The sequence below is a fragment of the Algoriphagus aquatilis genome, from assembly GCF_042657405.1.
Taxonomy (GTDB): domain Bacteria; phylum Bacteroidota; class Bacteroidia; order Cytophagales; family Cyclobacteriaceae; genus Algoriphagus; species Algoriphagus aquatilis.
Genome location: NZ_JBHSKS010000022.1, coordinates 1 through 46757, shown reverse-complemented (window position 1 = coordinate 46757; position 46757 = coordinate 1). Strand labels below are relative to the sequence as shown.

The following is a 46757-nucleotide window of genomic DNA, read 5'->3' as shown; positions in this document are numbered from 1 at the left end:
CCATGAACGCTCAGACAAAATGGAACGGAACCATCTTCGCATGGCCATCAATTAGAAAAGACCTAATCGCTTACTTTGAAGATCGATTTAACCAAACTGACACAGTTTAGTGAACACTCCCCTAAAAATCCACTGATGGCAAATTTTCACAACTCCCAAAACCTAATTTTAATCGGCAAGACTTGCCCTTCAGACTAATTTTTGAAACATTCAAAAAACATAATGGAATCCTTCAGGATTTTATTCTGAAATTCATCTTAAATATCAGACCAACAACATTACCAATCGCAATGCTCATGAAAACAAACATTCAATTTTCTCTCGTCGCATTCTTATCTGCTGCAATCCTAACCGTGGGATGTGGCCCTCAAAAGCCAGAAGTTGTAGAAATCGTGGAAGAGGTAAAAACTCCTACACTCACTTTACTTTGGGAGTCGGCGGATTCGCTCATGACCAATGAATCCGTGTTGTTTGATGCCGAATCCGGAAATCTCTATGTATCCAATATTGAAGGACAAGATCCCCTGCAAAAAGATGGCAAAGGGTCGATTGCTATTCTTTCGAAAGAGGGCAAAATCCTCAATCCAGCTTGGGTCACGGGACTGAATGCCCCCAAGGGAATGGCTATTTCCAATGGCAAACTGTATGTGACGGATATCGATGAATTGGTGGAAATCGACATCGCTACGGCTAAGATTTCAAACAAGTGGAAAGTAGATGGAGCTCAATTCCTGAATGATGTCGCTGCTCACAACGGTACCGTGTATTTCACAGATATGAATACCGGCAAAGTTCACTCCTTTGCAAATGGAACTATTTCTACTATTTCCGAAGGAAATAAATCAATCAATGGAATAGCTGTTGCTGCTGACGGAACGATTTACGGCTTGGATGCCAGCGGACTGAAAAAGTGGAATGCAGATGGAACAACCATTGTGGTAAATAGTCAAGTAACTGGTGGAGATGGTTTGGTGATCTTGGGAGATGGAAATTTTGTGGCTTCCAGATGGATCGGGGAAATTTGGTTTGCAAGCGACTCTACCCAAACCATGATACTAGATACCAAAGCTGCTGAATCTAACACGGCCGACATTGGGTACAACGCTGCTGAAAAAATTGTCTATGTGCCCACATTTTATAAAAATAAAGTCGCCGCGTACAAACTTGATTACTAAGCGACTTCAGCACCAAGCCTCCTTCGGGAGGTTTTTTTATGGATTAGAAAAAATGCCATTCATGGAATCGAATCCATAAGTCCAAATATTTATAAACTTAATGCGAGGATTTGTCCTTACCTTTCTGGATATTAAAAATCAAACTGTCCAAGTATTTCCACTTGGATTAACCAGTACCCGCATGAAATCAGGCGAAATCAATTACGAATTAGAAAAAAACATGGAAGTCATCTCCCAACTCGATCAACTGGTTGGAGATGCGGTGGATAACATTTTGGTCGATCCGGAAAAGTGTTGGCAACCTTCTGATTTTTTACCAGACCTTTCCAATCCTGAAGCATTTGAAGATATTAAACTTCTGCAACAAAGAGCAGAGGGCATTCCCGATACAGTTCTGACTTCATTGATCGGCAATATGATCACAGAGGAAGCACTCCCCTCCTATCAAACTTATTTCAACTTACTTGAAGGGATAAATGAAGAGCGTTCTCTCATTTCTCCTTCGGGTTGGGTAAGATGGTCAAGAACTTGGACAGCGGAAGAAAACAGACACGGAGACTTACTCAACAAGTATCTTTACCTCACAGGAAGAGTTGACATGGGTGCAGTAGAGCGAACCATTCATAGACTAATCGCAAATGGATTTGATGCTAACACCGATGCAGATCCTTACCAAGCTATGATCTACACTTCTTTTCAAGAAAGAGCAACCAAAATCTCCCATGTCAATACTGGGAAACTAGCTGATAAAGCCGGAGATCATGTCCTTTCAAGAATTTGTAAGACGATAGCAGGTGATGAGGCTCGACACGAAAAGGCCTACAAGACTTTTATGTCCAATATCTTCGACATTGACCCTAGCGGTGCGATCAAAGCATTTGAAAAAATGATGAGAAAGCAAATCGTAATGCCCGCGGTCTTGATGGGTGAAGGCGGTCCTAAGCCAGGCATTTACAAGGATTTTTCGGAAATCACTCAAAAAGTAGGAATCTATACGGGTTGGGATTATGCCAGAATCATTGAGCACTTGGTAGAGTTTTGGAAAATAGAAACACTTACCGGTCTAGACGCTGTGGCGACAAAAGCTCAAGATTACTTGGCAAATCTTGCAGACCGCTACATGAGGCTCGCCGATCGAATGAAAGCCCCTGACGAAGTCCGGCTTGCTTGGCTTAAATAAATACCAAAGTCCTTCTTTACAGAAGGACTTTTTTAATGCATTCTTTAAAAAACAATCATTCATCCCCAATGAAATATTTCCTCCTTGCTACTGCAGTATCCCTTTTCTTAACGGAAAATCTGCTGGCCCAAACTCCAAGGACTAACCCTGATCGTCTTCATAGTAACTTGATGACGCTCGCCTCTTTTGGCAAAAACGCTCAGGGTGGATCGGATCGAGTGGCTTATTCCACTCATGATGTGGAGGCTAGAAAATTTATCAAAGATTTGATGCAAAAAGCTGGTCTTGAAATCTCGGTAGACTTTGCAGGAAACATTATTGGTAAAAAATCTGGAAAAAACCCATCAATGAAACCCATTTCATTTGGATCGCATATCGACGAAGTGCCTAATGGAGGAGATTATGATGGCCCTGTTGGTTCTTTGGGGGCCATAGAAGTAATTCATACGCTATCAGAAAACAGAATAGTAACAGACCACCCCTTGGAAGTGATCATCTTTACCAATGAGGAAGGCGGAGTCGTCGGTAGTCGGGCAATCGTAGGCGCATTGAGCGAAGAAGCCCTTCAGGTAAAAAGTAATGCCGGAGTAACGCAGGCTGAAGGAATCAAGCTGCTGGGAGGAGACCCAAGTAGAATCAGCGAAATGAAAAGAAACCCTGGTGATGTAGCAGCCTTTCTGGAATTGCACATCGAACAGGGGGGAAATCTTTACAATGAAAAACTGGACATTGGGGTCGTAGAAGGTATTGTAGCCATTGAGTGGTGGGAGTTTACTTTCAAAGGAAAAGCAAACCACGCGGGTACCACGCCAATGAATATGAGAAAAGACCCCATGCTTCCCGCTGCCAAATTGGTTTTGGCGGTAAATGAAATCGTAACGAGCTACGAAGGCCGTCAAGTGGGCACCGTAGGAAAAATTCAAGCATTTCCCGGTGCTGGAAATGTAATCCCCGGGGAAGTCAAGGTGAATGTGGAAATAAGGGACCTTTCTTCTGAAAAAATCTGGAAAATCTATGAAGATCTAGAGCAGAGAGCCAAAGAAGTTGCATCAGAAGGAGGAATCGAATTGGCAATCAAGCAAATTGAAGTAGCAAGCAAACCTGCCTTAGCAGATCCTATGATCAGGGAAATAATCAAAAATCAAGCTGAAAAAATGGGACTTTCGACCAAAAGCCTTCCCAGTGGTGCTGGTCATGACGCACAAGAAATGGCAAGAATTGCTCCAATGGGGATGATTTTTATCCCGAGTAAAGACGGCATAAGTCATGCCCCAGAAGAATTTTCGAGCAAAGAAGACATCGCAAATGGAGCAAATGTTTTATTGCAAACCATTTTAGAGTTAGATAAAAGACTGAAGTAAAATCTCATCGAATCCAAACCTTTTTGGCTCATTTTACATTAAATGTCTATACAATCATTTGCCATAACCATGAGACCAATCAAACGAATCCATAAAGCTGAATACCGCCCCATTGCCGATTTGGTGACCTACAGCCCGCTTCCGACACGTTCACTTCAGCAGATTGATCCTTTTATTTTTTTAAATCACCATGGTTTTCAAACGTATCCTGAACGAAACCAAGGCCTTCCGTTTGGACCTCATCCACATAGAGGAATGGAGACGGTCACATTTATTTTGGAAGGCGATATCATGCACAAAGACTCTTCCGGGCATGAATCCGTGGTTGGCCCGGGAGGCGTACAGTACATGACTGCAGGACGAGGATTGATCCATGCAGAGGTTTCCAGCAGTGAATTCAAGCGAAAAGGTGGAGACCTCGAGATTCTTCAGCTATGGCTCAATCTGCCCGCAGCCAAAAAGATGGTAAGCCCAAACTACATCGGCTTACAAAAGGATGAAATTCCCGCATTTGAAATGGCTGGCGGCAAAATAAAGGTCCAGCAACTATTTGGGGAATGGAATGGGGTCAATGGTGCATTTGAAGGGACTTTTCCGCTGACGATGAGTACCATATATCTGGAAAAAGGCGGTATGTTCAACAAAAAAATAACTAGTAATGAGAACGTATTTTTCTATATCGTCAGAGGCGAATTGAAAGTCAACGGCGAGGAAATCATGTTCCGCCACTTGGTAGAGTTTGACAATTCAGGAGATACAATCGAAATAGAAGCCTTAGAAGATTCTATTTTGATCTTGGGCCATGCTAAGCCATTCAACGAACCCATGGTTGCCCAAGGCCCATTTGTAATGAATACGCAACAGCAGATTTATGAAGCTTACCAAGATTACCAAGCTGGTAAGTTTGGTACTTGGGAGCACTGATTACAATTGAGATTCTTGACGGACCTTTGCAGCTTGGTTGAGCCCAGACTGGAGCTTTCGTAAGGATTCGAGAGCTCCTTGAGATTTTTGGGCATCGATCTGCAATTCAAGCCCGCAAGAAGGACAAACAACTGGCTCAAGACTGATAAGATGCTGGATACTCACTACAAGTCTGGTAGTGCACTCTGGACAATTGATGCCTGGAGCTCTTGAAATCTCTACTTCTGGCGTTCGCTCTGAAATTGCAGCTGATTTGACAGCTCCAATTTCTTTCTTTTGAAAGAAACCGGATATCCAGTTTTTGATTTTTATCAACCAATTCCACATGATCATTCTTTTTTTGCACTATCCAAAATATTGAGCAGCTGTACCATTCCTAGGGTAGGTTCTGCCTGAGCGAGCTTAATCTTGACAGTCATATTTGCTGTCGTGGAAGTTGCAGGAGCATTTGGAACAGGCTTTTTAGCCAAAATACCTTTTAACTTAAGCTGATTTCTAAGGTCAAAAATCTGGTTGCCTGAGGAGGAGCTTCCTCCGCCATTCGTATGGATATCAGGCTGAGTAAGTGCTAAGTCAAATTCTATTTCAGCCTCAGCAACTCTTAAGGAAGGAATAGGAATGATGGTTAAAAGTGGGACAGTGATACTTGCATTTTGGGAAGTTCCATCCGGATTCACTCGGTTGTAAGTAAAAGAAATATTTCTTACGGTGCCGTAATCTGAAGAAGTAGCATCTCCTCCATTAGAAAACCCAACCTCCTTGATAAAGTCTGCAGTGGCTCTTGCCGCAATAGCTTCCGCCTGAACAACTGCCGCCATTGGGGCACCCAAAAGATCAGAAATAAAACGTGGAGTAATCATAGGAAGTAAGGTTAAAGAATTGATTTTTTACTTTCATCAGCCATCATGGTAAAGTCTTGGGCACTGAGAGAAAACTTGATAGTGGCTAAATTTTCCGGCTTCAGTTGCTTCAACTTTTCACTTTCTACCATTACTTGTATAGTGGTAGCTTTATTTTCATTCAAAATTTTAGATATCCCAAACTCCAAATCAGCTAAGCGTTTCTTCATAATTGTTTCAGAAATGACCTTTAATGCATCGTCCTCTTTTAATTCGACACTAGGCTGTGAACTACTGGGGGGAGTGGGAGTTCCTACTGTTGGAATCCTACCACTCAACCAAGAAGGTGCGATACGTATGGGTGTATTAAGAGCTGTACTTTTTTCAGAGAATGATCTTTCAAAAAAGGCTTTGGGCTGAACTGCCCCTACCTTTTGGCTATCCATTTCTATCATGAACTCCTGATTTCCGGTTTTGATCCTGGCCAGATCCACTTTTGCTACTGTATCTTTCCTAGTTTCAACGATTTCAAGCTTCTTTGTTGAAATCGAAGTATTCAGGATTTTTGCATCGATCAATGCTTCTTTTTCTGAAGTATATAATTTGGATACTGTAAATTCCGGAGTACCATCCTTCGCCAATCCCACTAGCTGATATTCACCAGAAACCTTTGGTATGGCCGCAAGAGATTCTGATTTATAAGCAACCGGAAGAAACTGAGGCAAAACCTTACCGAATGATTCAAAAGAAGTTTTGATCGCTTTTTGTAAATCACCCGAAGCCCTTGAAATCCCCATAAATCCATCCTCTATTGACTGGGAAAGGCTTTTTTCCCATGCTTCTGGAGGATAAGCAGTACCAAGGCTCTTGTACAATTCATTTTCTTGAATAGCTTTTCTTATGCCAGCTCGGATTTCTTTTGCTGTATCATTCGAAAAAGTTTGAATAAAGGCAGTCAGCCTTTGTTGAGACTGACTGCTTTGTACAGGTTTTTCTTCGACTGATTCTATAGCATACTTGATTTCCACTTCAAGATTTTGAATCCCGATTTTTGGCACTGGGAAATACCTCAAAATTTCATCTGCTGCATATAGCTGCGCGAGATTTCTTGACGACTCATCTGCTTTTGATTTAGCCTCATTAATATCACTAAGCAATGAAGCAATGATCTGATTCATTTGACTCATAGAAATAGTACGTTTAAAAAATCAGGAAGTAGGAGGAGTGGAAGAAGCAGGACGCTCTAGGATTGCTTGCTCCATGATGTGTAGAATTTTGGCCAAACCAGCCGGCATTTCATCCTGAACTGCCTTCACATTGATATCAATGGTAAATTGCGTAGAGTTATTCACCCTGGAGCTAGTATTCACGTTGCTATTGTGTCTTGTAGACACTTTGGCATTCATACTAACTGATACGGGTGATAGGAATGAACCAGCCTTAAAATTGACAGTCGTGTCTGTAGAAACACTATTTGACGTTGATGCAGACGTTTTGAACTCCTGCTGTTCGGTGATATTCGCTGTAAACTGGATGGTCATCTCGTCAATCCGGATATAAGGAATCGGAACTATGGTCAACAAAGGGACCGTCAGTTCTACCACCTCTTCTCCTGCACCTGATGTAGTACCACTAGCACTGCTTCCATCAGAAGTTTTTCTTTTAAATTTAAAGGTGACATTTCGAATCTCCCCGATATCACCTGCAGCATCTGCTGTTTCGCCAGCAGCCGCGGTTGCGTCTGTTCGTTTGAATCCTACTTCTTTGATGAAGTTTACTGTAGACTGGGCTGCCAGTGCCTGCGCCTGAATGGCTGCTACCATGGGTCCGCTTATGATTCTGCCAAAAGGAAGGGACCGGAGAGTGCGATTTGCATAACTCATAATCAAAATTGTTTATAGTGTGAGAAAAAAGAAATTCAAAAATCAAGCAGTGTCTGCCAACACTGTCCACCGATACATTGATGAATTTAAGTTATAAAAATCCTGAAAGTCAAATTTTTACAAAGGTAAATTTCAGATTATTAGAATTTTACAAAATTTTTCTTCAAAAAAGACAAGCTTGTTTTTTTAGGTAATATTTGAAAATTACAGTCAAGAATCAATGATATCCTGAGAGATCAGGCGATAGATTTCTGCCAGCTGTTCATTATAAGCTAAAAACCGATGATGCTCATCGAGGGTTTCGTAATCTTCTCGAATGGCAGGTCCTGTCTGTGCTTTTTTTGCCCCAATCTGCAGACTTTTAGATAAGGTTTCTATAATCAAAGGTTTTAGCATTTCGAAGTCCAAACCTTGTCTTTGCATGATTTCCTCTGCGATGCGAATCATGTGATTGGTAAAATTACTTCCAAATACAGCCGCTACGTGTACAGCTTTCCGATCCCTGGATCGCACTTGGTAAACCAAAGGAGATATGGTTTTCGCAAGCTTCTTTAGCTTTTGCAATGTACCCTCATCCTCTGACTCTATTAGAAAAGGAACCTCATCCATCTCTACCTTTTTCCCTTTTGTGAAGGATTGTAAAGGATAAAGAATCCCTGTATAACTGGCCGAGCTATAACCCAAAATCTCCAAAGACATGGTGCCTGAAGTATGGACCAAAATACTATCTTCTGGCAAAATCACCTGGTCAGCTAATTCAGAGATCGCCGAATCCTTTACCGTCAGAATAAAGATTTTTGCCCGGCTTTCCGAGAAGTCCAAATCATCTTTTGGCTCCGCAGAATAGACTCTCTCGGTGATTCCAATCGCATTTTGAATATCCCGAGCATAAACTTCCGTAATCTCATGCCCAGCATCTTCCAATGCTGGAGCCAAGTGCCAAGCTACATTTCCAGCTCCCAAGATTGCTATTTTGAACTTCATTCGGGAATTAAGCCATTTTTTTGAGAAAACGAAAAAGCCATCCTCCGCAAAGAGAATGGCCTTTTCAATTATCATTTAAAATTTATACGTGAAGAGCACGATTATCGGTAGCAGCTAAGCAAGCTTCCTTGAATGCTTCTGTATAAGTAGGGTGAGCGTGTGACATTCTGGAAATATCTTCAGCAGAGGCACGGAACTCCATAGCAACAACTGCCTCGGCAATCATATCGGCTGTACGAGGACCTATCATGTGAACACCCAAGATCTCGTCAGTCTCAGCATCAGCCAAAACCTTAACCAATCCGTCTGTATCCATCGAGGCACGTGCACGTCCTGAAGCCAAGAATGGGAATTTGCCCGCCTTATATTTTCTTCCTTGCTCCTTCAGCTGCTCTTCGGTATATCCTACCGCTGCCACTTCTGGCCAAGTATATACTACACCTGGAATAAGTAAGTAATTGATATGAGGCTTTTGTCCAGCAATTGTTTCAGCTACATATACCCCCTCTTCCTCTGCTTTGTGAGCAAGCATGGCTCCTTTCACCACATCACCTATCGCGTAAATGTGTGATACGGAAGTTTGAAGGTGATCATTTACTTCGATCTGACCTCTCTCCGTAACCTTCACACCAGCTGCTTGAGCATTAAGTCCATCAGTGTAAGGCTTTCTGCCAATAGAAACCAAGACATAGTCCCCTTTGATTTCCACTACCTCGCCTTTTCCATTATCAGCCTTCACGACTACTTCGTCACCAAGATTTTCTACTGCAGTGACCTTATGCTTCAGATAAAACTCAAATCCAAGCTTCTTCAAAGACTTTTGGAGTTCTTTACCCATGGTTTTATCCATAGTCGGGATGATAGAATCCATAAATTCAACCACCGACACTTTGGCTCCTAATCGACCATAAACCGATCCCAACTCCATCCCGATCACACCTCCACCAATGACGATGAGGTGTTTGGGGATTTCTTTCATCTTGAGTGCTTCGGTAGAGGTAATTACCCTTTGCTTATCCAACTTGATGAAAGGTAAAGAAGCAGGTTTAGAACCAGTAGCGATGATGATGTTTTTCCCCTGAATGTCTGTCGATGTACCGTCTTCTTTGGTCACTTTCACAGTGTGGGCATCCACAAAAGAGCCCAATCCATGATGCACATCGATTTTGTTCTTTTTCATTAAAAACTGAATACCATCTACATTTTGCTTTACCACATCATCCTTGCGGGAAATCATTTGTGGTAAATCCACCTTCAAATCACTCAAGTTGATACCATGAGTTTTAAAAGTATGCGCGGCATTGTGGTAATGCTCGGAAGAATCCAGCAGTGCCTTAGAAGGAATACAGCCCACATTGAGGCATGTTCCCCCTAGGGTGGAATATTTTTCTACGATTGCGGTTTTCATCCCGAGTTGAGCAGCACGAATAGCTGCCACATACCCACCTGGACCAGAACCTATTACTATGACGTCGTACATGATTTTTAGATTTTAGAAGCTAAACGCAAGACAATGGTCTTGGTCTAAATTTGTTAAAAAAGGGACCGGTTTTACCCAGCCCCTCGTAAATCGTAATTCCTAAATCGAACTTAATTACACCCCAAACAACAGTCTGGTAGGATCCTCAAGCAACTGTTTCACACGTACCAAGAAGCTAACGGATTCTCTTCCATCGATGATTCTATGGTCATAAGAAAGGGCAATGTACATCATCGGACGGATTACCACTTGTCCATTTTCAGCAATTGGGCGCTCCACGATATTATGCATTCCTAGAATCGCAGACTGAGGTGCATTGATGATTGGAGTGGACATCATGGATCCAAAAACCCCTCCGTTGGTAATGGTGAATGTACCCCCTGTCATCTCTTCGATGGAAAGCTTGTTGTCTCTTGCCTTACCCGCAAGCCTCACGATTTCCTTCTCGATTTGATCAAAAGACATGGACTCTGCATTTCGGATCACAGGGACTACCAGACCTTTTGGGGCTGAAACTGCAACCGAAATATCACAGAAATCATTGAAGACAATTTCATTTCCATCGATCATCGCATTTACAGCAGGCCATTCCTTCAAAGCCACGCAAACAGCCTTGGTGAAAAAAGACATAAACCCAAGTCCCACTCCATGCTTTTCTTTGAATTGATCTTTGAATTTAGACCTTAGATCCATGATCGGCTTCATGTTTACCTCATTGAAGGTGGTAAGCATGGCTGTTTCGTTTTTCACAGCAACTAGTCGGCGAGAGACAGTCTTTCTCAAAGAAGACATTTTTTCTCTTCTCACATTTCTAGAACCCGGAATGATTGGAGCTGCTACCGATTCTGCGGGTTTAGCTGCCGCAGGAGTCGGAGCAGAAACAGTTGCTGGTTTTTGGGCACTCATGGCGTCTTCTTTGGTGATTCTGCCGTCTTTTCCTGTTCCGGAAACTTGGGCAGCTTGAATTCCTTTTTCTGCTAAAATCTTAGATGCAGCAGGGGAAGCATGGCCTGAAGCATACGTAGAAGAACTTGATGGAGCAGAAGCAACTGCCGCAACTGGTGTAGAAGCCGGTGGTGATGCTTGGGCAGCACCACTTTCAGTCACTTCAATTCTGCAGATAAGTCCACCTATTTCCAACACATCTCCTTCTTTAGCCACATGTCTTAGAATTCCGGTTGCTTCTGCCGGAAGCTCAAAAGTTGCTTTGTCAGAATCAACCTCAGCAATGATTTCATCAAGCGTCACAAAATCTCCATCTTTTTTGATCCAATTGGCCAAAGTGACTTCCGTGATCGATTCACCTACTGTTGGAACAATCATTTCTTTAACACCTCCGGTAGCTACAGGCTGAGCGGCAGGAGCACTTGGCTGTGCTATTGGTGTGGATGTAGTAGCTCCAGCAGACTCCTCGATTACACAGATCAATCCACCAATTTCTACCGTATCGCCAGGTTGTGCCTTAATTCTGAGAATCCCACTGGCCTCAGCAGGGAATTCGAATGTTGCCTTATCTGATTCCAACTCGCAGAGTACCTCGTCTAATTGAACAAGGTCTCCATCTTTTTTAAACCATTGTCCTACAGTCACTTCGGAAATTGACTCCCCTACTGTAGGTACTCTCATTTCTTTGCTCATGGTTATATATTTTTGCCTTCGGGATTTTGTGAGAAGGAGGTTTTACACTGTTTTTTTGAAAGAGCCCCAAGCATTTACCTGGGGCATTATAAGATTAAAGCTTCAACGCTTGAGAAACAATAGTTTTTTGTTCTTCGACGTGTACTTTATTGTATCCGGTAGCGGGAGACGCACTTGGCTTACGAGCGATAACGCTCATTGGAAGATCTTTATACAAAAGTCTAAGGAGGTAATTCCAATAACCCATATTTTCAGGTTCTTCTTGTACCCAAACTACTTCTGCTCCTTTGTAATGTTTAAGAGCATCGAGAATCTGATTTTTAGGGAGCGGGTGAAGTTGCTCTACACGGACAATGGCTACATTTTTAACCTTATCTCTTTCTCTTGCTTCCTCGAGGTCATAGTATATCTTACCGGTACAAAGAATTACCCGTTTCACCTCTTTTGGATCCACTGTGGTATCTGGTAAAACTTCCCTGAATCTTCCTGAGGTAAACTCGGAGATTGGAGACACTACTTTAGGATGTCTCAATAGTGATTTGGGCGACATGACTACACATGGCTTTCTGAATTCCCAAGTCAATTGTCTTCTCAATAAGTGGAAGAAGTTAGATGGCTCAGTAATATTGGCCACTACCATGTTGTATTCCGCAGAAAGTTGAAGGAAGCGCTCTGGACGGGCATTGGAGTGCTCTGGTCCTTGACCTTCATAGCCATGAGGCAACAACATCACGATACCGTTCATTTTCTGCCATTTGGATTCTCCAGAAGAGATAAACTGGTCAATCATGGTTTGGGCACCGTTGGCGAAGTCACCAAACTGACCTTCCCAGATAGTCAGAGAATTAGGATTTGCCATGGCATAACCATACTCAAAGCCTAACACAGCATATTCAGAAAGCAGGGAGTTGTAGATGTGAAACTGTCCCTTTCTGTCTTGCATTTCCTTAAGGGAATTGAAAGGCTGATTGGTATTGGCATCATGGATTACGGCATGTCGGTGCGAGAAAGTACCACGCTGCACATCCTGACCGGTGATTCTGACTGTCTTTCCCTCCAAAAGCAAAGATCCGTAAGCAAGCAACTCAGCAGAAGCCCAGTTTAGCTCTTTGGTCTCAAAGAACATTTCTTTTCGCTGCTTCATCTGTGCTTCAATCTGCTTGATAGGCTTAAATCCTTTTGGAATAAAAGTGATAGCCTCCGCTACTTTTTCGATTTGATCCTGAGAGATAAATGTCTCCGGAGATTGTTCAAAATCTTCAGGCTTAGACCTTCTCAAACTTCCCCATTCCCTTTCAAACTTGGTCGCCTGATAAGGAAGCGGTTTTTCTTTGACCATGTTAAGACGGTCTTGAAGCAATTGTCTAAACTCCTCATCCATTTGGGCAGCGATTTTCGCATCAAAATCTCCCCGTTCGGTCAAGCGCTTCACATAGATTTCTCTAGGATTAGGATGTTTAGAGATGATGTTATAAAGCTCAGGTTGGGTAAATTTCGGCTCGTCAGATTCATTGTGACCATGTCTCCTGTAGCAGACCATGTCCACAAAAATATCCTTACTGAATTTCTGACGGAATTCTGCTGCTAGTTTAGCAGCAAAAACAACTGCCTCTGCATTATCTCCATTCACGTGGATAACTGGGGCATCTATGATTTTTGCTACGTCAGTACAATAAATGGAAGTACGGGCATCGTCGAAATCGGTAGTGAAACCAACTTGGTTATTGATTACAAAGTGGATAGTACCACCTGTGTTGTAACCTTTTAAGCCTGCCATTTGGGTTACTTCATAGACTATTCCCTGACCTGCAACTGCTGCATCACCATGTATTAAGATAGGGAGTGCTTTTTTAGCATCTCCTTTATGTTCGTGATCAATTTTGGCTCTAACAAATCCTTCTACGACAGGATTGACTGCTTCAAGGTGGGAAGGATTAGGGGCCAATTTTAAATGAACCTTTTTGTCATCTGGAGTCACGATATCAGAAGAATACCCCATGTGATATTTCACATCACCATCACCCATCGTCAAATCCGGCTTGGCAGTTCCTTCAAACTCAGAGAAAATTTGTTCGTAAGTTTTCCCCATGACGTTTGCAAGAACATTCAACCTACCTCTATGGGCCATACCAATCATAACTTCCTCTACCCCATGAAGGGCGGATGTATTAATGACTGCATCCAAAAAAGGAATAGTACTTTCACCTCCTTCTAGTGAAAAACGCTTTTGACCAAGGTATTTAGTATGCAAGAAGTTTTCAAAAACAACTGCTTGATTCAATTTGAACAGAATTCGCTTCTTCTCCTCATTGGAAGGATTAAATGCTAATGCTTCCTTTTCAACTTTAGCTTTAAACCAATCCAACATCTCTGGATCTCGAATGTAGAGGTATTCAAATCCTATCGAGCCCTCATAAATCGTCTTCAGAGCCGAAATGATTTCAGAAAGTTTTGCATTTCCGATACCCAATTCATTCCCTGCCTGAAAAACAGTATTCATATCTTCTTGACCCAATCCGAAATTTTCAGGATCAATCATTGCCCTACGATCCCTTCTTTCCCTTACTGGATTCGTTTTGGATCTAAGGTGAGCGCGGGAACGGTGAGCATGAATCAGGGCTCTGACTTTAATTTCTTTCGGCAAAAACTCCATATCCATGATGGAACCAGGAGCTTTGATAGAATTAGGGACAACACTTTCAGAAGTCTTTTTAGGCAAAGAAGAACTTTCTTCTTGACCATAATTAGCTAGAGCAAAGTCAAAGCCATCAAAAAACTCCTTCCAACTTGGGTCTATTGAAGCTGGATCATTTTTGTACGAAGCATAAAGCTCATCAATGTAAGACACATGAGCATTTGCTATGAAAGAGAATTTATCCATGGTTATTTTTTGAGAACAAACAAAACTAAGGGATAAGACCCGTTTAAAAAAACTGCTTATTTGCTTTTCCAAATATTAATTATTTACCAAGTACTTAAAAAAAAAGCAACGTCTTTCGACGTTGCTTTTTAAAACTTAATTATGGCCTAAATTATCTCAAAGAAGGCCAAGGTTTACCTGCATTTGACTTAACAGCAACAGTACCAAATTCACCATAAGTATTCTTCCATTCAAATGTCAAAACTTGAGGAGTAACACTTTTTACTGTCATAGAGTAGCTATCACCGTATTTATCAGTACCTGTCATGGTTAATCTACCGCAAGCATCATTGATCCTTACGTTACCGTTACCCCAAGGATCAGGATAACAAGCATTCCAAGCACCGAATGTTCCATCAGATACTGTGTAAGATCCTGGAGATGCAGCCACTGCTGTCCAAACTGTAGAACCTGAGAAGGTTTTTCCACAGAAGGTCTCGAGTGCATCAAACTGATAAGTACCAGCCAAATCAGAAGGACAAATCACAGAAACTGGATATTGGAATGGAGAATTATAGAACGGAGCTCCAGCAACGTTTGTTGTTACGTTGTTTGATGAGAAAGTTCTTCCAAACTTATCATTCAATACCAGTCTAAATTCAAACACATCGCCACCTTCAATTTGAGCAGCAGTAAGACCTACCGCAGCAATAGCCTGGGCAGCTGTTACCTCAAATGAAGCCCTCAAGAATCTGGAGTCTGCATTTGGCTGGAAATCAGAAGCTTGGAGTGTTTTAACCACCACATCATTCTGTGGAGTATATCGAAGACCAACACCAGGTATCAATCTTCTGTGACGTACACGGATTTCAACCGTTTGAACAGTCTTACCATCTTCAATGTCGACAGCTTCAAGAGTAAGCGCAAACTTAGATCCTGGCAGGTTGAAGAAGTTAAACGTTGTGCTTGTTCTAGCAATGGTTCTCAAATAAGCACCAGTATCGAAATCTTTGTAAGGCACATTAGGCTCTACAAAATCTCTACAAGAGCTTAGAAAGATGAGCGCACTTGCCAACAAGCCGAAACTATATCTTAGCATTTTCATTTTTTCTAAATTAATTGGTTAATAAATCCAAGGTGAAGCAGGATTCTTATCCCAGAACACTTGTTGCGCAAGATTTTGTTTCTGAACCGCATTTACGTTGGTCACCATGTAGTTAAGAGGATACAAGAATGATCTAACGAACGGACCTGGTCTTTCTTCCAATGCTGGTTGCATTCTTTCAGGCTTACCTGTTCTTCTGTACATGTTGTAAGCTTCCATACCGTTACCGAACAAAGACAACCAATATTCTCTACCTACCACATTCAACTTCTTGTCTGCGTTTGGCTGAGCATCAAATTGATTTCCAACATAAGCAAGATAGTTGTTAATTCTGGCCGTGAAAGTCGCTGCAGGTTCAAAGGTATTGATTAAAGCACCTTCTGCACCAGCTACTGCGAATGCTCTAACATAGTTCATGTGCTTTTGGATACCAGAAAGCAAAAGAACTTTAGGATCTCCAGTCGTGCCAAGAGTTAAAGCAGCTTCAGCCAACATAAAGTCCACATAAGCAGCCAACATGATCGGGTGAATACCTGCTCCTCTCATACCAAGGTTAATATTACTTACCGGTGCACCTGAATCGTTATCAAAACGACCTCCTGAAGGGAATGGACCATAAGCAGTTCTCTTCAAACCATCTGGTGGAATACCATCTGGATCCAAGTGATCTCTACCCCAATAGCCTCTATTTCCCGCAGGATTACAATAAGGGAAATTACCTACTAGATACTGTGGAGGAGCAATTTGGGAAATACATTCCTGTTCATCTACACTTGTTGTATTTGTCAAAACTTGACGGTACAGATAATATCTAGTTCTAGGATCATCAAATCCTTTTTCTACTGTCAAATGATGCATGAAATCAGTAGACTGATAATCTCCACCACCGTTAGTATACTGACCGGCAAACTTAGGATGTCTAGAATCCGGGTCAGCGTTGGTAGTACCAAATCTGAACACGAAATCATCTCCGTTTGCTAATAGCTGACCACCGGCAATCAAAGCATTGATTCCTGCTCTAGAAGCAGCAGCATCCACCAAACGAGTGTTTAGATAGTACTTCAACTTAATGGTGTTCACAAGCTTATTCCAACGAGTATAGTTTCTGTTGTAGAAGTAATCGTTTGGAGTACCTGCAGCATTGGCTACTGTAAAGTGACCATTAGCCTCATTCAAAAGAGCCAAAGCTGCAGCATAAACAGCAGCACCATTGTCTACTTTTGGATTAAAGTTAGAAGGATCAAGGGCCTCAGAGTAAGGCACATCACCATAGGTATCAACCAAGTCCATCAATACCATTGCTTTGATCGTCTTCGCAATACCCAAGTGACGCTGAAGGTTTGAAGTTTCTGCCAAAGGCAAAAGGAAGTCAATATCAGCTAGGATATTAGCGTAAGCATTTGACCAAGTGCCATTGGTAGCAGTAGCTGTATACGCTGACTCATAAAGAGCAGCACCTTGGTTAATAATACGAGTCAAACGAGCACCACGGTCTGATACTCCAAACCATAAGCTTTGATAATCCAACTGGATTCTGTTCAACAAGAAATCCGGAGATGCTGTAGTTGCGTTAACAGCATTTGGGTTTTCTAACAGTTCATCCAGTTTATCTGCACATGACGTAGCCAATACCATTCCGGCAGCCATCGTCAAGCCATATATAAATCTTTTCATTGTCATTTCAGTTTGGGGTTAGAAAGCAAGAGTCAACGTTCCACCCAATCTTCTAGAGCTAGGTCCAGTTACGAAATCAAATCCAAGACCGTTACCAACACCGGTACCCAACACGTCCACATCGAAGTTCATGTTTGGTGGGAAGTTAAGGGCCAAGAACCACAAGTTTGTACCGCTCAATGCCAAAGAAGCTCTCTTGAATGGAGTCTTCGAGATCAAAGAGTTTGGTAGAGAATAGGATAGGGAAACCTCTCTCAAACGAATCATAGAACCATCGAATACGTTAGGCTCATCTGTTGCTCCCTGATAACCAGAGAAGAAGTAGTCAGCAGCAGTAATTTGATAATCGTTTGGAATGTATCGAGGAGTACCGTCAGCATTGGTACCATCTTGTCTTACACCAGGCATGATGAATGTCAACTCTCTATCAGCTACAGGGTCTTTGGTCACACCACGAGCCAAAGTCGCAGTTACTGTGTTGGAATATACCACACCTTTGTGTCTGTATTCCATCATAGCACTCAAAGTAAATCCTTTGAAGGTAAAGCTGTTGATGAATGAACCATTCCAAGCTGGATTTGGATCACCTAGGATAACCAATTCATTTGTTGGCTTATGAACACCATTTGACAAAATAATTGGCTGTCCATCAGGAGCGCGGTCAAAACCTACACCTTTAATAATGTTGAATGGTTGACCTGGGATTGCAAAGTTGGCAACGTCATTGGAGAAACCAGCAACAATTACTTCTTCCAATCCTCCGCCAAGTTCCATTACAACTGATCTATATAAGCCCCAGTTAATGGTAGAATTCCATTCAAAACCGGATGCAGTAGAAACTGGAGTAACGGTTGCTTGGAATTCAGCTCCACGAGTTCTGATCTTACCGATGTTTAGAGCAGTTGAAGTAAATCCTGTTGAAGGGTCGATTGGAGACTGGGTGATAAGGTCACGTGTATTTTTCTCATACAAAGAAAGATCAAATCTCAATTTGTTGTTGAACATCACACCTTCTACACCAAACTCCAATTCACCATGAAGTTCTGGTCTCAAATTAGGGTTACCCAAAACGTTGGAAACTGAGTGGGTAGTGGTAACCACACCGTCTCTATCAAAAGCTCTAGCATTTTGAGCCAATACGTTTCGAGTGCTGTAAGGACTTGGATAACCAGCCGAAGTACCATATCCCAATCTCAATTTCAAATCATTTACTGTAGAAGATCTCCAGTCAAATGCTGTCGTTGGAATGAAGGAAACAGAACCTCCTGGATAAAGAATACTTCTGTTTTCTTTTTCAACAGTTGAAGTCCAGTCATTACGTGCAGACAAGTTCAAGAACAAATAGTCAGAATAATCCAACGTAATGTTAGTGTACACACCATATCTTCTTTCATCAACACCATAGTTCATGTTTCCACCTGAATAAGCATCAGTACTTGAAGAGTTGGCAAAGTTAGAGTGTCTGAACAATCCGAAAGCCAACTGACCTTGAGATGCAACACCTGACTGAATGTAAGAGTCGTAACGAGAGTTAGCGCCCAACAAAGCACTCATACCGAACTTGTCAGAAAATTCTTTCTTCCAATTCAAGATCAAATCTTGGTTCCAGATGGTGTTGTTGATGTTAACTGTTCTGTAATAACCATTACGGGTTGCCAAGTTTGCAGTAGCACCGCCTTTGTTATACATGATCTCCTGAAGTTCATTGTACGTATCAAGACCCAAACGATACGTCATGGAGAAGTTGTCGTTGAAGTCATAATTCAATGAAGTGGAGTTGAAGAAACGTCTTACATCAGAGGTATTCTTGTAGTATCTAACTAACCAATTTGGGTTAGTAATATCGTTACCACCTCTGAAATATACTGAACTTCTGTCCACAGGGTTCTCAAATGGAAGGTTTTCCAAATCCACTGAACGTGGAGTAAAGAGAACGTGTCCGAATACTGAAGGGATATCACTACCTGAACCGTAAGAAGCGTTTGCAGGAGGGGAAACTAGGTCAGTGATAGCAAACGTGAAAGATGAGTTCACAGAAAGCTTATCGGAAATTGCGGAGTTCAAACCCAATCCGAAGTTATACTTCTGTAGGTTGTTACCAGGAACAAAACCTTCTTCGTCTGTATAACCAAAGCTGGCATTGAATCCTGTTTTATCTGAACCACCTGCAACCTGAACAGACGTATTTGAAATCAAACCTTGTCTGAAGAAAATCTCAGAAGGGTCTTTATATGCTTTGTATTCATATTGAACTGGTGTACCACCTACAACACCATTTACCCAAAACTGAGGGAAAGCATTACGGATAGCAGCAACGGAAGAAACTGCATAAGGGTGGTTGATCGTAAGACCAGTATCCATTCTCGGACCGAAGTTAGAGAAGAAGAAACCTGGAGCTTGCTGGAATCCGTTACCGTAGATTTGACCGTAAGTAGGCAAAGACGCAGCCTCGTTTGTAAATACAGACTGGTTGATAGTCACTTCAGCAGCCTTTCTCTTGGTAGCACCAGACTTAGTTGTAATCAAGATTACACCATTTCGACCTTGGTCACCATAAAGAACGGTAGCAGAAAGACCTTTCAATACAGACATGCTCTCGATGTTGTTTGGATCGATATCCAAGAAACGTGAAGAGGTTGTCGCACCACCTGTGGTAAATCCGTTTTGTGCGTTAGTTGAGGTGTTGAAAGGAACACCGTCTACTACGAACAATGGCTGGTTAGAACCGGTAGCTGAGGAATAACCTCTAATTACCATGTTTGTACCAGAACCAGACATACCGTTAGTAGAGGTAATGTTAACCCCAGGCACCTTGCCCTGCAACACGCGGGCCACGTCTGCTTCTGGACGGTTCTCCAGTTGAGCATTGTCCACCGAAGTTACTGCGTAACCCAGCGCTTTTTTCTCTCTTTCGATACCGATCGCAGTTACTACCACTTCGGATAGTTGTGATGCGTCAGTCGTCAGAGTGACATTGACTACAGTCCGGTTACCGATTGCCTCTTCTGCGGACTTAAGTCCCACAAAAGAGAAAATCAGCACATCGGAACCCGCCGGTACGTTGATAGAGTAATTACCATCCAAATCGGTGGTAGTACCTACTGTCGTACCCTTCACGAGAACCGTTGCACCTGGCAACCCTAGACCGTCTTCCTCGGAAATTACCTTGCCGGTAATTACCCGTTGCTGCGCCGACACCTCATAACTGAGGGCCATGGTGAAAAGCGCAACAACAAAGAGTAAAGCTTTTCTCATAAGGTATTTAGTTTAGTTGATCCGTAAAGAAAATTTATTTGCCTTGAATTTCAAAAGCGGTAAAAAATTCGTTTCAATGGCCCTAAAAGCTAATTATTTGGTTTGATCCATCATTATTAACAAATATTAACCCAAAAGGCTAGATTTTTTAACATTACCAAAACAATATTTTGAAAAACCGTCATTTTTCAACATTTTAAAAAAAATTTTTCTTCTGAAAAAAATATTCAAAACTCAGGGAAATGAGATTTTTTGATGGTTTTTAAGTATAAAACTTAGGCTTTTTATGTTTTCGCCTAAGATTATTTTAAAAATATTCTATTTGATGAAAATAAAATTTACTAAAAGAGAATTTTCAAAATAATTGATTCAATTTTTTCAATTTTTTAGACTATTTATTGCTAAAAAATGAAAAATCGGTTCATTTTTTAACCGGTTTTCTAAATTCAGAAGGAATATTTCAATGTAAAGGCTGCTTCGTCCCACCAAAGTTTTGTGAAGTCCACAAAATTATATGCTGGCTTCCAATCAAAACTCAAATACACATTGGTATTATAGAAATTATACTCCAAGCCAGCTATAAAATCTACTCCATATGCTCTGTAATCCGTAGTACCTTTATATACCCATGGTGGTTCGGCTTTGGGTTCATTCCATATTCCATAGTGGCCTCCTCCACCTAAATACCACTCCATACCTCGAAACTCCCGCACATTCATGTGATGAACATAGAGCAAGGTATAATTCCATCCCTTCCATCTGTTAAAAGCCATTGCTTCGATGGCATCATGATCGGTAATAAATCTTTTGATTGTACCACCAAATGAAGTTCCCGCCCGAAAACCTACCATGGTATTGTACCCCCGCATTTGGTATTGAGCGAAGGTTTGATTGAGACATGAAAAACTTAGAAGTAAAAAGAAACTAAAAAAGACCTTTTTCATACAAGTTAAAGTTATTTAGAAAAATAGCACTTTTTCAGGAGTGATACACATGGTCAATCGCACATCATGTTCCTCAGGAATGATTTGACTTTCTGGCTCGAAAAAGCTAAGCCCCACTTTTATCACCTCAGGAGACAGTGTGGCCAAAAAAGCATCATAGTACCCTTTTCCGAAGCCCACCCTATTTCCATTCTGGTCATAGGCCAAAAGTGGAACAAATACTACCTGCAGTTTATTGGGCGACACCATAATGGATTCTTGGGGAACAGGAATTCCCCATTCGTCTAGGAAAAATGCCGCATCCTTGGGAAGCTTCAGCGTCTCCATCCCTAATTCTTCTTTGAGAACTTGCGAGGTGTAGATTGCCTTTTCTTTATTTTCCAATACCTCTTTTATATAAAAGGTGTTGACCTCATTAAATCGGTCAATCGGGAAAAACAGATGAAAGTGATCCAAATTTGGATTCTCAGTTAACCAAGTTTCCACTTGGCGGCATATTTCCTTGGATTTTTGCTTGACCTGTTCCGAGCTGAGCTTTTTCCTAAGCTGTCTGTACGCAGAGCGTAGTTCCTGTTTGGTTTTCATCAGGATTTAAATTATTTCTTTAATGGCCAGATGGCATTTTCTAAAATTGTTTGAATAAACTTCCTGCCAGATTATATCCAGCTGATCACCTTTCTCCAAGTTGATTTCAGGTAATTTCAAAAACTAACATGTGATAATCAAAAGGATCAAAACTTTCCAAGAAAGCTTCCAAAAGACCAGGATATTCAAGATAAAACTGCATCAGGTTTACCACTCGTTCTTGAGGACTACCTCCAGGTGCACAATATTCCAATACGGTTTTTGCTCTTGACAATTCCACCTCTTGCTTCCGTTCTTCTGCTTTTCTCAATTTTTCACCCATCTGATCCAAAATCTTCAAGCTTCTCACTTTTCCTGCTTCAAAGGCATGGACCAAAGTTGCGTCCAAAGATGAAGTTTCTTTTGCCTTTCTTTCAAATAAGTCCTTGATAATATTTCGCTCAGCCGTAAGGCTTAAATCCAGATCTGACTTTGTTTTAATGAACTCTTTTTTCCAAGATTCATAATCGACAAATAAATCTTCCACAGCCCACTGGAGCTGGTCCATTTTCTTTACAGCCGTTTGATTCAAAAGCAGTGCGAAATTTCTCGGCATTAACACAGGAAAAGGAATTTGGAATCGGTCAAAAACCCTTTTCAATTGAAGCCAGTAAACCACTTCTGCCGGACCTCCTAGGTAAGCAAGATTAGGCAAAATCATTTCCTGAAAAACAGGCCTCAGAACCACATTTGGACTGAATCGCTCAGGATGATTCTCTACCAATGACCTGATTTCGCTTTCAGTAAATCGAAGGTCTGTATTTACCACACTAAACACTTCTCCTACCCGTTCGATCCGCTCCCTTACGCCTTTTTCCAGATAAAACAGGTTGATTTCTCTAGGAAAAATCTGACTCTTATACCCCAACTTCTCCAACTCTTGGGTCGCTTGATGCGCCTTTTGATAGGGATCGTGATCAAATAAATCAGAGAGGATGACGTCTCGGAATTGACCTTTTAGCGAAGAATCATTCCCATCCACTACCAGCAATCCTTCTTTTCCAAATAAATCATTTACGTACTTTCTGACTGCCTCACTTAAGGTTTTGCTTTCTGAATATGCCTTTTTGAAAAGATCAGGAGCGAAACTCACGCTCTTCATAAACTCTTTGAAAGTAGCATCCAGCTCAAAATCGCCCACAGCACCCGATTGATTCGTTTGCCATTGGTATTTTTTTCCGTCTAATTTGAAATAATTGATCTCATCGAAATCATGATCTTCAGTAGCCATCCAATAGACCGGGACAAAATGATAATCCGGATAAGCTTTTTGAAGGCTTTTAGCAAGGTTGATCGTGGATACGATTTTGTAAATGAAATAAAGTGGTCCGGTAAACAGATTGAGTTGATGTCCGGTAGTTACGGTAAACGTATTGGGCTTTATTAAGGAGGAGAGGTTTTGCTGTGAAAGTTCAGAGAGCTCTAGACCTTGATAGTGCTTTTCTAGCACATCTGCCAAAATTTCTCTTTTTTCCGAGGAGAAAGACTTAGCCCTGATCGCATCTTTAAAGCTTTCAATGTTGGGAGAATGGGGATAAAAAGGTTTGAGCTCCTCCCTACCTTTAATATAGTCTAAGAAAAAAGAGGAAAACTGTCCTGTTTTACTCAGGTCTACGCGGTGTTTTTTCATCAGATTGGGCGAGAAGTATGTTTGGGAAGTCTAACTTAGCGATCTGAACCAAAGTTCGGTTTTTTTTGTAAAAATCAGGACTTCTTACATCAATGGCAGGAGTAAAGGTTTGTGAAAAAATCTTCTTTCACGAAAATTCAACCCAAACAAAATCCTGCTTCCCTAACTTATTTTCGTACCAATATCACCAATGCTCGACTACCACCGCTTTTACTTGGATAATGGACTGGAAGTAATCGTCCATGAAGACCACAGCTCAAAAATCGCCGTCTTCAACCTGCTGTATAAAGTAGGATCCAGATTTGAAGAAAGAGGGAAAACAGGGCTGGCGCATTTTTTCGAGCACTTGATGTTTGGCAGTTCGGCCAATGTGCCGGTTTTTGACCGAGAACTGGAGCGAGTTGGTGGTTCATGCAATGCCTTCACAAGCCCTGACATCACCAATTACTACATGACGTTGCCTGCCTCAAATATCGAAACGGCCTTTTGGCTCGAATCAGATCGGATGCTACAGCTCACTTTGAGTGAAAAGACCATCGAGACTCAGCGGAAAGTAGTCATGGAGGAGTTTAAGCAACGTTACCTCAATCAGCCTTACGGAGATGTATGGCATCACATGAGGGGCTTAGCATTTGAAACTCACCCCTACCAGTGGCCTACCATTGGAAAAGATCTTAGTGACATCGAAGGATACACCCGAGAAGATGTTTGGGATTTTTATAAGAAAAACTACCATCCTGGCAATGCCATCCTCGTCGTGGCGGGAGATGTCACAAAAACCCAGATTGAGCTACTTTCCAACAAATGGTTTGGCCCCATACGAGCTCAAGCCACAAAACATGTTTCTATTCCAAAAGAGCAGCCTCAATGGGCGAAGAAAACCAAAGAAGTAGCTGCCAAAGTGCCAACAGATGCCTTGTATAAAACTTATAAAATGCCTGAAAAAGGCGCTCCGGGTTACTTGGAGGCTGACCTGATCAGTGATTTGATGGGCTTTGGAAAGTCATCCCTTCTGGAGCAGCGATTGGTAAAGAATGGAAAAATCTTTGCCTCCGTAGGTGCTTACATCACCGGTTCGGTAGATCCGGGACTCCTCGTTTTCTCTGGCAAAATGGAGCAGGGGATTTCGGCAAAAGCAGCTGAAAAAGCCTTGGATGAGGTCATTGAAGAATTTCTGTCTCGGGAAATCACCGAACTTTCCCTTCAAAAAATAAAAAACCAAGGTGAGGCGATGAAGACCTATGAGAACGTACAACTCCTCAACCGCGCCATGAATTTGGCATACTATGCACATTTGGGTGACCCGGGTTTATATTGGCAGGAGTTTGAAGACAAATCAAAGCTCACCGCTCAGGAAATCAAAACCTGGGCAAATCAACTTCTCAAAGAAGATCAATCCTCTGTGCTATACTATCAATCAAATTAATCATGACTCCATTTAGAATAGGTTTTGGATATGATGTCCACCAGTTGAAAGAAGGCTATGAATTTTGGCTAGGCGGAATTAAAGTAGATCATGTCAAAGGTGCTGTGGGCCATTCAGATGCCGACGTGCTCATCCATGTGATTTGCGACGCCCTACTTGGAGCAGCCAATATGCGAAATATCGGATACCACTTTTCGGATAAGGACCCAAAATACAAAGGGATTGACAGTAAGCTTCTCCTGAAGGAAGTCATGAAAATGATCCGGGAAGCCAGCTACGAAGTAGGTAATCTAGACTCCACCGTCTGTCTCCAAGTACCCAAGCTCAACCCACACATTCCTTCTATGAAAACCTGCCTAGCAGAAGTTATGAATGTGGCTGAAGATGCCATTTCTATCAAAGCGACTACTTCTGAATGGCTGGGATTTGTGGGAAGAGAAGAGGGTATTTCTGCTTACTGTACCGCATTGATTTACAAAGTATGAGCACTCCAGTAAAAATCATCACCACCGAGGACGGTTCACACTCACTCTATCACGAGGGCCTTCAGGAGACTTACCACAGCTTTCATGGAGCCTATCGAGAATCCATTCACGTCTTTATGATCTATGGCTTGGATTCATGGCTGGCAAGAAACCCAAGGAAATATCCCATTCGGGTTTTTGAAGTGGGTTTTGGCACTGGTCTCAATGCATGGCTAACTTTAGTCTGGGCAGAACAAAATCAGATTCCAGTTCTTTACCATACTATTGAGCCTTTTCCGCTGGAAAAAGAGATCTACTCCCAACTCAACTACATCGAGCACGACCACAGCATTTGGCATTACCACAAATATTATGAAGCGCTGCACCAATTCCCTTGGGGTGAAGGTGGTCCTGTATCTGAGTACTTTAATATGAAAAAAGACCAGGCCACACTCGAGGAAGTACAGCTTTACCCCTCAGATGTGGTGTTTTTTGACGCATTTGCTCCTAGTAAACAGCCTGAGTTGTGGAAAAAAGAAATCTTAGAAAAAGTGGTGGAGAACATGCGTCCGGGAGGACTTTTCACAACCTATTGCGCGATGGGCCAACTGAAACGGGACCTGAAAGAACTGGGTCTGGAAGTCCAAACACTTCCGGGACCTCCTGGAAAAAAGGAAATGACAAGAGGGTGGAAGAATAGTGATCGGTAAGAAGTGATCGGTAACTAGTGTTGAAAACTGAGACTGAACACGGATTACTGAAAACTATTTTGGCTTGTATTTTGCAAAAGTCAGCACAAACGATTGGTTATGCTGACTTTTATTTTTACGCTTTTTATCTCTTTATGGCAGGCAGACAGTATCGAAAGCGCTAAGCTGCAGCGGATGATCGAGGAGCGAGACCTACTCCATACTCAATGGAAGGCTTCTGAAAGTAAGAAAACGGGCATTTTTGGAAACAGAACCAAGAAGGACATGATCGAGACCAACGAATGGCTGCAACGAATCCTGATCAAAGATAATCAGATCATGGAAGAGCTAAGAATGCAGGGTACCATAGAAAAAGTCACCATCACCCAAGAAAAAGAGGACTACAAATCCATTGCAATCAAACTTGAAAAAGAGGGCCAAATCCTGAAAAGAGCTCTGGCTGAAAAAGATGCTGAAATCGAAAAAAAGATCTCCGAAAAAAGACCATTTGAATGGCTCAGTCTAATCTTTTTTGTCGCTTCAGTTGGCTTGGGCACTTGGATATACCGCATCAAAAAGGCCTCCTGATAATTCAGAAGGCCTTTATTTTATCGTAATCCCAAGATTGATTCAACTATTTTAATCTGGCAATCGGTGTACGGGCACCTTTGGTCACTTGATCCAGGTGACAAAGGATTTCGGCATCAAGGGGAAGGTAGAGATCTACTCTGGAACCAAACTTAATAAATCCAAACTCTCCACCCTGCTCAAGCGGGGAACCCTCTTTCACGTACCATTTGATCCTTCTGGCCAAAGCTCCGGCGATCTGTCTGACCATGATTTTGTTGCCTTTAGTGTCTTTGATTACCATCGAAGTCCGCTCATTTTCTGTACTGGATTTAGGATGCCAAGCTACCAGGTATTTACCGGGATGATATTTGAAGTATTCCACTACACCTTTGACCGGGGAACGGTTCACATGTACATTGATCGGAGACATGAAAATGGATACTTGCTTCCGCTTTTCTTTCAAATACTCATCCTCCACAGCTTCTTCGATCACCACTACCTTGCCATCAGCAGGAGCAAATACAATCCCATCTTCCTGAGGAGCTTCAAAAACTGGATTTCTGAAAAACTGAAGCACGATCAGGTAAAGAATCACGCTGACCAAAATGGAAACATTCATTAAGAGCCTTTCCTCAGGCAAATAATAATATAACAGGTAATTGAGCCCGGCGAGGATGAGCATCATCCAAAACAAAAGCACTCTTCCTTCTTTATGTATTGTCATCATACGCTTTTCATTAAAAAGGCGTGGAGAAACTCTCCCCACGCCCAAAGTTAACTTTTTCCCCTGAATTGGCTTAGAAACCTCCTCGGAAGGTATAGGTCTTTGCAACTTTATCTATCGCTACGATGTAGGCAGCAATCCTCATCGGCACATCATATTTCACTGAGGCCTCATACACATGGTCAAAGGCATCCTTCATGATTCTATCCGAACGACGGTTTACCCGGTCAGCAGTCCACTTGTAGCCAAGTCGGTTTTGCACCCACTCAAAATACGATACTGTCACACCGCCTGCATTTGCCAAAATATCCGGCACAGCCATGATTCCTTTCTCGTTCAATATCGCGTCAGCTTTGGCTGAAGTCGGCCCATTGGCACCTTCCACGATTAGCTTGGCTTTGATTTTATCTGCATTGGCGATCGTAATGACGTCCTCCACAGCAGCAGGTACAAGCACATCCACTTTCAAAGTCAACAGGTCGCCTGCATTTTCCATTTTATCACCTCCGGCAAAGCCTTCCAAAGTACCATTATTGGCATCACGGTAAGCAATTGCCTCCACGACATTGATTCCTTTTTCATTATAAAAAGCTCCGGTATGGTCAGAGATTGCTACAACTTTGAGACCTCTTTCTTCCAGAAGTCTTGCTGCCCAGCTACCCACATTTCCAAATCCCTGTACAGCGCAGGTAGCTTGGAAAGGATTGATTTTCAACTTTTGCATCGCTGCCAAAGCCGATACCATCACCCCTCTACCTGTAGCTTCTGTTCTTCCAAGAGATCCTCCCAAAACCAAAGGCTTTCCGGTAACCACTGCAGGCACCGTCATTCCGTGTGCTTTGGAATATTCATCCATCAACCAAGCCATTTCTCTAGGCCCTGTCCCCATGTCTGGTGCAGGAATATCTTTATCAGGACCAAAAACATCAATCATTGCCATGGTATAGGCGCGCATCAAACGCTCGATTTCCCCTTTTGACATCTCCCGGGGATTACATCTTACTCCTCCTTTGCCTCCTCCATAAGGGATATCCACTACGGCACATTTCCAGGTCATCCAGGCAGCAAGGGCCCTTACTTCATCCAAGTGCACGTCAGGAGCAAATCTAATCCCGCCTTTAGCAGGCCCGAGAATGTTGGAGTGAATGACTCGAATCCCTTCAAAAACTTGAATCTTCCCATTGTCCATCGTGATGGGCAAGGACACAATCACCTGCTTGGCAGGATTTTTCAGCACATTGTACACCTCATCAGACAAGCCGAGTTTCTCTGCGGCAATGTTGAATCTCTCCATCATTGACTCCAAAGGATTTTCTCTATCCTTAATCGGAGCCGGTTCTAGGTAAGCCATATTGGGTTTTTTTAATAAAGTGAACTGCGGTACAAACTTAATCAGTTTTTCAAAGAGAGCCCCTTTGAGTTAGAAGATTTTCAAAAAGGCAGTGATAAATGGGGCTGAAAGTAACAATCCGTCAAAACGATCCATAAATCCACCATGACCGGGAAGCCCCTTTCCTGAGTCTTTGATTTCAATCGATCGCTTAAATAAGGACTCAATCAAATCTCCATACGTACCGGCAATGATAATGATACCCGCTATCACCAGCCACTTCCAATCGGCTATCACCGTGAAGTACTGAGAGATCACAAAAGACACTGCAATGGCCGAGAAAGCACCTCCCAAAAATCCCTCCCAGGACTTCTTAGGCGAAACTCGTTCAAACAGTTTGGTCTTGCCAAACTTGGTTCCTGCAAAGTAAGCTCCCGTATCACTCGCCCATAAAATCAAGAGACATCCAATCAAAATCTCGTAGTGGTATACGGCATCCACTGAGAAAACGGCCAAGTTGAGCAAAGAAAAAGGTACGGCTACATAAAAAATTCCCAAATAGGTGAAGGCCACACCCGTAAATGGCTTTTTATCCGTCTTTTTATAGAGCTTGATGAAAAAGGTCAATGAAACGAGCGGGAATATCAGGTAGAGGTATTCGTGGGAAAGACGCTCTTTTTCAATCATAAACGTCAATACGAAGATCATCAAACCCAAAAAGGTCCCAAAGCTCTTCAATGGAAGCATGCCATCGAGTCCGGAAAGCTTATAAAACTCCATTTGGGAGAAACCTAAAATTCCGGCAAAAATCAAAAAATAGGTCCAGTCGGAATAGATAGACCCCAAAACCACCACCAATCCTCCAATCAAAGCAGTGATAGCACGCTGAGCGAGATTGCTGTAATTATTGATATTAAAACTCGATCTCATGCTGTATCAATTGGAGGGCAGGGATAGCCTGATCATTTGGAACTAGAACTTGGTAAGTACCGAGTACTTGGTACACAGTTTCTTTTTTGTTGAGCACTACGGCAGGCACTCCTTTTTCTTCCAACACCCCCTTCACAATCTCTGCACGTATTTGATTCTGATCCTCAAAGACCCTTATCCAATTTTCCATCTTCCAACGTGTTGACTTTTTTAAAATAAAGGAATCCAAGAATAAGAACCAAGAAACCTGCTATTGCCGCCGGATAGGAAACCGAATCAGTGGATTCCAGATCAAAATCAAAAAGGCCTTGATTGGAAAGGTACACGACCACCACTGTCAGTGAATTATTAAAAATATGTGCGATAATCGGAAAAAGTAAAGAGCCTGAATAATGGTACATGTAACCGAAAAGTGCGCCTAAAAATACTCTTGGCAAGAACCCATAAAACTGCACATGGATCGCTGAGAAGATGATTGCAGTGATCCAAATTCCCCAATGCGGAGATTTAAAATAGCCTTGCATCTTGGGCTGAATCAATCCTCTGAAAAACAGCTCCTCACCCACACCTGCAAAAACCCCAATCACCAATATGCCCGTCAATAGCTCCGGCACACTCTGAAAGTCTGTCAGAAACTTGGTCAGCTCCATCAATTGGGTTTCCATTTCTTTCATCCAGGTTTCGATCCCTGCCATTACCTCCGGTAGCTCCAGTTGAGCATTCAGATAAACCAAAAGACCGTTGAAAAACATGCCTCCCAAGGTCATCAGCACAATTAAACCAAGATTTTTCCCATTAAACCGTGCCCTTTGAATATCCCAATGCAACTCTGCCTTTTCTATAAATCGGATAATGAGCCAAGAAGCTGCCCAAAAACCAATTCCCGAACCCAACCCCTGTGCAAAAAGCATCGCCATTCTCCCATTGGGCACATCGTAATTACCGGAGATTAAAGACATAAAGTCTTCTAAGGAAATGTTAAAGAGTGAGGGAATAAATGCCACTGCCAATCCCTGAAGCAAAACCAACACTCCAAATGTGACTAAAACAATGACTACCAGGGACAAAAGCCAATTGTGGCGTTTGGCTATTTCGGCTTGAGTTTCGTAAATCTCCATATTTGGGCTAAATTTACGTCAAATTTAGAATTGCGAAGTGGTTAAGATTGGAAATATAGAGTTGGGAGACTTTCCTCTCCTTCTCGCCCCCATGGAAGATGTGAGTGATCCACCTTTCAGAGCGGTATGTAAGCAAAATGGGGCAGACCTCATGTACACCGAATTTATCAGCTCCGAAGGACTCATCCGCGATGCTGCCAAAAGTGTCCAGAAACTGGATGTCTACGACTACGAGCGCCCGGTAGGCATTCAAATTTTTGGTGCGGAAATCGAATCCATGCGCGAAGCTGCTGCCATAGCAGAAGCTGCCGGACCGGATATTCTAGACATCAACTACGGCTGTCCTGTGCACAAAGTAGCTTGCAAAGGTGCTGGTGCGGGTATTCTCTTGGATATAGACAAAATGGTATCCATGACAGCTGAGATCGTGAAGCGGGTCAATATTCCCGTGACCGTCAAGACTAGACTTGGCTGGAGCCACGACACCATCCGAATCGTAGAGGTGGCTGAGCGCCTTCAGGACGTTGGTATTCAGGCCATTTCCATCCATGCCCGCACACGTCAGCAGATGTACAAAGGTGATGCGGATTGGTCTTACCTCAATCTGGTCAAAGACAATCCAAGACTTCATATCCCTGTGTTTGGAAATGGAGATATCGATTCTCCCGAAAAAGCAGCAGAATACCGCGCCAAATACCAGGTGGATGGAATGATGATTGGCCGTGCTTCGATCGGATATCCATGGATTTTCAACGAAATCAAGCATTATTTTAAGACAGGTGAAAAACTCCCAGCGCCGGATTTGGCTGAACGGATCGCAGTGACCAAAAAGCATCTGGATTTCTCCATCGAGTGGAAAGGTGAAAAACAAGGGATCCTGGAAATGAGAAGACACTACACCAATTATTTCAGAGGCATGCCCAACTTCAAGCCATTTAGAACGGAGATGGTCACCGCAGAGACCTACGAGCAGGTGAGCGAAATATTGGAGCGAGTTGCCGAGGCCTATGCTGATTATGAATTTCAAAACTGAAAATAACCGAACCTCAGAAAATTAAGCTCTGAGGTTCTTTTTTTACCCCAATTCTCTGACAGAATTGTTTCCTTTGCAGACCCAATCACCACCCCGAAAATGAGCACCACCACTTCTGAAAATAGCCTGAAAAACTGGTCCCTATTGGTGATTCTGACCCTGATTTGGGGCACCTCCTTTATCTTGATCAAGCGTGGATTGGAAGTGTTTAGTCCCGGAGAGGTAGGCGCCTACCGAATGGTGGCTGCGGCAAGTTTGCTTCTGCCTCTTTCGCTGCCACGAATCAAGCACCTGAACAAAACCCAGGTAAAAAACTTGCTCTTGGCCGGAATGCTCGGAAGTTTCATCCCTGCCTTTCTTTTTCCATTAGCCCAAACCCAACTCAGCAGTTCGCTCACAGGGGTACTCAACGCGCTTACTCCATTATTTGTAGTGTTGGTAGGTGGTGCCTTTTTCAATACCAAAATTACGAATAGAAACGCCATCGGATTGGTCATTGCCTTTGTTGGAGTGGTTATTTTGGTCGCCTACAAAGAAAGTGGTGGATGGGATTCTCTGGCCGGAATCAATGCTTATGCGCTGTTTGTAATCGCAGCTTGTATCTGCTACAGCTTTAACCTTCACGTCATCAAAACACGATTTACGAAACTCAAATCCATCGAAATTTCATCGATTTCTTTACTGATGATTTTGCCCTTGGCCTTGATTTACCTCTTTGCCGGAACAGATTTTTCGTACAAGCTGGCTACCCATCCGCAAGCTTGGGAGGCTTTGGGCTATGTCACCATATTAGGGATGGTAGGCACTGCTGCAGGTCTAATCCTTTTTAATATCATGGTAAAAAGTGCAAGTCCCTTTTTCGCCAGTTTAGTGACCTACACCATCCCAATTGTAGCGATCATGTGGGGAGTACTGGATGGAGAAGTGTTGCTCTTTGGCCACTACATCGGGATTGCCGCGGTGATATTGGGCGTATGGGTAGGAAATAAAAAGTAAGCCTCGAGTTCACTTTTCTGCCAAAATTCAATAAGATCATTTTTTCGGAAGGATTACATGCTGCTGGAATTGGCTCGAAAAAAGATGTTAATCCTCCAAATTCATTCTTTTTCTCCATGCAAATGCCAGCATCGGCAATTGTTGGTAAGAATTGATACCTGCTTTCACTCCCTGGGTCTTTAGAAAAATATCATTGGACTTTCTACTCAGTTCTAAAGAAAATGGTTTAATAGCCTTAGCAGCTTCCTGCAGCGAGACCAGATCATTCTTGACACCGATAGAAAGGGACTTATACCACGTCTTAAACTCCTCTGGGGCCATTCGGTAGTAGTCTCTCATCTGGTATTGGAGCAAACGAAGGTGTCCGGAGTACCTCAAAAGCGGATCATCAGAATTGGTACAGATCACCCAGGCGATGAAGTTGGCTTCGCCCTCATCAGTCACTCCATAACTATGGGCCATTTCATGCGCGATGGTAAAGGGCTTCTCCAATGGGTGAAGTGTCGGGTCGATGTAGCTTTCTCCTGTGAATGGAAAATAGATGCCCAAAATCCCCATTTTACGCATAAAACCCGGAGGAGGAAATTGCTTGGTCCGAGGTCTACCGGTAAAATTAAGACCCAGAATCTCCATGTTTTCGCTCATATTGGCACGGACAAGATCCTCCAAATCCGGATAATCCATGATCTCTGTGATCGCCAACGAATCTGTTTTGATCTGCTTTCGATATTGCTCCACCAGGCGATGGGTAATCTTTACCTCAGCTTCCAACTGTAGGAGATTCAATGATTTCGGTTTGAGTGAGAGTTGCTGGAAGATGGGGGTCCGCTGATAATTGTACCCCCAAAGGATTAAAAAGAAAAAAACCAAGGCCCCTACTCCGTTGGAAGTTGCCTTTACCGTGTATAATGTTCTGGATTTCCACCCCTGCCTTTTTGCGAAGCGAAAAAAGAAAAGTCCAAAAATCAATAGCAATATCAGGACAAACAGGTAGACACTGGGGAATGGCAAATGCCCCAGTGTCATATCCACTACATTACGAATTCCAGGAAAAAACCTCCTGGAGTAAAGCTCGTCTGTGGCCTCGGGATTTTGAATGGCAAAATACCGGATGACCAAAGCCAATACTCCCAGGAAGGCCCAGGACCAGTCTCTTTTGCCCATAAATGGAGGTTTAGCTCGATTAAATTCCTTCCGCCTGCACTTCCTTCACTTCAGGAAGCATACGGGTAAGCAAGTTTTGAATACCCGCTTTCAAAGTTACTGTGCTTGATGGACAGCCAGAACAGGAACCCTGCAAAAGCACTTTGACCACTCCTTCATCGAAAGAATGAAAAACGATAGCACCACCGTCTTGCTCGACAGCAGGTCGGATGTATTCGTCTAGGATTCCTTTGATTTTTTTGACGATCTCTGAATCGTTTTCATTGAAAAGGGGGTCTTTCTCAAAAGTAGCCTGAACAGCCTTTTGACCTGACTCTAGGTATTGCTTGATGTGGTCTCTGATGATGGTCTGGATTTCGGCCCATTCTACCTCCTCCGACTTGGTTACAGTTACAAAATTGGAAGCAATAAATACACGCTGAACTGCAGCGAAATTGAAGAGTTCCTTGGCAAGCTGACTGTTGGTCGCACTTTCGGCATCCGGATAATCAAAACTGACTCCCTCATCCACCAACACAAAGTTGGCTACAAATTTTAAAGAATTGGGATTTGGATTGGCCTCCATGTAGAGGTGAACGGGACGTGCTTGTGCTTTGAGCATGGTATTCAGGATTAGTTGTAGGGAAAAACCAAAAAAGGCTCCGGAAGTTCCGAAGCCTTAGATTTTTTAACCAATTACTTTGGCAATTTTCCTTTGGCAGCATACCATATCCCACCATAGACATGCTTGAGGAAGTCAGCATCTTCCCATACTTCATCCACGTGACCTAGCGCTGTGTAAAAAACTCTACCTCCGTCAAACTCATGGTACCAAGCCATCGGGTGGTTTGCCCCCATTGCTTTGGCTGGCTCATAGGTAGACTCGTCCGCATTCAAGAGTACTTTGATATTGGGATTGATGTTTCTGAATTCATACAATTCATCCGTCCAAAGCCAATTTTCAGGCAAGTGCCAAGTTGCCGGATGATTTTTGTCCACCACTTGTAATCGCAGCGTCTGATTTCTTGGATGGGCTAAAAAGTACCCGCCGATCAATTGGTTATACCAAGGCCATTCGTATTCGGTATCGGTAGCAGAATGGATACCCACTACGCCTTTGCCACTCCGGACAAACTTTTGGAAAGCAGCTTTTTGAGCCTCATTGAAAATGGTACCTGTGGTGCTCATCAGAACTACCACATCGTATCGGGCAAGATTTTCATCTGTAATGTGATTGGCATCTTCCGTGGTGTGTACAGAAAAGACATGCTTTACACCAAGTTTTTTGATAGCCATAATACCATTGGGGATGGACTGATGCCGAAAGCCGGCTGTCTTGGAGAAAACCAAAACTCGAAACTGACCGCCCTGCTGGGCAAAGGCTGTAACACTGATCAAGAGTGCCAAAGCAAAAGTGAAGAACGCGGATTTTAGATTCATAGGTATTGGGTTTTTGATTTCGAATTTGGAATATCGGATTTCGGATTGAAAGAACGTTGTTCTGACCACTAAAATCCATCAAAGGAATTACTTGATCAGTTGGAATTTTTCTCCCGCTTCTTTTCGTGAAAATGCATTGAAATGCCACCATTCACTACCTATTCCTGTAAAACCTGCCCCTTTCATCACTTTTCTGAGGATCTCACGGTTGGCTACTTGAGCTCGGGTGATTTTGCCTTCTGCGAGCATCTGTAGCTCTCGGTCTGGATAGGCAGGGTAGCCAAAGTAATCATAAGCCGTCCCCATATCCAATGGCTTTCCAGATTCCGTATCAAAAATGGTCAAGTCTACAGCTACGCCAAAGTTGTGCAAGCCTCCGATTTTTGGATCAGAGACATACAAAGGCTTGATGCTGTCCGGCTTGTCCAGATCATCCCAAAGGATCTGCTGTACACTCAAAGGCCGCACCCCATCGTACACCAACAAGGTCAAATTGGGATAATCCTTCACTAAGGCTGCTTGAGCCTTGCCTAGCATCTCCGCAACGATCGGCTGCAGGTAGCAGCGCACATGGTCACCATACACATCTTTGCCAAAAAAATTATCGGTTGTCGAGTATTTCAGTTCGACTTTGATCCCGGGAATGACTTTCTCAATGTCTACCAAACCCTGGGCTTTCAGCGTCTGCTCCAACTCAGGTAAGCTTTCCACATTTTCAGCTTCACCCCTCTCAAAAAGCGCATCGCGTTGCTGCTCGGAAAAGGTCTCCTGATCACTTTTTGGCGAAGAACAGGCAATTGCCAATACGACTAGAATCAATGGAGTTTTTCTCATGAGGGCAAGTTCTTTTTAACCAAAGTAGCAGCAGCCTGGGCAGTAGGAAGCACCACGATATCCGCCAAAACGACGTGAGAAGGTCGATTCACCACAAACTCCACAATGTCTGCAATATCTTGAGCGACTAAGGGCTCAAAGCCTTGGTAGACAGTCTCGGCGCGTTTCTCATCCCCTTTGAACCTCACCAAAGAAAACTCAGTCTCTACCAATCCGGGATGAATGCCGATTACTTTGATCCCAAAAGGATTCAAGTCCATCCGCATCCCCTTGGTGATTGCATCCACGGCATGCTTGGAGCCGCAGTACACATTTCCATTAGGATACACTTCCTTCCCTGCGATCGAACCGATATTGATGATCATCCCCGATTTGCGCTCGGTCATGCCGGGGATAATCGCTTTGGAGACGTACAAAAGGCCTTTCACATTGATGTCCATCATAGCATCCCAGTCATCGAGGCTCCCTGTTTGAATAGGGTCAAGTCCGTGGGCATTTCCGGCATTATTGATCAGCACATCGACTGCAGCCCAATCCGCTGGAAGATTACCGAGAATTTCCCCGACTTTCTCTCGATCACGCACGTCAAATACCAAAGGATAATACCGAACTCCAGCAGGTATTTCTTTCTCTAATTCATCTAATCGGTCTTTCCTACGACCAGTTGCAATGATATCAAAGCCCATTTTGGCTAGCGTGATTGCGGAGGCTTTTCCGATCCCGGAAGTGGCTCCGGTGATCAGGGCGATTTTTGTTTTCATGAGGTTAAAGATAAGAGGATTGAGAGATTAGGAGAGTGTAAGATTTAGAGATTGGGAAAGGAAATACAAGATTCCAGGATGAAAAAAGTTGATTTCTTCTTTCCCTCGTAAATCAAAAATCGTAATTCGTAAATCCCCTCAGCTTCTCCACAAATAGGGAAACAAAATATAAGCTGTCACACCGACGATCGCATTGATGGCCAAAAGCGTGACCAATTTGTCCACACTTACACTCCAATCCAAGCCATCCAAGGCATTTTTGGAAATACGAATAGCCATCAGCAGAATCGGAATAATCACCGGGAAACTCAGAATCGCCATCAGTGTGGCATTATTCCCTGCCTTGGAAGCGATCCCACTTACCATGGTCAAGCTGGCCGAAAAACCCACCGAACCCAAAACCAAGTTGAGCAAGAAAAGCCCTTGATCCTGCACGGGATTGCCTAGAATGACCGAGAACACTCCGTAGCCCAACAAGGCCAAGATCAACGTCAGCCCGGTATTATAAAAAATCTTCGAAAGAATAATCGACTCAGGGGAAGCGATCATGTAGTAGTACAATTGGCGGCCTTGGTGCTCCTGCACAAAGCTTTTGGCTACGGCATTCACAGCAGAGAAAAGGATGATGATCCAGTAGAGTGCGTTCCAAGTGGGAATGGAGAGGTTGCCCATTTTGGCACCCACGCTGAGGTAAGTGATGAAAACTGCCGAAACCACGTAAAGCAGAATCCCATTCAGGGCATATTTCTGCCTCCACTCGAGGGTGATTTCCTTTCGGACCAAAACCGAGATTTCCTTCCACATAATCCAAAGGTAGATACTTTTTTTTGCCACAAAGACTCAAGGGCACGAAAGGATTTTTCTGAGATAGATTTTCATAGCGAAAGCTTTAAAAAAAAGAAGACCTACCTAAATCAGTGATTATCCGTGTAATCTACGAGACTATAAGCCTAATTTGGATTAGAATAGATTCTCTGATTAACTTGAGAATCTTCAATACAAGATTATGATTTGGGATGATTTCTTGATCAGGTGGACCAGAATTGCCAGTAATGTTACCTTTCGCTATTTCCTGATTGCGGGTGTAGCGTTCTTTCTTTTCTATTTTATTCTAAATGGAGTTTTGGCCAATCGGAAGATGCAGGCCAAGTTTCCTAAGCTCAAAGATTACTCGCGAGACATCACCTATTCGCTGATTACCATTCTCATTTTCGCGACGATGGCAGCGGTGGTTTTTGTTTTGTTGCGTCCATACACGATGTATTACCGAGACGTGGAAAAATACGGCTGGACCTACTTTTACCTCAGCTTTCCCTTGATGTTTTTGATCCATGACGCCTATTTCTATTGGGCTCATCGAATAATGCACCATCCTCGGCTTTTCAAAGCCATACATAAAGTCCATCATCAATCGACCAATCCTTCTCCTTGGACAGCTTATGCTTTTCATCCTTTTGAAGCGATAGTCGAAGCGGGGATTATTCTGGTATTGGGATTTGTGCTGCCGGTTCATCAGGCCGCATTTGGTTTATTCATGCTGTTTCAGTTTTCCTACAATGTCTATGGACACTTGGGGTATGAGCTTTATCCCAAAAACTTCCAACGAACCTGGATCGGAAAGTGGATTAATACGGGTACTGCCCATAACCTGCATCATCAGTATTTCCATGGCAACTATGGGCTTTACACCCTGATTTGGGATCGCCTATTTGGTACACTCCGAGAAGATTATGAAAAAAAGTTTGATCAAGTGACTCAATCCACCGCCGAGCCAAAAATGGAAAAGCACCTTGCCTGAGTAAATCGACCTTCAAAATTCACCCAAATGACCTCCTCCAACTCTTTGATTGCTGCAGCCTGCCTTTTGGCTTTTTCTTGTGTAGAAAAAACATCAGAAATCGACTACACTGACTGGTCGCATTATGGCGGTCCTGTGGACGGTTCGAGGTATTCGGCTTTGACCCAAATCAACAAAGAAAACGTCGCTCAACTTGAAGTCGCTTGGACCTACCACACGGGTGATGCGACGGAGCGAAGTCAGATTCAATGCCAACCCATCGTGGTCAATGGATTATTGTATGCTACGACTCCCAAGCTGAATGTCTTTGCTTTGGATGCAGCCACCGGTGAAGAAGTCTGGCGATTTGATCCCTTTCAGATTTTAGGAGGAGAAAATTCATGGGCAGGTACCAACCGTGGAGTGAGTTATTGGGAAGAGGGCGAAGACAAGCGGATATTATTCACGGCAGGCAACTGGCTGATGGCGGTAAATGCCCTCACCGGAGAGCCTATTTTGAGTTTTGGGGATCAGGGGAAAGTGGATCTGAGAAAAGATCTCGACACCGATTTAGAGGATTTTTTACTGACTTCGAATTCGCCCGGAGTAGTTTTTGAAGACAAGTTGATCCTGGGGATGCGGCTTTCCGAAGGGCTCGATGCCGCTCCGGGACATATCCGAGCCTATAATATCAAAACCGGCAAACGGGAATGGATTTTTCACACCATTCCGCAGGAAGGTCAAGCAGGCTATGAAACCTGGGACCCAAAACATATCCGACAAATCGGCGGAGCCAACAACTGGGCAGGAATGACCGTGGACTATGCCCGAGGAATTGTATATGTGCCGACGGGTTCGGCCACTTATGACTTTTGGGGTGGCTATCGCACGGGAGATAACTTGTATGCCAACTCACTTTTGGCCTTGGATGCGAGAACAGGCAAGCGGATCTGGCATTTTCAGGCAATTCATCACGATGTATGGGATCGGGACTTCCCCGCCAATCCCAACCTGATCCGAATCCAAAAAGATGGAAAATGGATCGATGCCGTAGCACAGATTTCCAAGCAGGGAATGACTTATGTATTTGATCGGGAAAGCGGTGAGCCGATTTGGCCGATCATTGAAACTCCAGTGACCCAAAGCGTGATGCCGGGAGAGGTCAGCTCCAAAACCCAGCCGATTCCCTCCCTTCCCGAGCCGTTTATGAACATGGTTTATGGGGAAAAAGACATTCTCAATCTGACTCCGGAATGGGAAAAAGACATCCGTAATCAACTGGCCAATGGCATCATCGGAGACACTTGGGCACCTCCACATCCTGAGCAACCCATCGTGCTCTTCCCCGGAATGGACGGTGGCGGAGAATGGGGTGGGGCTTCCTTTGATCCCGAAACTCAAACGATGTACATCAATGCCAATCAGATCCCTTGGCTGATCACCATGACACCCAATGCCAATTTTGATAATGCAGGTTTATCGATCTACACCAATTACTGTGGCAATTGCCACGGACTGGATCGAAAAGGCAACCCGCCTGCATTACCGAGTTTACTGGGATTAAAAGATAAATACACGACAGATTCATTAGATCAATTGCTTCGAAAAGGTCGTGGTGCCATGCCTGCCTTTTCTCATATCTCAAAAGAAGAAAGAGGAATCCTGATAGACTATTTGTTAGGAAAAGCCGATGCAGGAGACAAAAAAGAATTGGAAGCCGAGAGCGCCAAACTCTACCCCCGCTACTACATGAAAGGCTATCAGCGACTCACCACCAAAGAGGGAATCTATGGTTCCAATCCGCCTTGGGGGCTATTGACTGCCATTGATATGAATACCGGTTTGAAGAAATGGCAAATTCCCCTTGGAAGTATCGATTCATTGAAAACGATGGGATTTGAAAATACAGGCATAGAAAATTATGGCGGACCTGTAGCAACGGCTGGCGGCGTGCTGTTCATTGCTGCGACCAAGGATGAGAAAGTCCGTGCATTCGACAAGGAAACCGGCAAACTCCTCTGGGAAGCCCAACTCCCTGCAGCAGGACATGCTACTCCGGCGGTTTATGAGAAAAACGGAAAGCAGTACCTCGTCATCGCCTGTGGAGGAGGCAAAGGTACCAAGAGCGGGGATGCCTACGTGGCTTTTGCCCTACCTGATTGATCAAATCATCCCGATGATCGTGTGAAGGAAAATTAGTCTGCCTTTAAAAATTCCAAAAGGCTACCTTTGCCCCATGTCTACCCCTCAAAAAAGCCAGTCGGAGATTCTTTCCAAATTGGGAATTCAACAACTGAATCCCATGCAGCTCGCTGCAACACAAGCCATTGAATCCTCCAATGAGATCATTTTGCTTTCTCCGACAGGAACTGGGAAAACGTTGGCTTTTCTCCTTCCGCTGATTCAAGAGCTGGATCCGACGTTGGACGAAATCCAATTGGTGATCATCGTGCCTTCCCGGGAACTGGCGATCCAGATCGAGCAGGTCATGCGGGAAATGGGGACCGGATACAAAGTAAATGCTGTCTATGGAGGAAGGGCAGGTTCCAAAGATCGGATCGAAATCAAGCACAGGCCTGCAGTCTTGGTAGGTACACCTGGAAGGGTCGCCGATCACCTGAGAAGGGAAGCTTTTGAAACCGGTTTTATCAAAACACTGGTACTGGATGAATTTGACAAATCCCTTGAAATCGGCTTCGAAAGTGAAATGATGGATATTCTTCACCTTCTACCACGAGTGAAGAAAATGATCCTCACCTCGGCTACCTATGGAGTGGAAATCCCTCGATTTGTAGGGTTGAAAGCACCTGTAACTATTGATTTTTTGGAGGAAAAAATCTCCCAACTTCAGATCAAAAAAGTACTTTCCCCCACCAAAGACAAGCTCGAAACCCTTCTTGATCTGCTTTCGCACTTGGGCAATCAAAATGGGATCATCTTTTGCAATTTCAAAGATTCCATCGAGCGCGTGAGTGATTTTCTGAGCGAGCATGAGATTTCCCACGGTACATTTCATGGAGGAATGGAGCAGACAGACCGTGAGCGCTCCTTGATCAAATTCAGAAACGGGACCCATCAGATTCTCTTGGCTACCGACTTGGCGGCGAGAGGAATCGATGTGCCGGAGATTAAGTTTATCATCCATTATCACCTCCCTGTCAGAAGCGAGGAGTTTATCCACCGAAACGGTCGGACTGCCCGAATGAACAGTGAGGGAACAGCCTATGTCCTGCACTATGAAAAGGATTCGCTTCCGGATTTTATCGGAAATCTCCCTGAGGAAAAACTCATCCCATCCCCTCTTCCCTATCCTTCAGAGTGGTCCACGCTTTTTGTGTCGGGAGGACGAAAAGACAAAATCTCCAAAGGCGATATCGCAGGCCTGTTTTTCAAGCAAGGTGGACTTACAAAAGAGGGCCTTGGGATCATCGAGCTGAAGACCGATTGTGCGTTTGTGGCCGTAAAAACCAGTATGCTGGAAACCCTCCTTCCCAAAGTCAACAATTTGAAATTGAAGGAGAAAAAAGTAAGAGTAACGTTGATCTAGGCCTTTTCTGGTTCATTTAAGACTATTTCTCCCCTTTTTTCATCGCCTCCACCTGTAGCCTGATTAGGTCCAATTGGTCTTGAGTATGGTCCTTTTGCTTGGCTAAGAAATCCACCTGATCAGAAAAATACCTGGATCGCTCCAACTCCATCTCTACCAATCGCTGCAGATCGGCAATCCGCGAGTAGTGCATTTTATTCTCTTTTTGGTAGCCTCTGGAAATTAAAAAATGCAGGGTAATTACCCCTAGCAGCACCACAAGGAACAATAGAATGATCAACGCATCAAAAAGCCAGAAACCCGACATAGCACAACAAAAACCAAAACTAGGTCAATCCGACATCCCAAGGAATACGGCAAACAACCTATTCAGCTGCTGACTAAATCAGTTTTTTTCTTTCGAACCGGACATTGGCCAGGTAAGCTTCACCGTGGTGCCTTGTCCCAAGCCGGACTTGATCTCCACCTTACCTCCCAATTCTTCGGCTCGCTTTTGCATGTTATACAGCCCGTTTCCGAGTAGAATCGTCCCTTGGTCAAAGCCTTTTCCATTGTCATGAATGGTAGCGACAAGGTCCTTTTTGGTCGCGTGAAACTTGATCTGCACCTGTGAAGCCTCCGAGTACTTTACCGCATTTTGCACGGCTTCCTGGACAATTCGCAGCACTTGGATGCTGTCACTTGACGCCAATAAGGAATGGGAATCGAGATTTTCTGCCACCTCACAGTCAAAGTGCATGGACGACTTGGATTCACGTGCCTTTTGGACGTAGTCCTGAATACGTAACATTAGCGAATCCCAAGTCACCTGCCCACTGTTCATCGCCCAAATGGTATCCCGTAGTTCGGTGATGGTCTGCTTGGTAAAGCTGGCGATGGTATCATATCGTACCGTCAGCTGCTCCTTGATCGGTTCAAAATACTTGAGGTTTTCGATCGCCGAGATAATAAAGGTGAGTTGTGCGCCGATGTTGTCATGCAGATCACGGGATATCAGCATGCGCTGCTCTTGCAGTTTGTTTTGGGTTTCGAGTTGTGCCAACGCAGTTTTCAACTCATCTTCTTGCTGGAGCTGACGATTTTTGAGTTTTTGCTGCTTGTACAGCAAATAGCCCACGACTGCCAATATGAAAGCCAAGCCCAAGGATCCAAAAATGAGTAAGTTTTGATTGCGGATTTGAAGCTGCTGCTCGGCGATTTGCAAGTCCTTCAGCTCGGTTTGGTATTTGGTTTCGAGTTCGGCGACCACCTCTTTGGATTCTTTTTCAACCTTACTTCTAAGCGTCTGCTGATAGAGATTGGAATAATACCGCGAGCTGTCCGCCTGACCCAAGGCAGCATAGAGTGATACCAGTTCGAAGTAGGGAAACAGTACATCTTCCTCCGAACCTTGCTCCTGGAAATTGGCAGCGGCTGAAAGCAAGAGCGGCTTTGCTTCTCTGAATTTACCTTTGGCATTCAAGGCAGATCCAAGGGCAGTCTCCAAGGCTGCAACTTCGTATTGGGTATTGACTTGTCTGGCTACGATCAAGCCTTTTCTGGCGATTTCCTCCAGGTTATCCAAGTCCCCTTTTTCCAACAAAAACATGGCATAAATCCGATAGGAAATCGCCTGATTCATGGGGTCCTCAAGCTCGGTGGCCTTAACAATGGCTTTTTGGAAATAGGATTCGGCCAGATCAAATTCTCCGAGATACTTATACACCGTACCGAGATTATTGTAAGTCCCGATGACAGATCGGAAATCCCCCAACTCCTCCCGAATAGTGATCGCCTGCTCGTAGGCCTGCTTGGCTTTTTGGTAGTCTGGGAGATTTTGATAGATCACCCCGAGGTTGTTAAGAACGGCGGCGGCATTGAGCTGAGCGTTGGATTTTTGGAAAACAGGCAAGGCTTTCAGGAAATAGGCGATTGCTGAATCGGTTTGATATTCGCGCTGATAGATAAATCCCAAGGCATTGTAGGATTTGGCCATGCCTAAAGAATCCTTGATTTCTTCTCGGATTTTCAACGATTGGAGGTAGAGTTTCTTAGAGGCTTGGAGGTCTCCTTTTTGTAAAATTCCGCTTCCCAAGTCTGAGTAAGCCTGAGCAAGAATTTTGGGATCTTTGGCTTCCTCTGCTTTTTCGACTGCCTTTTGTCCAAAATAAATCGCAGAATCCAAGTTGATCGCAGCATACTGCCATCCGAGCTCTCCATACATATTGGCCAACTGATCGGCAGGAAGCTTTTCCTGAACCCTAACCAGCAAGCTATCGATGATTTTGCGTGGGGTTTGGGCCCTTAGATGGTTTAATGAAAAAGCCAGAAACAGGATCAATGGAATCAATCTATGGCGCATATGGATTTTTATTTTCAAAGCTTATTAAAACAAACAGATCAGGAAGTAACGGGCCTATCTACTTCTTGAAATTAAATAAACTGAATTTTTTTCGAATAAAATGCAGTAAAAACAATTCACTTACAGGATTTTATTTGGGAGTATCCATTTGCCAAAGCCGAACCAATTCAAAAACTTGGAGTTTGAATAATCAGATATAAACCCAATTAGTAACCCATGTTAGATTTTGAACTGAATGAAAATCAGCGGATGATCGGGCAGATGATCCGGGATTTCGGTGCCAAAGAGATTACCCCTTTTCGAAAAGAATGGGACGATCAATCCTTTTTCCCCTTGGAAGTATTCAAAAAACTCGGAGAGCTAGGCCTGATGGGCGTGCTGGTCCCGACAGAATATGGTGGTTCGGGCTTTGGCTATTTCGAATATGTCACCGCCATTGCCGAACTGGCAAAGCTCGATCCCTCCGTGGGTCTCTCGATGGCCGCGCACAATTCCCTCTGCACAGGGCACATCCTGATGTTTGGCAATGAGGAGCAAAAGCAAAAATACCTTCCCAAACTCGCCACTTGCGAGTGGCTTGGCGCTTGGGGTCTTACTGAACCCAATACAGGCAGCGATGCAGGTAACATGCGTACCGTCGCCAAAAAAGAGGGAGAATACTACGTGTTAAACGGGGCTAAGAATTTTATCACTCATGGCTGTTCGGGCGATGTGGCGGTAGTCATTGCCCGCACCGGCGAGGTGGGAGACAGCCACGGGATGACGGCGTTTATCGTAGAAAGAGGAACTCCGGGCTTCCAAGGAGGCCGCAAAGAAGACAAGCTCGGGATGCGTGCTTCTGAGACAGCAGAAATGATCTTCGAAGATTGCCGAATTCACGAAAGCCAAGTGCTCGGCGAAGTCGGAGCCGGCTTTATCCAATCCATGAAAATCCTGGATGGAGGCAGAATCTCCATTGCAGCCCTTTCCCTTGGCATCGCAGAAGGAGCCTTGGAAGCGTCGATTACTTATTCCAAAGAGCGCCATCAGTTCAATAAGCCGATTTCGAGTTTTCAGGGGATTTCCTTCAAATTGGCCGATATGGCCACACAGGTAGAAGCGGCCCGATTACTGACTTTCAAAGCTGCAGATCTTAAAAACAAAGGGGAAAAAGTAACCCTGGCAGGAGCTCAGGCCAAGTACTACGCTTCGGAAGTAGCGGTATCGGTAGCCAATGAAGCTGTACAAATATTTGGAGGCTATGGCTTTACCAAAGACTATCCGGTAGAAAAATACTACCGAGATGCTAAGCTCTGCACCATCGGTGAGGGTACCTCTGAAATACAGAAGCTGGTGATTTCCAGAGAATTATTACGCTAAAAATCAAAAAATCCCGAGCTCTCGCCCGGGATTTTTCAATTATATCCAGATCATCTTTATCTCTAATCTCCTTATCTCTATTCACTCATTTCCTCATCACCTCCTTAACCGGCTTAGTCGATATTTTTTGCCAGATCAGCTCGCCTACTTTAATCTACCGCCTGCAAAAAAAACGCCTTTCCTGTAATTATCATTAAAATTAGTAGACTAAATATTGCGTCGACATCTAGTTAAACTTAACTTAGTTTCAACTTCAAAATGAAGCTGTTTTTGTCCAAAAGCTTTTTAATTAATTCTAACTCTTTAAAAAAAAACTATGAAAAAAGTATTCTTCGGACTGGCGTTTTCGGGATCAGTCCTCATGTTTAATCAAGGTGCGAAGGCACAGGCTTCGGTACCAGGAGAAGGTGGAGAAAAGTGGGTATGTTGTCAAGTTAGTAAGGATATTTCATGTACTGACATGGAAGGGAACGCACATTATGGCACTGAAAAGAAGGCTAAATGCTAACTAGGAAAGCTGGTTATCTCAATAAGTGAAGTTTATCTGTAGTGAGATCTTTACATGTTGAGATAACCTCTTTTCATTTTTGAATAATATGATTATCCGCAATCATACCAGTATGGGTAAACCGAAGCAATGATGAGTCGGTCAAACAGTTTTTGACCAAAGTATCTTCTGTTGAGCTTGTAGCAAAACTCATCCAGGTAGTTCTGCATCA

42 protein-coding genes and 1 pseudogene are annotated in these 46757 nt (G+C 43.5%); 15 read left to right on the top strand and 28 right to left on the bottom strand.

The genetic code is table 11. The features are described 5' to 3' along the window. The first annotated feature begins 296 nt into the window (after positions 1–296). From ACFPIK_RS17625 to ACFPIK_RS17610, 4 genes are all read left to right on the top strand, one after another. The gene (locus ACFPIK_RS17625; RefSeq protein WP_377917690.1) at positions 297–1175 is read left to right on the top strand and encodes an NHL repeat-containing protein; all 879 of its coding nucleotides are present in this window, start codon (positions 297–299) and stop codon (positions 1173–1175) included. A 181-nt stretch (positions 1176–1356) separates the two neighbouring features. Continuing rightward, positions 1357–2355 (top strand): acyl-ACP desaturase, encoded by a 999-nt coding sequence (locus tag ACFPIK_RS17620; RefSeq protein WP_377917694.1) that lies wholly within the window; start codon positions 1357–1359, stop codon positions 2353–2355. Between the two features lie 68 nt (positions 2356–2423). After that, positions 2424–3716 carry a Zn-dependent hydrolase gene (locus tag ACFPIK_RS17615; RefSeq protein ID WP_377917688.1) on the top strand — a complete coding sequence of 431 codons (1293 nt, stop codon included), beginning with the start codon at positions 2424–2426 and terminating at the stop codon, positions 3714–3716. 69 nt (positions 3717–3785) lie between these two features. Continuing rightward, the gene (locus tag ACFPIK_RS17610; RefSeq protein WP_377917687.1) at positions 3786–4640 is read left to right on the top strand and encodes a pirin family protein; all 855 of its coding nucleotides are present in this window, start codon (positions 3786–3788) and stop codon (positions 4638–4640) included. Here ACFPIK_RS17610 and ACFPIK_RS17605 read toward each other — a convergent pair whose 3' ends face one another. The 14 genes from ACFPIK_RS17605 to bshC form a co-directional block, all read right to left on the bottom strand. Beyond that, positions 4641–4967: a hypothetical protein gene (locus tag ACFPIK_RS17605; protein WP_377917685.1), complete on the bottom strand. Its 327-nt coding sequence runs from the start codon at positions 4965–4967 to the stop codon at positions 4641–4643. A 2-nt stretch (positions 4968–4969) separates the two neighbouring features. Further along, positions 4970–5500 carry a DUF2589 domain-containing protein gene (locus ACFPIK_RS17600; RefSeq protein ID WP_377917683.1) on the bottom strand — a complete coding sequence of 177 codons (531 nt, stop codon included), beginning with the start codon at positions 5498–5500 and terminating at the stop codon, positions 4970–4972. 11 nt (positions 5501–5511) lie between these two features. Further along, complete coding sequence (locus ACFPIK_RS17595) at positions 5512–6657, bottom strand: hypothetical protein (protein WP_377917681.1); 1146 nt, start codon at positions 6655–6657, stop codon at positions 5512–5514. 30 nt (positions 6658–6687) lie between these two features. Continuing rightward, positions 6688–7362: a DUF2589 domain-containing protein gene (locus tag ACFPIK_RS17590; protein ID WP_377917679.1), complete on the bottom strand. Its 675-nt coding sequence runs from the start codon at positions 7360–7362 to the stop codon at positions 6688–6690. A 210-nt stretch (positions 7363–7572) separates the two neighbouring features. Then, entirely contained in the window at positions 7573–8346 is a 774-nt protein-coding gene (locus ACFPIK_RS17585; protein ID WP_377917677.1) for a Rossmann-like and DUF2520 domain-containing protein, read from the bottom strand. 82 nt (positions 8347–8428) lie between these two features. Continuing rightward, entirely contained in the window at positions 8429–9826 is a 1398-nt protein-coding gene (gene lpdA / locus ACFPIK_RS17580) for a dihydrolipoyl dehydrogenase (RefSeq protein ID WP_377917675.1), read from the bottom strand. A 114-nt stretch (positions 9827–9940) separates the two neighbouring features. Next, complete coding sequence (gene odhB, locus ACFPIK_RS17575; protein WP_377917673.1) at positions 9941–11464, bottom strand: 2-oxoglutarate dehydrogenase complex dihydrolipoyllysine-residue succinyltransferase; 1524 nt, start codon at positions 11462–11464, stop codon at positions 9941–9943. A gap of 94 nt (positions 11465–11558) precedes the next feature. Beyond that, positions 11559–14345, bottom strand: coding sequence for a 2-oxoglutarate dehydrogenase E1 component (locus tag ACFPIK_RS17570; RefSeq protein ID WP_377917671.1), 2787 nt, complete (start codon positions 14343–14345; stop codon positions 11559–11561). Between the two features lie 151 nt (positions 14346–14496). Then, positions 14497–15429, bottom strand: a complete 933-nt coding sequence (locus tag ACFPIK_RS17565) for a hypothetical protein (RefSeq protein ID WP_377917669.1) — start codon at positions 15427–15429, stop codon at positions 14497–14499. A gap of 18 nt (positions 15430–15447) precedes the next feature. Then, the gene (locus ACFPIK_RS17560) at positions 15448–17103 is read right to left on the bottom strand and encodes a SusD/RagB family nutrient-binding outer membrane lipoprotein (RefSeq protein ID WP_377917667.1); all 1656 of its coding nucleotides are present in this window, start codon (positions 17101–17103) and stop codon (positions 15448–15450) included. An 18-nt stretch (positions 17104–17121) separates the two neighbouring features. Beyond that, a complete protein-coding gene (locus ACFPIK_RS17555) occupies positions 17122–20358 on the bottom strand; it encodes a SusC/RagA family TonB-linked outer membrane protein (protein WP_377917665.1) in 3237 nt (1078 codons plus the stop codon). Between the two features lie 446 nt (positions 20359–20804). Beyond that, positions 20805–21302 carry a hypothetical protein gene (locus ACFPIK_RS17550; protein ID WP_377917663.1) on the bottom strand — a complete coding sequence of 166 codons (498 nt, stop codon included), beginning with the start codon at positions 21300–21302 and terminating at the stop codon, positions 20805–20807. Between the two features lie 15 nt (positions 21303–21317). Continuing rightward, entirely contained in the window at positions 21318–21887 is a 570-nt protein-coding gene (locus ACFPIK_RS17545) for a 5-formyltetrahydrofolate cyclo-ligase (protein ID WP_377917661.1), read from the bottom strand. 106 nt (positions 21888–21993) lie between these two features. Further along, positions 21994–23556: a bacillithiol biosynthesis cysteine-adding enzyme BshC gene (bshC, locus tag ACFPIK_RS17540; RefSeq protein ID WP_377917659.1), complete on the bottom strand. Its 1563-nt coding sequence runs from the start codon at positions 23554–23556 to the stop codon at positions 21994–21996. Positions 23557–23746: 190 nt separating this feature from the next. On the opposite strand from bshC, the gene ACFPIK_RS17535 reads away from it, so the two are divergent. From ACFPIK_RS17535 to ACFPIK_RS17520, 4 genes are all read left to right on the top strand, one after another. Continuing rightward, positions 23747–24982: a M16 family metallopeptidase gene (locus tag ACFPIK_RS17535; RefSeq protein ID WP_377917657.1), complete on the top strand. Its 1236-nt coding sequence runs from the start codon at positions 23747–23749 to the stop codon at positions 24980–24982. 2 nt (positions 24983–24984) lie between these two features. Further along, on the top strand, positions 24985–25467 hold the full coding sequence (gene ispF / locus ACFPIK_RS17530; RefSeq protein WP_377917655.1) for a 2-C-methyl-D-erythritol 2,4-cyclodiphosphate synthase: 483 nt from the start codon (positions 24985–24987) through the stop codon (positions 25465–25467). Continuing rightward, the gene (gene mnmC2 / locus ACFPIK_RS17525; RefSeq protein ID WP_377917653.1) at positions 25464–26156 is read left to right on the top strand and encodes a tRNA (5-methylaminomethyl-2-thiouridine)(34)-methyltransferase MnmC2; all 693 of its coding nucleotides are present in this window, start codon (positions 25464–25466) and stop codon (positions 26154–26156) included. Before ispF ends, mnmC2 begins: the two co-directional genes overlap by 4 nt. A gap of 99 nt (positions 26157–26255) precedes the next feature. Then, positions 26256–26723, top strand: a complete 468-nt coding sequence (locus tag ACFPIK_RS17520; RefSeq protein WP_377917651.1) for a Clp protease ClpB — start codon at positions 26256–26258, stop codon at positions 26721–26723. A gap of 46 nt (positions 26724–26769) precedes the next feature. Here ACFPIK_RS17520 and ACFPIK_RS17515 read toward each other — a convergent pair whose 3' ends face one another. The 5 genes from ACFPIK_RS17515 to ACFPIK_RS17495 form a co-directional block, all read right to left on the bottom strand. Continuing rightward, positions 26770–27429 carry a phosphatidylserine decarboxylase family protein gene (locus tag ACFPIK_RS17515; RefSeq protein ID WP_377917692.1) on the bottom strand — a complete coding sequence of 220 codons (660 nt, stop codon included), beginning with the start codon at positions 27427–27429 and terminating at the stop codon, positions 26770–26772. A 73-nt stretch (positions 27430–27502) separates the two neighbouring features. Beyond that, positions 27503–28780 (bottom strand): Glu/Leu/Phe/Val family dehydrogenase, encoded by a 1278-nt coding sequence (locus tag ACFPIK_RS17510; RefSeq protein WP_377917649.1) that lies wholly within the window; start codon positions 28778–28780, stop codon positions 27503–27505. A 69-nt stretch (positions 28781–28849) separates the two neighbouring features. Next, positions 28850–29689, bottom strand: coding sequence for a phosphatidate cytidylyltransferase (locus ACFPIK_RS17505; protein ID WP_377917647.1), 840 nt, complete (start codon positions 29687–29689; stop codon positions 28850–28852). Then, complete coding sequence (locus tag ACFPIK_RS17500) at positions 29673–29879, bottom strand: putative signal transducing protein (protein ID WP_377917645.1); 207 nt, start codon at positions 29877–29879, stop codon at positions 29673–29675. The genes ACFPIK_RS17505 and ACFPIK_RS17500 overlap by 17 nt, the downstream gene beginning before the upstream one ends. Next, entirely contained in the window at positions 29854–30807 is a 954-nt protein-coding gene (locus tag ACFPIK_RS17495) for a CPBP family intramembrane glutamic endopeptidase (protein ID WP_377917644.1), read from the bottom strand. Before ACFPIK_RS17495 ends, ACFPIK_RS17500 begins: the two co-directional genes overlap by 26 nt. A 37-nt stretch (positions 30808–30844) precedes the next feature. On the opposite strand from ACFPIK_RS17495, the gene dusB reads away from it, so the two are divergent. Both dusB and ACFPIK_RS17485 read left to right on the top strand, forming a co-directional pair. Next, entirely contained in the window at positions 30845–31840 is a 996-nt protein-coding gene (dusB, locus tag ACFPIK_RS17490; protein WP_377917642.1) for a tRNA dihydrouridine synthase DusB, read from the top strand. Positions 31841–31939: 99 nt separating this feature from the next. Further along, on the top strand, positions 31940–32836 hold the full coding sequence (locus ACFPIK_RS17485) for a DMT family transporter (RefSeq protein ID WP_377917640.1): 897 nt from the start codon (positions 31940–31942) through the stop codon (positions 32834–32836). A gap of 87 nt (positions 32837–32923) precedes the next feature. Here the strand turns inward: ACFPIK_RS17485 and ACFPIK_RS17480 are convergent, their stop codons facing one another. From ACFPIK_RS17480 to ACFPIK_RS17455, 6 genes are all read right to left on the bottom strand, one after another. After that, the gene (locus ACFPIK_RS17480) at positions 32924–34000 is read right to left on the bottom strand and encodes a DUF3810 domain-containing protein (RefSeq protein WP_377917638.1); all 1077 of its coding nucleotides are present in this window, start codon (positions 33998–34000) and stop codon (positions 32924–32926) included. A gap of 19 nt (positions 34001–34019) precedes the next feature. Further along, complete coding sequence (locus ACFPIK_RS17475) at positions 34020–34601, bottom strand: NifU family protein (protein WP_377917636.1); 582 nt, start codon at positions 34599–34601, stop codon at positions 34020–34022. Positions 34602–34675: 74 nt separating this feature from the next. Next, complete coding sequence (locus ACFPIK_RS17470) at positions 34676–35419, bottom strand: ThuA domain-containing protein (protein ID WP_377917634.1); 744 nt, start codon at positions 35417–35419, stop codon at positions 34676–34678. A gap of 87 nt (positions 35420–35506) precedes the next feature. Further along, positions 35507–36253, bottom strand: a complete 747-nt coding sequence (locus ACFPIK_RS17465; protein ID WP_377917632.1) for a M15 family metallopeptidase — start codon at positions 36251–36253, stop codon at positions 35507–35509. Then, positions 36250–37014, bottom strand: coding sequence for an SDR family NAD(P)-dependent oxidoreductase (locus ACFPIK_RS17460; RefSeq protein WP_377917630.1), 765 nt, complete (start codon positions 37012–37014; stop codon positions 36250–36252). The genes ACFPIK_RS17465 and ACFPIK_RS17460 overlap by 4 nt, the downstream gene beginning before the upstream one ends. A 138-nt stretch (positions 37015–37152) precedes the next feature. Continuing rightward, positions 37153–37818: a heme exporter protein CcmB gene (locus tag ACFPIK_RS17455; RefSeq protein ID WP_287938465.1), complete on the bottom strand. Its 666-nt coding sequence runs from the start codon at positions 37816–37818 to the stop codon at positions 37153–37155. Positions 37819–38020: 202 nt separating this feature from the next. Here ACFPIK_RS17455 and ACFPIK_RS17450 point away from each other — a divergent pair, with 202 nt between their 5' ends. The 3 genes from ACFPIK_RS17450 to ACFPIK_RS17440 all read left to right on the top strand — a co-directional run bounded on the left by ACFPIK_RS17450 (position 38021) and on the right by ACFPIK_RS17440 (position 42338). Beyond that, positions 38021–38812, top strand: a complete 792-nt coding sequence (locus ACFPIK_RS17450; protein WP_377917627.1) for a sterol desaturase family protein — start codon at positions 38021–38023, stop codon at positions 38810–38812. Positions 38813–38839: 27 nt separating this feature from the next. Further along, positions 38840–40954: an outer membrane protein assembly factor BamB family protein gene (locus ACFPIK_RS17445; RefSeq protein ID WP_377917625.1), complete on the top strand. Its 2115-nt coding sequence runs from the start codon at positions 38840–38842 to the stop codon at positions 40952–40954. Between the two features lie 73 nt (positions 40955–41027). Next, complete coding sequence (locus ACFPIK_RS17440; protein WP_377917623.1) at positions 41028–42338, top strand: DEAD/DEAH box helicase; 1311 nt, start codon at positions 41028–41030, stop codon at positions 42336–42338. A 22-nt stretch (positions 42339–42360) separates the two neighbouring features. On the opposite strand, the gene ACFPIK_RS17435 is transcribed toward ACFPIK_RS17440, so the two are convergent. Together ACFPIK_RS17435 and ACFPIK_RS17430 are read right to left on the bottom strand one after the other, a co-directional pair. After that, complete coding sequence (locus ACFPIK_RS17435; RefSeq protein ID WP_377917621.1) at positions 42361–42645, bottom strand: hypothetical protein; 285 nt, start codon at positions 42643–42645, stop codon at positions 42361–42363. A gap of 78 nt (positions 42646–42723) precedes the next feature. Then, a complete protein-coding gene (locus ACFPIK_RS17430) occupies positions 42724–44679 on the bottom strand; it encodes a tetratricopeptide repeat-containing sensor histidine kinase (RefSeq protein ID WP_377917619.1) in 1956 nt (651 codons plus the stop codon). Between the two features lie 216 nt (positions 44680–44895). Between ACFPIK_RS17430 and ACFPIK_RS17425 the strand changes: the two genes are divergently transcribed. Both ACFPIK_RS17425 and ACFPIK_RS17420 read left to right on the top strand, forming a co-directional pair. After that, positions 44896–46038, top strand: a complete 1143-nt coding sequence (locus tag ACFPIK_RS17425) for an acyl-CoA dehydrogenase family protein (RefSeq protein ID WP_377917617.1) — start codon at positions 44896–44898, stop codon at positions 46036–46038. Between the two features lie 316 nt (positions 46039–46354). Next, positions 46355–46546, top strand: coding sequence for a hypothetical protein (locus ACFPIK_RS17420; protein ID WP_377917615.1), 192 nt, complete (start codon positions 46355–46357; stop codon positions 46544–46546). A gap of 92 nt (positions 46547–46638) precedes the next feature. On the opposite strand, the pseudogene ACFPIK_RS17415 reads toward ACFPIK_RS17420, so the two are convergent. Beyond that, a pseudogene (locus ACFPIK_RS17415) lies at positions 46639–46757 on the bottom strand (IS1595 family transposase); the annotation flags it as partial.

Bases quoted from the DNA above. Each gene is read 5' to 3' on its own strand.
- ACFPIK_RS17625 (WP_377917690.1), top strand. From the start codon at position 297: ATGAAAACAAACATTCAATTTTCTCTCGTCGCATTCTTATCTGCTGCA.
- ACFPIK_RS17620 (WP_377917694.1), top strand. From the start codon at position 1,357: ATGAAATCAGGCGAAATCAATTACGAATTAGAAAAAAACATGGAAGTC.
- ACFPIK_RS17615 (WP_377917688.1), top strand. From the start codon at position 2,424: ATGAAATATTTCCTCCTTGCTACTGCAGTATCCCTTTTCTTAACGGAA.
- ACFPIK_RS17610 (WP_377917687.1), top strand. From the start codon at position 3,786: ATGAGACCAATCAAACGAATCCATAAAGCTGAATACCGCCCCATTGCC.
- ACFPIK_RS17605 (WP_377917685.1), bottom strand. From the start codon at position 4,967: ATGTGGAATTGGTTGATAAAAATCAAAAACTGGATATCCGGTTTCTTT.
- ACFPIK_RS17600 (WP_377917683.1), bottom strand. From the start codon at position 5,500: ATGATTACTCCACGTTTTATTTCTGATCTTTTGGGTGCCCCAATGGCG.
- ACFPIK_RS17595 (WP_377917681.1), bottom strand. From the start codon at position 6,657: ATGAATCAGATCATTGCTTCATTGCTTAGTGATATTAATGAGGCTAAA.
- ACFPIK_RS17590 (WP_377917679.1), bottom strand. From the start codon at position 7,362: ATGAGTTATGCAAATCGCACTCTCCGGTCCCTTCCTTTTGGCAGAATC.
- ACFPIK_RS17585 (WP_377917677.1), bottom strand. From the start codon at position 8,346: ATGAAGTTCAAAATAGCAATCTTGGGAGCTGGAAATGTAGCTTGGCAC.
- lpdA (WP_377917675.1), bottom strand. From the start codon at position 9,826: ATGTACGACGTCATAGTAATAGGTTCTGGTCCAGGTGGGTATGTGGCA.
- odhB (WP_377917673.1), bottom strand. From the start codon at position 11,464: ATGAGCAAAGAAATGAGAGTACCTACAGTAGGGGAGTCAATTTCCGAA.
- ACFPIK_RS17570 (WP_377917671.1), bottom strand. From the start codon at position 14,345: ATGGATAAATTCTCTTTCATAGCAAATGCTCATGTGTCTTACATTGAT.
- ACFPIK_RS17565 (WP_377917669.1), bottom strand. From the start codon at position 15,429: ATGAAAATGCTAAGATATAGTTTCGGCTTGTTGGCAAGTGCGCTCATC.
- ACFPIK_RS17560 (WP_377917667.1), bottom strand. From the start codon at position 17,103: ATGAAAAGATTTATATATGGCTTGACGATGGCTGCCGGAATGGTATTG.
- ACFPIK_RS17555 (WP_377917665.1), bottom strand. From the start codon at position 20,358: ATGAGAAAAGCTTTACTCTTTGTTGTTGCGCTTTTCACCATGGCCCTC.
- ACFPIK_RS17550 (WP_377917663.1), bottom strand. From the start codon at position 21,302: ATGAAAAAGGTCTTTTTTAGTTTCTTTTTACTTCTAAGTTTTTCATGT.
- ACFPIK_RS17545 (WP_377917661.1), bottom strand. From the start codon at position 21,887: ATGAAAACCAAACAGGAACTACGCTCTGCGTACAGACAGCTTAGGAAA.
- bshC (WP_377917659.1), bottom strand. From the start codon at position 23,556: ATGAAAAAACACCGCGTAGACCTGAGTAAAACAGGACAGTTTTCCTCT.
- ACFPIK_RS17535 (WP_377917657.1), top strand. From the start codon at position 23,747: ATGCTCGACTACCACCGCTTTTACTTGGATAATGGACTGGAAGTAATC.
- ispF (WP_377917655.1), top strand. From the start codon at position 24,985: ATGACTCCATTTAGAATAGGTTTTGGATATGATGTCCACCAGTTGAAA.
- mnmC2 (WP_377917653.1), top strand. From the start codon at position 25,464: ATGAGCACTCCAGTAAAAATCATCACCACCGAGGACGGTTCACACTCA.
- ACFPIK_RS17520 (WP_377917651.1), top strand. From the start codon at position 26,256: ATGCTGACTTTTATTTTTACGCTTTTTATCTCTTTATGGCAGGCAGAC.
- ACFPIK_RS17515 (WP_377917692.1), bottom strand. From the start codon at position 27,429: ATGACAATACATAAAGAAGGAAGAGTGCTTTTGTTTTGGATGATGCTC.
- ACFPIK_RS17510 (WP_377917649.1), bottom strand. From the start codon at position 28,780: ATGGCTTACCTAGAACCGGCTCCGATTAAGGATAGAGAAAATCCTTTG.
- ACFPIK_RS17505 (WP_377917647.1), bottom strand. From the start codon at position 29,689: ATGAGATCGAGTTTTAATATCAATAATTACAGCAATCTCGCTCAGCGT.
- ACFPIK_RS17500 (WP_377917645.1), bottom strand. From the start codon at position 29,879: ATGGAAAATTGGATAAGGGTCTTTGAGGATCAGAATCAAATACGTGCA.
- ACFPIK_RS17495 (WP_377917644.1), bottom strand. From the start codon at position 30,807: ATGGAGATTTACGAAACTCAAGCCGAAATAGCCAAACGCCACAATTGG.
- ACFPIK_RS17485 (WP_377917640.1), top strand. From the start codon at position 31,940: ATGAGCACCACCACTTCTGAAAATAGCCTGAAAAACTGGTCCCTATTG.
- ACFPIK_RS17480 (WP_377917638.1), bottom strand. From the start codon at position 34,000: ATGGGCAAAAGAGACTGGTCCTGGGCCTTCCTGGGAGTATTGGCTTTG.
- ACFPIK_RS17475 (WP_377917636.1), bottom strand. From the start codon at position 34,601: ATGCTCAAAGCACAAGCACGTCCCGTTCACCTCTACATGGAGGCCAAT.
- ACFPIK_RS17470 (WP_377917634.1), bottom strand. From the start codon at position 35,419: ATGAATCTAAAATCCGCGTTCTTCACTTTTGCTTTGGCACTCTTGATC.
- ACFPIK_RS17465 (WP_377917632.1), bottom strand. From the start codon at position 36,253: ATGAGAAAAACTCCATTGATTCTAGTCGTATTGGCAATTGCCTGTTCT.
- ACFPIK_RS17460 (WP_377917630.1), bottom strand. From the start codon at position 37,014: ATGAAAACAAAAATCGCCCTGATCACCGGAGCCACTTCCGGGATCGGA.
- ACFPIK_RS17455 (WP_287938465.1), bottom strand. From the start codon at position 37,818: ATGTGGAAGGAAATCTCGGTTTTGGTCCGAAAGGAAATCACCCTCGAG.
- ACFPIK_RS17450 (WP_377917627.1), top strand. From the start codon at position 38,021: ATGATTTGGGATGATTTCTTGATCAGGTGGACCAGAATTGCCAGTAAT.
- ACFPIK_RS17445 (WP_377917625.1), top strand. From the start codon at position 38,840: ATGACCTCCTCCAACTCTTTGATTGCTGCAGCCTGCCTTTTGGCTTTT.
- ACFPIK_RS17440 (WP_377917623.1), top strand. From the start codon at position 41,028: ATGTCTACCCCTCAAAAAAGCCAGTCGGAGATTCTTTCCAAATTGGGA.
- ACFPIK_RS17435 (WP_377917621.1), bottom strand. From the start codon at position 42,645: ATGTCGGGTTTCTGGCTTTTTGATGCGTTGATCATTCTATTGTTCCTT.
- ACFPIK_RS17430 (WP_377917619.1), bottom strand. From the start codon at position 44,679: ATGCGCCATAGATTGATTCCATTGATCCTGTTTCTGGCTTTTTCATTA.
- ACFPIK_RS17425 (WP_377917617.1), top strand. From the start codon at position 44,896: ATGTTAGATTTTGAACTGAATGAAAATCAGCGGATGATCGGGCAGATG.
- ACFPIK_RS17420 (WP_377917615.1), top strand. From the start codon at position 46,355: ATGAAAAAAGTATTCTTCGGACTGGCGTTTTCGGGATCAGTCCTCATG.